At 60.7% G+C, this 55,270-nt stretch carries 55 protein-coding genes, 1 tRNA gene and 1 pseudogene (2 of these 57 only partly in view); 24 read left to right on the top strand and 33 right to left on the bottom strand.

Annotated elements, in window-relative coordinates; all coding sequences use genetic code 11:
• Together bhcR and FJ546_RS27400 are read left to right on the top strand one after the other, a co-directional pair.
• A protein-coding gene (gene bhcR, locus FJ546_RS27405; RefSeq protein ID WP_140892159.1) for an HTH-type transcriptional regulator BhcR crosses the window boundary here: on the top strand, window positions 1-143 show its end. Its footprint begins 679 nt before the window's first position; the window shows 143 of its 822 coding nt (coding positions 680-822); its start codon lies beyond the left edge, outside the window; it ends in the stop codon at window positions 141-143.
• Between the two features lie 135 nt (window positions 144-278).
• Window positions 279-707, top strand: coding sequence for a hypothetical protein (locus FJ546_RS27400; RefSeq protein WP_181168107.1), 429 nt, complete (start codon window positions 279-281; stop codon window positions 705-707).
• Between the two features lie 63 nt (window positions 708-770).
• On the opposite strand, the gene FJ546_RS27395 is transcribed toward FJ546_RS27400, so the two are convergent.
• The 3 genes from FJ546_RS27395 to FJ546_RS27385 all read right to left on the bottom strand — a co-directional run bounded on the left by FJ546_RS27395 (window position 771) and on the right by FJ546_RS27385 (window position 1,812).
• Window positions 771-1,076: a BA14K family protein gene (locus FJ546_RS27395; protein WP_140892157.1), complete on the bottom strand. Its 306-nt coding sequence runs from the start codon at window positions 1,074-1,076 to the stop codon at window positions 771-773.
• A gap of 185 nt (window positions 1,077-1,261) precedes the next feature.
• Window positions 1,262-1,459, bottom strand: coding sequence for a hypothetical protein (locus FJ546_RS27390; protein ID WP_140892156.1), 198 nt, complete (start codon window positions 1,457-1,459; stop codon window positions 1,262-1,264).
• Window positions 1,460-1,644: 185 nt separating this feature from the next.
• Window positions 1,645-1,812: a hypothetical protein gene (locus tag FJ546_RS27385; RefSeq protein ID WP_140892155.1), complete on the bottom strand. Its 168-nt coding sequence runs from the start codon at window positions 1,810-1,812 to the stop codon at window positions 1,645-1,647.
• Window positions 1,813-2,092: 280 nt separating this feature from the next.
• On the opposite strand from FJ546_RS27385, the gene FJ546_RS27380 reads away from it, so the two are divergent.
• Both FJ546_RS27380 and FJ546_RS27375 read left to right on the top strand, forming a co-directional pair.
• Window positions 2,093-2,168 (top strand) — tRNA-Thr (locus FJ546_RS27380).
• A 29-nt stretch (window positions 2,169-2,197) separates the two neighbouring features.
• Window positions 2,198-2,875 carry a hypothetical protein gene (locus tag FJ546_RS27375; protein WP_140892154.1) on the top strand — a complete coding sequence of 226 codons (678 nt, stop codon included), beginning with the start codon at window positions 2,198-2,200 and terminating at the stop codon, window positions 2,873-2,875.
• Window positions 2,876-3,232: 357 nt separating this feature from the next.
• On the opposite strand, the gene FJ546_RS31360 is transcribed toward FJ546_RS27375, so the two are convergent.
• Entirely contained in the window at window positions 3,233-3,409 is a 177-nt protein-coding gene (locus tag FJ546_RS31360; protein WP_181168106.1) for a hypothetical protein, read from the bottom strand.
• A complete protein-coding gene (locus tag FJ546_RS27370; RefSeq protein WP_140892153.1) occupies window positions 3,406-3,591 on the bottom strand; it encodes a hypothetical protein in 186 nt (61 codons plus the stop codon). The genes FJ546_RS31360 and FJ546_RS27370 overlap by 4 nt, the downstream gene beginning before the upstream one ends.
• Before the next feature lie 21 nt (window positions 3,592-3,612).
• Between FJ546_RS27370 and FJ546_RS27365 the strand changes: the two genes are divergently transcribed.
• Entirely contained in the window at window positions 3,613-4,017 is a 405-nt protein-coding gene (locus tag FJ546_RS27365; RefSeq protein WP_140892152.1) for a hypothetical protein, read from the top strand.
• On the opposite strand, the gene FJ546_RS27360 is transcribed toward FJ546_RS27365, so the two are convergent.
• From FJ546_RS27360 to FJ546_RS27350, 3 genes are all read right to left on the bottom strand, one after another.
• Window positions 4,014-4,718 (bottom strand): SOS response-associated peptidase, encoded by a 705-nt coding sequence (locus FJ546_RS27360; RefSeq protein WP_140892151.1) that lies wholly within the window; start codon window positions 4,716-4,718, stop codon window positions 4,014-4,016. The genes FJ546_RS27365 and FJ546_RS27360 overlap by 4 nt on opposite strands.
• A 333-nt stretch (window positions 4,719-5,051) precedes the next feature.
• Entirely contained in the window at window positions 5,052-5,861 is an 810-nt protein-coding gene (locus FJ546_RS27355) for a hypothetical protein (protein ID WP_140892150.1), read from the bottom strand.
• 285 nt (window positions 5,862-6,146) lie between these two features.
• Window positions 6,147-6,374 carry a helix-turn-helix transcriptional regulator gene (locus FJ546_RS27350; RefSeq protein WP_140892149.1) on the bottom strand — a complete coding sequence of 76 codons (228 nt, stop codon included), beginning with the start codon at window positions 6,372-6,374 and terminating at the stop codon, window positions 6,147-6,149.
• Here FJ546_RS27350 and FJ546_RS27345 point away from each other — a divergent pair.
• Window positions 6,373-7,050: a hypothetical protein gene (locus tag FJ546_RS27345; RefSeq protein WP_140892148.1), complete on the top strand. Its 678-nt coding sequence runs from the start codon at window positions 6,373-6,375 to the stop codon at window positions 7,048-7,050. The genes FJ546_RS27350 and FJ546_RS27345 overlap by 2 nt on opposite strands.
• An 800-nt stretch (window positions 7,051-7,850) precedes the next feature.
• Window positions 7,851-8,903, top strand: a complete 1,053-nt coding sequence (locus tag FJ546_RS27335) for an AAA family ATPase (protein WP_140892147.1) — start codon at window positions 7,851-7,853, stop codon at window positions 8,901-8,903.
• A 1,186-nt stretch (window positions 8,904-10,089) separates the two neighbouring features.
• Here FJ546_RS27335 and FJ546_RS27330 read toward each other — a convergent pair.
• The 3 genes from FJ546_RS27330 to FJ546_RS27320 form a co-directional block, all read right to left on the bottom strand.
• Window positions 10,090-11,364 (bottom strand): site-specific integrase, encoded by a 1,275-nt coding sequence (locus FJ546_RS27330; RefSeq protein ID WP_140892146.1) that lies wholly within the window; start codon window positions 11,362-11,364, stop codon window positions 10,090-10,092.
• 442 nt (window positions 11,365-11,806) lie between these two features.
• Window positions 11,807-13,600 (bottom strand): hypothetical protein, encoded by a 1,794-nt coding sequence (locus FJ546_RS31765; protein ID WP_246686983.1) that lies wholly within the window; start codon window positions 13,598-13,600, stop codon window positions 11,807-11,809.
• Between the two features lie 701 nt (window positions 13,601-14,301).
• Window positions 14,302-14,916, bottom strand: coding sequence for a TetR/AcrR family transcriptional regulator (locus tag FJ546_RS27320; protein ID WP_140892145.1), 615 nt, complete (start codon window positions 14,914-14,916; stop codon window positions 14,302-14,304).
• Window positions 14,917-15,007: 91 nt separating this feature from the next.
• Between FJ546_RS27320 and FJ546_RS27315 the strand changes: the two genes are divergently transcribed.
• Genes FJ546_RS27315 through FJ546_RS27295 form a run of 5 tightly spaced genes read left to right on the top strand, consistent with a single transcriptional unit; the run spans window position 15,008 to window position 19,608 of the window.
• Window positions 15,008-16,099 (top strand): spermidine/putrescine ABC transporter substrate-binding protein, encoded by a 1,092-nt coding sequence (locus tag FJ546_RS27315; protein ID WP_140892144.1) that lies wholly within the window; start codon window positions 15,008-15,010, stop codon window positions 16,097-16,099.
• A gap of 13 nt (window positions 16,100-16,112) precedes the next feature.
• A complete protein-coding gene (locus FJ546_RS27310) occupies window positions 16,113-17,000 on the top strand; it encodes an ABC transporter permease (RefSeq protein ID WP_140892143.1) in 888 nt (295 codons plus the stop codon).
• 1 nt (window position 17,001) lies between these two features.
• Entirely contained in the window at window positions 17,002-17,784 is a 783-nt protein-coding gene (locus tag FJ546_RS27305; protein WP_140892142.1) for an ABC transporter permease, read from the top strand.
• Window positions 17,781-18,845: an ABC transporter ATP-binding protein gene (locus tag FJ546_RS27300; protein WP_140892141.1), complete on the top strand. Its 1,065-nt coding sequence runs from the start codon at window positions 17,781-17,783 to the stop codon at window positions 18,843-18,845. Before FJ546_RS27305 ends, FJ546_RS27300 begins: the two co-directional genes overlap by 4 nt.
• 1 nt (window position 18,846) lies before the next feature.
• On the top strand, window positions 18,847-19,608 hold the full coding sequence (locus tag FJ546_RS27295) for an MBL fold metallo-hydrolase (protein WP_140892140.1): 762 nt from the start codon (window positions 18,847-18,849) through the stop codon (window positions 19,606-19,608).
• A gap of 6 nt (window positions 19,609-19,614) precedes the next feature.
• Here FJ546_RS27295 and FJ546_RS27290 read toward each other — a convergent pair whose 3' ends face one another.
• The 4 genes from FJ546_RS27290 to FJ546_RS27275 all read right to left on the bottom strand — a co-directional run bounded on the left by FJ546_RS27290 (window position 19,615) and on the right by FJ546_RS27275 (window position 23,582).
• Window positions 19,615-20,316 carry a TetR/AcrR family transcriptional regulator gene (locus tag FJ546_RS27290; protein WP_140892139.1) on the bottom strand — a complete coding sequence of 234 codons (702 nt, stop codon included), beginning with the start codon at window positions 20,314-20,316 and terminating at the stop codon, window positions 19,615-19,617.
• An 88-nt stretch (window positions 20,317-20,404) separates the two neighbouring features.
• A complete protein-coding gene (locus tag FJ546_RS27285; protein ID WP_140892138.1) occupies window positions 20,405-21,832 on the bottom strand; it encodes an amidase in 1,428 nt (475 codons plus the stop codon).
• Window positions 21,833-21,929: 97 nt separating this feature from the next.
• The gene (locus FJ546_RS27280; protein WP_140892137.1) at window positions 21,930-22,964 is read right to left on the bottom strand and encodes an extracellular solute-binding protein; all 1,035 of its coding nucleotides are present in this window, start codon (window positions 22,962-22,964) and stop codon (window positions 21,930-21,932) included.
• A gap of 453 nt (window positions 22,965-23,417) precedes the next feature.
• On the bottom strand, window positions 23,418-23,582 hold the full coding sequence (locus FJ546_RS27275) for a hypothetical protein (protein WP_246686982.1): 165 nt from the start codon (window positions 23,580-23,582) through the stop codon (window positions 23,418-23,420).
• 353 nt (window positions 23,583-23,935) lie between these two features.
• Here FJ546_RS27275 and FJ546_RS27270 point away from each other — a divergent pair, with 353 nt between their 5' ends.
• Together FJ546_RS27270 and FJ546_RS27265 are read left to right on the top strand one after the other, a co-directional pair.
• On the top strand, window positions 23,936-24,709 hold the full coding sequence (locus tag FJ546_RS27270; protein ID WP_038646582.1) for an NAD kinase: 774 nt from the start codon (window positions 23,936-23,938) through the stop codon (window positions 24,707-24,709).
• Window positions 24,710-24,901: 192 nt separating this feature from the next.
• On the top strand, window positions 24,902-26,494 hold the full coding sequence (locus tag FJ546_RS27265) for a DEAD/DEAH box helicase (protein ID WP_181168105.1): 1,593 nt from the start codon (window positions 24,902-24,904) through the stop codon (window positions 26,492-26,494).
• Window positions 26,495-26,536: 42 nt separating this feature from the next.
• Here FJ546_RS27265 and FJ546_RS27260 read toward each other — a convergent pair whose 3' ends face one another.
• Genes FJ546_RS27260 through FJ546_RS27240 form a run of 5 tightly spaced genes read right to left on the bottom strand, consistent with a single transcriptional unit; the run spans window position 26,537 to window position 30,342 of the window.
• Window positions 26,537-27,208, bottom strand: a complete 672-nt coding sequence (locus FJ546_RS27260; RefSeq protein ID WP_140892136.1) for a WbqC family protein — start codon at window positions 27,206-27,208, stop codon at window positions 26,537-26,539.
• Complete coding sequence (locus FJ546_RS27255; RefSeq protein WP_140892135.1) at window positions 27,208-28,146, bottom strand: hypothetical protein; 939 nt, start codon at window positions 28,144-28,146, stop codon at window positions 27,208-27,210. Before FJ546_RS27255 ends, FJ546_RS27260 begins: the two co-directional genes overlap by 1 nt.
• Window positions 28,147-28,156: 10 nt before the next feature.
• Window positions 28,157-29,110, bottom strand: coding sequence for a hypothetical protein (locus FJ546_RS27250; protein ID WP_140892134.1), 954 nt, complete (start codon window positions 29,108-29,110; stop codon window positions 28,157-28,159).
• Window positions 29,110-29,778 (bottom strand): acetyltransferase, encoded by a 669-nt coding sequence (locus FJ546_RS27245; protein WP_140892133.1) that lies wholly within the window; start codon window positions 29,776-29,778, stop codon window positions 29,110-29,112. The genes FJ546_RS27250 and FJ546_RS27245 overlap by 1 nt, the downstream gene beginning before the upstream one ends.
• A gap of 57 nt (window positions 29,779-29,835) precedes the next feature.
• The gene (locus tag FJ546_RS27240) at window positions 29,836-30,342 is read right to left on the bottom strand and encodes a class I SAM-dependent methyltransferase (RefSeq protein ID WP_140892132.1); all 507 of its coding nucleotides are present in this window, start codon (window positions 30,340-30,342) and stop codon (window positions 29,836-29,838) included.
• A gap of 233 nt (window positions 30,343-30,575) precedes the next feature.
• On the opposite strand from FJ546_RS27240, the gene FJ546_RS27235 reads away from it, so the two are divergent.
• Together FJ546_RS27235 and FJ546_RS27230 are read left to right on the top strand one after the other, a co-directional pair.
• A complete protein-coding gene (locus FJ546_RS27235; protein WP_140892131.1) occupies window positions 30,576-32,252 on the top strand; it encodes a radical SAM protein in 1,677 nt (558 codons plus the stop codon).
• Complete coding sequence (locus FJ546_RS27230) at window positions 32,249-33,376, top strand: DegT/DnrJ/EryC1/StrS family aminotransferase (protein WP_140892130.1); 1,128 nt, start codon at window positions 32,249-32,251, stop codon at window positions 33,374-33,376. Before FJ546_RS27235 ends, FJ546_RS27230 begins: the two co-directional genes overlap by 4 nt.
• A 58-nt stretch (window positions 33,377-33,434) precedes the next feature.
• On the opposite strand, the pseudogene FJ546_RS31760 reads toward FJ546_RS27230, so the two are convergent.
• The 8 genes and pseudogenes from FJ546_RS31760 to FJ546_RS27190 form a co-directional block, all read right to left on the bottom strand.
• Window positions 33,435-33,579, bottom strand: a pseudogene (locus FJ546_RS31760) (OmpA family protein); the annotation flags it as partial.
• Between the two features lie 27 nt (window positions 33,580-33,606).
• On the bottom strand, window positions 33,607-34,215 hold the full coding sequence (locus tag FJ546_RS27220) for a hypothetical protein (RefSeq protein WP_140892129.1): 609 nt from the start codon (window positions 34,213-34,215) through the stop codon (window positions 33,607-33,609).
• Window positions 34,216-34,456: 241 nt separating this feature from the next.
• Complete coding sequence (locus FJ546_RS27215) at window positions 34,457-35,107, bottom strand: OmpA family protein (protein ID WP_140892128.1); 651 nt, start codon at window positions 35,105-35,107, stop codon at window positions 34,457-34,459.
• 127 nt (window positions 35,108-35,234) lie between these two features.
• Window positions 35,235-35,603 carry a GFA family protein gene (locus FJ546_RS27210; protein ID WP_140892171.1) on the bottom strand — a complete coding sequence of 123 codons (369 nt, stop codon included), beginning with the start codon at window positions 35,601-35,603 and terminating at the stop codon, window positions 35,235-35,237.
• A gap of 109 nt (window positions 35,604-35,712) precedes the next feature.
• A complete protein-coding gene (locus FJ546_RS27205) occupies window positions 35,713-36,084 on the bottom strand; it encodes a hypothetical protein (protein ID WP_140892127.1) in 372 nt (123 codons plus the stop codon).
• Window positions 36,085-36,389: 305 nt separating this feature from the next.
• Window positions 36,390-37,521 (bottom strand): peptide chain release factor 2 gene (gene prfB / locus FJ546_RS27200; RefSeq protein WP_140892126.1). Its coding sequence is split into 2 segments (ribosomal slippage): window positions 36,390-37,454 and window positions 37,456-37,521, totalling 1,131 coding nucleotides; the frame shifts between segments, so codons are not numbered across the junction.
• A 124-nt stretch (window positions 37,522-37,645) separates the two neighbouring features.
• The gene (locus FJ546_RS27195; RefSeq protein WP_140892125.1) at window positions 37,646-40,102 is read right to left on the bottom strand and encodes a penicillin-binding protein 1A; all 2,457 of its coding nucleotides are present in this window, start codon (window positions 40,100-40,102) and stop codon (window positions 37,646-37,648) included.
• A gap of 213 nt (window positions 40,103-40,315) precedes the next feature.
• Complete coding sequence (locus FJ546_RS27190) at window positions 40,316-41,578, bottom strand: N-acetylmuramoyl-L-alanine amidase (protein ID WP_140892124.1); 1,263 nt, start codon at window positions 41,576-41,578, stop codon at window positions 40,316-40,318.
• A gap of 650 nt (window positions 41,579-42,228) precedes the next feature.
• Between FJ546_RS27190 and FJ546_RS27185 the strand changes: the two genes are divergently transcribed.
• Complete coding sequence (locus FJ546_RS27185) at window positions 42,229-45,171, top strand: ribonuclease E/G (RefSeq protein ID WP_140892123.1); 2,943 nt, start codon at window positions 42,229-42,231, stop codon at window positions 45,169-45,171.
• Window positions 45,172-45,278: 107 nt separating this feature from the next.
• Here FJ546_RS27185 and FJ546_RS27180 read toward each other — a convergent pair whose 3' ends face one another.
• Together FJ546_RS27180 and FJ546_RS27175 are read right to left on the bottom strand one after the other, a co-directional pair.
• Window positions 45,279-46,244 carry a glutaminase gene (locus tag FJ546_RS27180; RefSeq protein ID WP_140892122.1) on the bottom strand — a complete coding sequence of 322 codons (966 nt, stop codon included), beginning with the start codon at window positions 46,242-46,244 and terminating at the stop codon, window positions 45,279-45,281.
• Window positions 46,245-46,248: 4 nt separating this feature from the next.
• Window positions 46,249-47,397, bottom strand: coding sequence for an aminotransferase class I/II-fold pyridoxal phosphate-dependent enzyme (locus tag FJ546_RS27175; RefSeq protein ID WP_140892121.1), 1,149 nt, complete (start codon window positions 47,395-47,397; stop codon window positions 46,249-46,251).
• 146 nt (window positions 47,398-47,543) lie between these two features.
• On the opposite strand from FJ546_RS27175, the gene FJ546_RS27170 reads away from it, so the two are divergent.
• The 6 genes from FJ546_RS27170 (at window position 47,544) to aat (ending at window position 52,849) form a co-directional block, all read left to right on the top strand.
• The gene (locus tag FJ546_RS27170; protein ID WP_140892120.1) at window positions 47,544-48,935 is read left to right on the top strand and encodes a M48 family metallopeptidase; all 1,392 of its coding nucleotides are present in this window, start codon (window positions 47,544-47,546) and stop codon (window positions 48,933-48,935) included.
• A gap of 64 nt (window positions 48,936-48,999) precedes the next feature.
• Window positions 49,000-49,800, top strand: coding sequence for a DsbA family protein (locus FJ546_RS27165; RefSeq protein WP_140892119.1), 801 nt, complete (start codon window positions 49,000-49,002; stop codon window positions 49,798-49,800).
• 145 nt (window positions 49,801-49,945) lie between these two features.
• Window positions 49,946-50,380, top strand: a complete 435-nt coding sequence (gene aroQ / locus FJ546_RS27160) for a type II 3-dehydroquinate dehydratase (protein ID WP_140892118.1) — start codon at window positions 49,946-49,948, stop codon at window positions 50,378-50,380.
• 26 nt (window positions 50,381-50,406) lie between these two features.
• The gene (accB, locus tag FJ546_RS27155; RefSeq protein WP_095770859.1) at window positions 50,407-50,865 is read left to right on the top strand and encodes an acetyl-CoA carboxylase biotin carboxyl carrier protein; all 459 of its coding nucleotides are present in this window, start codon (window positions 50,407-50,409) and stop codon (window positions 50,863-50,865) included.
• A gap of 10 nt (window positions 50,866-50,875) precedes the next feature.
• Complete coding sequence (accC, locus tag FJ546_RS27150; protein ID WP_069092041.1) at window positions 50,876-52,219, top strand: acetyl-CoA carboxylase biotin carboxylase subunit; 1,344 nt, start codon at window positions 50,876-50,878, stop codon at window positions 52,217-52,219.
• 12 nt (window positions 52,220-52,231) lie between these two features.
• Entirely contained in the window at window positions 52,232-52,849 is a 618-nt protein-coding gene (aat, locus tag FJ546_RS27145; RefSeq protein WP_140892117.1) for a leucyl/phenylalanyl-tRNA--protein transferase, read from the top strand.
• Window positions 52,850-52,859: 10 nt separating this feature from the next.
• Here the strand turns inward: aat and FJ546_RS27140 are convergent, their stop codons facing one another.
• The 3 genes from FJ546_RS27140 to FJ546_RS27130 form a co-directional block, all read right to left on the bottom strand.
• Window positions 52,860-53,246 carry a hypothetical protein gene (locus tag FJ546_RS27140; protein WP_140892116.1) on the bottom strand — a complete coding sequence of 129 codons (387 nt, stop codon included), beginning with the start codon at window positions 53,244-53,246 and terminating at the stop codon, window positions 52,860-52,862.
• Window positions 53,247-53,321: 75 nt separating this feature from the next.
• Window positions 53,322-53,909, bottom strand: coding sequence for a DUF2155 domain-containing protein (locus tag FJ546_RS27135; protein ID WP_181168104.1), 588 nt, complete (start codon window positions 53,907-53,909; stop codon window positions 53,322-53,324).
• Between the two features lie 141 nt (window positions 53,910-54,050).
• Window positions 54,051-54,449: an NADH:ubiquinone oxidoreductase subunit NDUFA12 gene (locus tag FJ546_RS27130; RefSeq protein ID WP_095770282.1), complete on the bottom strand. Its 399-nt coding sequence runs from the start codon at window positions 54,447-54,449 to the stop codon at window positions 54,051-54,053.
• Between the two features lie 231 nt (window positions 54,450-54,680).
• Here FJ546_RS27130 and panB point away from each other — a divergent pair, with 231 nt between their 5' ends.
• Window positions 54,681-55,270: the 5' portion of a 3-methyl-2-oxobutanoate hydroxymethyltransferase gene (gene panB, locus FJ546_RS27125; protein ID WP_140892114.1), read on the top strand. 271 nt of this gene lie beyond the right edge of the window; 590 of the gene's 861 nt are visible here — the first part of the coding sequence; its start codon is at window positions 54,681-54,683; its stop codon lies off the right edge, out of view.

Here is a 55,270-nt window from a genome sequence, read left to right as displayed (position 1 = left end):
AATTCGGCGAGCCGATCGGCGGCGTTTCCGTATCGGGGCCGACCGTGCGGGTGACGCCGGAGCGGCTGGCCGAGATCGGGCCGATGGTGCGCAGTGCCGCGGCCGAGGTGACCCGGATGATCGGCGGCGCGCAAGCCGGCTGATCAGCCTGCCCCGGGCAGCGCGCTCCTGGTCGCAATATCGAAGAAATCGAGCAGCATGGCCGTGCCGACACCCCAAGCGCCGGCGGCATGGGCTCCGTCTTGCCGTGGCGTTCGAATGCATGCGAAAGGGCGCGGATGAGGAAAATAGTTCAGCTTCTGCTTGTCGCTTCGCTATGCGGATGCGTTGCGACGACACCTCGACCCGGTGCCAGCGACCAGCGTGTCGATCCCATTCCGTTCTCGCTCGCGCTCGAGGAGATCGTCATCACCGGCATTCGACAGCGCTTGCCGGATCCAGCTTCCGCCAGGCTCGGAAGGACGCTTGCCGGCGAGCGGACAGTGAACGGCCGTAAGGAGATCGTGGTCTGCGGCTTCGTCAGCGGCAAGACTGCGGCCGGCGGGTCTGGCGTCGACCAAGCCTTCATCGCCAGGATCTACCCGGATTCGGCAAGCAGCTTCGAGCTTGTCGCCATGGGCGGCGCTTCGGAAACAAGGCGCCTCGCCGACAGCACCTGCAGCGCGGCCGGATTGCCGGTTTCTGATCCCGCGAACACGCAGCTGTAAGTATTTGTGAGACAACGAAAAGGGGCTCGCGCGAGCCCCTTTTTTCTGTTGATAATCCTCCTCTCAGAGCCGGCAATAGTGGCTGTAGCCGTCGTAGCCGACATAAGTGTCGGAGTCCGGATCGTAGCTGGAGTAGCGATCGAAGCAGCGACGCACATGCCAGGAACCTCCGTCTTCGTCGACATAGACGGTGCGCGGGGGCTGCTGGGCAAGCAGGCTGCCAAGGACGAACCCGCCGACCCCGGCGGCAATGCCGATGCCGAGGTCGTGGTGATGCGAATGAGCCGCCGAAGGCTGAACGGTGCCGACCAGCGTGGTGGCGGCGACGGTGGTTGCGATGAGGCCGGAAACGAGTGTGCGCTTGAACATGATGATCTCCTTGCTTCGTTGACCGAGGCGATCCATCCGCCTCTTGATCATCTGTCGCTGCCGCGCAGGAAAAGGTTCGAGGCTTTTTTGATTTTTTTGCGGAGATGCTGCCGGGTCCCTGCCCGTGGGCTCCCGGATGCAAAAGGGCGGCCGAGGCCGCCCTTCGAACGCAACGGGCCTTGGCATCAAAGGATGATAACCACCCGGCCATGGTGATGATGCCGGTGATGGTGGTGGTGCCACCAGTAGTCGCCATAGTCGTCGTCGTAGTAATGATGGTGATGATGCATGCCGTGAGCCGACGACGTCTGAACCGTGGCGGCAAGCGCGCCCGTGGCAACGAAAACGGCTACGAGAGCGGAAGTGAGCATGCGCTTGAACATGATGATCTCCTGGATCCTTGACGAGGCGACCATTCGCCTCTGGAGATCAGTCGGCGCGGCCTGTCAAAAGGTTCGAAATGTCGAGGAGATTTCTTCGGAACGTAGGCAGTAGGCAGTAGGCAGTAGTGAAATGGCACCAAGCAGATACGAACGATGCAATTCCCTACTGCCTACTGCCAATTCCCTCACCCCATCCCCGTGACATGCCGAAGCCAGAAGGCGAGCGCGATGAATCCGATGATCGTGGTCACGCCGGTCCAGTCGACATTGGCCTTCCTGACGTCGCTGATGAGCTTGACCAGCAGCATCCAGGCGATGACAACGAGGGGGAGAATGATGACAAGTCTGATCATGCGACACTCCAGTCCGAAGCGATTGCACCTCGTTCATATGTAGGAAGCGCGCTCGTGGATTGCAGCATTGGGCCGGCGGCGGCGTCATCCACCGCCGGGGTAGCCGAAAACGGAGTTTTGTCTTTACTGGCGCACGAAATATGCTACCGGAGCGCCGTGCCCTTGTAGCTCAGCTGGTAGAGCAGCGGTTTTGTAATTCGCTGGGTCAATCAGCTAAGGCGTTGGAAAGCCAGGATGTTTTCCAAAGCCGGGTTTCAGGGGTATACGTACGGGTAAATGTGCCGCCTTAGCTCAGATGGTAGAGCAGTAGTTTTGTAAACTATTGGTCGGGGGTTCGAGTCCCTCAGGCGGCACCACACTCGCGGCTCATAGGGGAACAGCCGTCATGTGGCCTTATCTCAAAACGACAGATACAGACAAAAGGACGTGGTTGGAGCTATTTAAGCCGCCATTTGATCCCTTTGTCGAATTGGTGAAACAAGATGGACGAGAGCTGTTGCTATTGAAGGCAAATAGCCTTTCCAGCATTGCGGATTCTCGGGACACCTATGAGGCCGCAAAAATTCTCGTAAGGCAGATGAACAGCGTCGTTGTAGCCATGATTGGGTTATCAGAGGTCACTGTAGATGGAACCTGCGAGCAACGTGAAGGTCGCCTGCGGTGTACCGTCCATCTGGAACCGCAATCTATCCATTTCCGGTTCGGTATGGGGTCGCCCAGGCTCCAAGTGTTCGATTCCTCTGGAAAGCTAATTGAGCGGCCGCCAGAGCCGTCAACTGCCCAGAAGCGGATTAAAGTCGCTTTAGCTCACGAAGCCATCTCAAACGCATTGCTTTATTGCGGATCGGACCCAGATTGGTTCGATCTCTACAAAGCCTTCGAGTGCTTGCGCGACGCCGAACTCTTGGGAGGCCATCCCACCAAAAATTTCACTCAGACCGCAAATGCCATGTTTCGTCATCGACAGGGAAAATACGATATGCCTAAGCGGCCGATGCATATTGAAGAAGCATGCCGGCTCGTCCGCAGTTGGATTTCGGAGGCGATGGACCGGCTGCAATGACCCTTGGCGAGGATGGCGCACTACCTCAGCAATTTGTGAATTTCCTAACCGGCCCGTGTCGCAGTTCGTGCTAATCGTCCAAGCTATTTTGGGTTTGCGACGTACAGAACCCGCAGAGATCGCTTTCAAAGAACTCAATTCGCTCATCGTATTCGGGATAGTTGCCGCACCGGATGCAGACCCATCCCTTGATCCTGGCCTTTGTTTTCCAAGCATGAGCGGCAGACCCGCCCTCCAGCAGCCTTTTTGACGCTCCCATTTCGGCTCTCCGTTGCGAGCAAATCGACATTATAGCACGGCACCGGCTGATTCGCCCTCGCCTTTGCAAAAGCGATGCGTGTCATTCCCAGCGCTCCGTCAAAGGTATTTCTCGCCCTCAGCACGGTGTTCGAAACAGAACCAATGCGGCGATTGCTTTGGTTTAGCAAAGCCCCATCCGGCATCCTTACCGCAGCGCAGATGTTCGCAAAAATGATGCTGTATGCTGGGCGGCGTTGCATATTCTGGTTGCAGCAATTTGATTTCGTCGCTCATCCGTGCACTGATTTTTGCCTTGATCCGGACAGCGCATCGAGCCGCTGTTGAAGGTGCCCATTGAGCACGATCATTTCCTTTAGCGCCTTCACGGGGTCGCCTTTGTGAAGGGCAATGAATTTATCGGCCGTGGCTTGAAGTGCAGCCTCTTGGCGGCTGTCGAGCCTGACAATGTGGTCCATTTCATTGTCTCCTAGTGGTCTATGCCGGTCAGTGAACAAAAACGGAACAAAATTGTCAAGATCGAATTGACTTGGCAAGGAATAGGTTCCTATTTCATCGCCATGCCCGAGCAACCGCCCAAGCGCCGCACAACCATCTGGTTCCTTAGTTCCGCCGTTCAACACGGGCAGTTGGTATGGGTAGATTGCGGGTATTGCCATGATCGTTACGGCCGCCGCTATTACGATCCCGCCGACCTCATGAAGCTCTTTGGCGATGTCGATGTGAACTGCCTCTGCCGCGCGATGAAGTGCGAGCGGTGCGGTCGAAAGGACAACATTGAATGCGATGTCATCGTGCCCGTTGCGGCTGAGCGCGAGCGGATGACCGTGCGACGGCTGGTCAAGATACAGGTTCGGAAAAGCCCGGTCTGGCGCGAAGACTAGAACAGCGATCCTTGGGCGGGCGGCTGTTGCGGGAACTTAATCTGTGTGGCCGGCTTCTCGACAATCACCACGGCGTCGTCTGGCGCCGGCCGCTGCATATGCCGCGCTTCGGACCATGGTGCGGTTAGCCAGGCATTGACGTCCTCCAAAGTGGTCAGGATCACCGGCATAGCCTTTTCATGGATCGGCGCAATGAGGGCGTTAGGTTTGGTCGTCATGAAGCCGTAAAGGTCAAAGTCGCCCGGTCCGTCTTTGACCCGGCGAACGCCGTGCCAGTGGGTCCAAAAGCCGGCGAAAAAGAACAACGGCCGATCTTCGCTGCGGGCAAACCAATAGTTGCGCTGAATGCCCGTCTCGGGGTCTTTGTCGTTCGGGGTTGGACTAGGCTCTGCAAAGCTCGTTACCGGCACGACGCACCGATTTTCAATGCCAACGTATTGCTGCCAATGCGCATATTGCGGGTTGCGAATGTTGGCGGTGCCATAGTCGGCTTTGCCCTTTACTCGTTCTATCGGCGTGGGCATTCCCCAAAGCAGCTTGGCTAGCTCGCGCTGGCCGTCTGCGGCGTTGCGCACGACCGGCCCCGGCATGTTGGGATAAACATCAACGGACGGTTCAAGGTTGCCCATGATATCCCGCAACGTGCGCGTCCACTCGCGGATGGCGTCTTGGCTGGTGGTGATGTTGTAAAGATTGCACATACCTTCGAATGTGCATCAACTAAACGCGGTTCGCCAGTGGCGGAGAATTTACCCCACCGCTTCCCCTGTCCGCCCCGCTTGCGGTGCCGACACCATCGAATCGTTGAATTCGCTACGGTTTGTCGTCGGCTTGGCCGCGCTGGCGTCTGTTTGAATGACCGATGCTCTGGAAATGGTCATTGGATTTGCCCCATCACCATTTCGTCTTCGCCGTGCAACTTGGCGTGGACAGGCGCTTGTTCCGCGTTTCGGAAAGGCGTTGGAAGATTGCGGAGGCTACAAACTCTGACCTTGGGACGCCAAGAGGCAGCTCAAACCTTGCCGCCTAGCGGCCTATTTAGAAACAATATATCGGAGTATGGCCATACCCTCCGAAGCGACCGCAATTGCAAAATCAAGTGGCGGCTCGTGGATTTGGTCCAATGGCGACCCGTGGCGGTAATAGTGACCGACCTTAACCCACGCCTTGAACACGTTCAGAACTCTGTCACTGATCACGCCCGCGTCTACCCAGGATGCGTATCGCTGTAGCAATATCGGCCTGAAGTACGTGTCAATGGCGGTATCACTCACTCGATCGATCTTCGGCTGTTTGATCACCGTCAGAAATGCGCTCTCAACTGCCTCGAAAATATCGCGAATGAGCCGCTTCCCACTTTGATTGGCAACGCCGAGGTTAGCGATTGCCGACTGGAATGCATGAAGCGCCGACTTGTATTGGGGGTCAGCGAGCCCAGCGATAGAAGCCTGCACAGCGTGCTCAAACTCTTCGTCAACGAAGAAGTGAACGCCGCATTTATCGTCAACTCTGTAACGAACTTGCTCTTCCTTAAAGATCACCTGAACCTCTCGACGGATCAGCATGCTCTCGTCGTTCATACGGTACCAATAGGTCAACGCACTCAGGACATCTGCAATGTCATATTCCATCCAGAATTTGCGATGTTGGTAGTCTCCAAGTCGCGTGGGGTAGTCTACGCCAAGAACACGTTCCATCAACTCGGCAAATTCGTGCCTTTGCAGATCACCGCCATCCATGAACATCATAAAGAAGCGGCGGCGCATCCTCTCGCTATCGGGCAAGAGAACGGGCTCGCGGATATAGTTTCGCCTAAATATGCCGCCGATCTCTACATCCGCCATCTCACACCCCAAAACAAAGTCAGCGCCACACCGTGAATAGCCGAGTGATATAAACGAGGGTCAGGAATATTTGGTAGAAAAATGTGAGCGGGCGATCGGATAACTGACACGCGCCTAGCCCCCGCCCCCTCGTTGGAACCCACAGCGGCCCGGGCAGGCATGGAGCAACTGCTCGCCGCCGTCGAGGGTAAGCTGGCCCCACCGAACAAAAAGCGCGCCTCCTCCATAGCTCAAATCCATTCCTTTGTGCCAGGCACAACGAACGTTGACGTTTGGAGGTGAGAGCTAAACCTGCCCGGTTCTGGTCGGAGGCTTTAGAAGCTCCCAGGCCTCGACTTGGAGCACAATTGAGAGTTTCTCGATGATCTTGAGGCTCGCGTAATATTTGCCCTTCTCGATCTGACTTAGATAGCTCCGGCTGACCTCCGCCTCATACGCAAGATCGTCCTGAGACAGCCCTTTTGCATGTCTCAATCGACGCAAATTAGTAGCCAGCACGTCCCGCAAATCCATGCGGGAAGCGAACCCAGTTGCTCAAAATATACACCTCGATATACTGAACAAAGTGGGAGTGCCCCGGCTCCGGACCACAGGGCATCCCTGCTACTCCGCTGAGAGCATCGGTATGACAGATATGGCTAGTCGTGGGGAGATCATGAAAGGGCGGGGGCTCATCAATCTGCTGCTCGCGGTCATCGCAGTGCTGCTTGCGGTCATCGCGGGTGTTCTGCCGCTCGGCCGGGACGCGATGCTAAGGGGCATGGAGGGCCTCTTACAGGTTGCCGTGGATATCGCCCTCTTTGGCCTGGTTATCGCCGTCTTCTGGGGGCTCTGGTCGCTTGCACGTTACCTAATCCGCGAAATTTTGAGGGCTTTCAGGGAAGCCAAACCTTGGGAAATAGGCGGGAGCGCGTTGATTATCGCAGGTCTCTTACTGTCGATCCTGATCCATGCAGTCGAGACCGGACAGCCGTTTTCGCAAGTCGTTCAGGAGCTCACAGGAGCCCCCGTAGGAGTTCCAGAAACTTCAGGTCAAAACGTACCTTCCGACTTCAATACGGAAGCTGACGCGCTTGCATGGCTCCAGAAGAATAGTCCTAAACCAGGTGCAGACGGCAAATTCCACGTCACAATCGGGGGGCAGCCTGCAACTTTTAGGTCGAGGCCCAAAATGGGCGGGACGCAATAAGAAACCAACCGTAGTGGCGGCCAAGTAATGATTTCGTCCCATAGCCGAACGGCTTTCCAGGCAGACAGGATGCTGCCCAAGGCCGCTTAAAGATCGTTTCTGATGCACTGTCCAAACAGCCCCTCTTCGGCTGCAAATTCAAAGCCGTAGTAGTCGATAAATAGGGCCGGTCCATGGCTATTGCAGGCAGGCTATGGTGCCGCAAGCTAGACGCCGCCGGCGACGACAAAAGCATGCGCAACGCTGAGCCGAAATCTGCTTACTCGTGGTAATGACGAGCGGGATAGGACCGCACCGTTCGGTCCCGTTTGAGCAGCCGGTGCAGCCTGGTAACCACCGGCCATTCCGTGTTTAAACGATTAGAAAAATCAATGACTTAACGCACTTGAACCGCGCTTCAAAATACCTACCTCCAACGCGACGTCACTTGCGATGGAATGCCAACACATTGGGTGCGCGGCAAATCGCGGGTGCGATTGGAGACTTCGATGAACTCAATTCTTGAAATGATGACGATGGCTGCGGTCGGGCAGCCCGCCATGGCAGGCTGAAATGGTCTACCACACTGGCCGCATTAAGCCTCCGAACAATACCACATCCACACACTTCCTGCCTGCTGCTATGGTGGCGGACCGCTACCACATCAGTCCGATGACCATATGGCGCTGGCTAAAAAGTGACCTTGGCTTTCCTAGGCCCCTATACATCGGAAGAAATCGCTATTGGCAGGAGAATGACCTAGTCGAATGGGAAGCCTCACGTAGGGCCGGCGCCATGCGCCCACAGCGGAGCCGCCAACAATGAAGGAAACCAAAGTAAACGCCCAACAAAACAACCAACGCGCAAGCTCCAGCGCGTCCGGCAAGCATGCAGCCGAAAGCAGTCCGGATATAATCATCCTTGACTGGAATGAGTGGGCAACCAAGGTCGTCCCTGCCCGCGAAAAGCTCATCGTTCCGATTATTCCTGAAAAGGGATTAGTAGAAATCTACGCCCCAAGAGGCGTCGGAAAGACGTTCCTAAGCCTTGGAATTGCGATAGCAGTCGCAACTGGGACTGACTTTCTCAGGTGGGCAGTCCCAAGGCCCCGCCGAGTGCTTTATGTTGACGGTGAGATGGCCTTCATCGACTTGCAGGAAAGGGCAAAATGGATGGTCGCGGGGTTGCGTGTTCCACCTCAAACAGGCTTCCTACGCCTTTATGCTGCCGACCTTCAGGCTCATGGGATACCCGATCTCGCCTCCGAAAAACCTGAAGGCCGTGACGGCATCGAAAAGGCCCTAAAATTGGGGGAGCCAGACCAAGTAGAGCTCCTGATTCTCGACAATCTGTCGACCCTCACGAATACGGGCTCCGAAAACTCAGACGAGGCCTGGGCGTTCATGCAGGAGTGGCTACTAAAGCTCCGTCGACAGGGAGTGTCCGTGGTCTTCGTCCATCATGCCGGCAAGGGTGGAAAGCAGCGGGGCACTTCCAAGCGCGAAGATGCTCTCGATACCGTTATAAAACTGAGTAACCCCGATGGCTACCAACCAACTGAGGGAGCGCGATTTGTAATCAGTTACGAAAAACAGCGCGGGTTTTTCGGTAAAGATGCCGAGCCGTCTGAGGCGAGATTCTTCGTTCAAGACGGCGTAGGCTCTTGGGAAACGAGACCGGCTGGCAAAAGGGCCGAAATTGAGCAAGTTGCGGATTTGATTGCGAGCGGAAATTCGTATCGCGAAATTCAGGCAAAAACAGGAATGTCCAAATCCAAAGTCGGACGCCTATCGGGAGAGGCCCGAAATCTTGACCGTTTGGTAGAAGCCGGAGACGCCGGGACGATCATTCATGACAGTACAACGTCCCACTAAAACGCCTATCCGTGCCTGTCTCCATCAATGTCCCAAACCCCCTTTTTTAAGGGGGTGGGACAGTGGGACAGCGAAGGAAAGGATGGACACCGTGGGAGAGCAAAGTTTAGAGCCCTTCGTCCTGGACACAATGGGGCCCCACCCCGAATGTTCGGGGCCCACGAAGGGCCTGGGGGAACCTCCCCGGGTACTTGTCCGCAGGGACGAGCGGCCCGTCGCCGATGTAAGCTCTGATTGCTCAGCCGCGACGCTCTTCAACAGGCAGTTCCATTTGAGCTTCAAATCCGAGAATTGATGCTCAACAAGAATAATGTCGTGTAATTTCAATGGGATATTGCCACGCCAAGGCACTTAGGTCACATGCGGGTAGCGGCCTGGGTAAAAACCAGGGGTAGCGCACAGGCGTGTCAATCAGTCTACCTGCTCCCCCTGCTGATCCGCCGCCCAGCCCTTACGAGTTGGCAGCGGCTGACGGGCCCCCCGCCAAGCGCCCGCTCTAATTGATTCGAGAGCACTCGCCTATCTCAATGTAACCCGCCCCCTCCTGCTGATCCTGACCCTCAGTATAGCTCCCCGAGTTCATCTTATCGTACCGGCCGGAAATAAAGTTAAAGGTGTAGTCCTCCCCCAACGCATGACAATAAGCGAAACCTTCAAATAGTATAGGCTGCGTTCCTGAGTCGAACGACTGGTTCTGAATTTTAGGTGCGCAATTTTCTGTAGGACCGCCAACAACGAACCTCACCGTAATAGCGTATTGCATAGCCGGATAAGTGTGGACGTTCAGTTGGGCGTCCCTGACCCGCTCCGCCGTTACGGTGACTACAGATTTACTGAGGCTGAAACTGTGTGGTTGCCAACGCTTCAGGTTACTGTCGTAGGTGACGCCGCCAGAGGCTTCCCCTATGCACAAGTAGCTTCCTGCGAATTGACCCGTCGACTCGTAGGGTCCAGGCGGGTTACCAGCTAACGCTTGCGACGACGCGCTAGCAAAAAGCAGCGCCAAAGCAAGCCCAACTTTCATTGCGGCGTCCCCCTCAAGATTACATGAAATCACGATTGTAGTACGGGGGCAACAGGCCGAGACAGCCCAAAACCATTCCTCTCAGAGATGATCTGCCGCCGGTAAACTGATAGGTGCTCTGGACCACGCCCCTGCCACGCGCCAGCCGTTGCGCTTTGCGATCTAGGCGGACTTTTTCAATATCCTCACATTATCTGCGGTAATCGCCTGGATGCGGTTTGCCCATTGCACCAAAGCATCCCGCTTTTCCTCTTGATAGTCGTAGCGGTTATAGATCGCGGCAACGCCGCTCACCTTGCCTGTCTTGTGGTTTAGGATTGCTTCGGTCACTTCCTGCTTGACGCCGAGCTTAGCGAGTTCGGTTGCACAAGTACGCCGCAAATCGTGCAGATGCCATTCGGGTAAAGCCGGCTCGCCGCAATGCTTGTCCAGGGCTTTCTTGCCATTGCTGAAGCCGCTGAACGGCGTTGTCGCGGTCGTTGTGAAGACGTATTCAGAAGGCTCTCCGTCCGCATCTACGATCTTCGGCAACGCCTCAATGATCACCTTTGCCAGTGGCGTGAGCGGCACAGCATGCGGTCGTGAGTTCTTGGTGCGTGACGCCTCAAGGGTAATCGTCTCGTCGGCAATTTCATTCCATTTCAATTCGGCGATTTCGTCGCGACGTTGACCTGTCAGCATCAATAACTGCACCATTGGTCCGAACGGATAGCCGCACTTCTCAGCAGCTTTCCAAACGGCCTTGATTTCGTCGTGCAACAGGACGCGGGAACGGCTTTCTGGTTTTGCCGGCGCGTCGGCAAGCTCGATGATGTTGTGACCGATGGCTCGCGCAATCGGCTTCCAGCGGAAGAATGCGGAGAGGACAGCGAAGGCATTGCGGCGAGCGCCGGGCGTCAACTTGTCCAAAAGCTTTTCAACATCACGGTAGTCGAGGGTCCTGATGTCGGTGACGTGGGTCCAGTGCGGCTTGATGTTGGTCGCGATGATGCGTTCATACTCGTCGGCAGTCGAGGCTTTGACCGCCCTGCCCTTGAAGCCAGTTGTCCGCGCTGCCTTGATGAAATCATCGAACCAAGCGGCAATGCCCGTCTTATTGACCTTCTGATGCCGAGGATCGTTGCCGCGCTTTGCGTCGTTGCGGACGCGTTCAGCGATGCCGCGCGCCTGGGTGACATTCAACGCTTGTGTCGGCGAAATAAGCGTTCCGATGCGGTGGTCGCCGCTGCCCACTTCGTCATAACGTCCGATAGTGACTTTGGACGCCTTCCCGTCGATCTTCGTTCGCACTGCCCAAGACAGCGCACCGCTGGGCTGCATGACCAGATACAGCCCGGCCTGGGTGCTGTCGGGTATCTCTTGCCGCTTGGTCATTGGCTTCAAATTGTTGATGAACGCGGCGGCTTTTTTGAACTGTCCAGGAATCGAAATAGGCATCGGTTTTCGCTCCGGGTAACCTCAGGGGTAAACTGGGGTACGTTATTGCATGTTATTGAGCGCTATGCAAACCGATGCTCATATGGAGTCAACAGATTGTTTTTAGCGTATTTTCTTGCCGCATGCGTTATGAGTCGTTACCCCTTGGGGTTCTCTGGCACAAAATTTGTAAACCGAAGGTCGGCGGTTCGATCCCGTCCGGGGGCACCAGTTTCCGCCCGACAATCCCCAGAAATCAAGGAACTCAAGGATTTCAACGCCCCCCGAAGGTATACCAAAGGGTACACCGAGGATGAAAATGGCACTGGAACATGTCCAGCCGCGCGGCAATCAGAGGTCTATGATTTGGCGCCTCCTGCAGGGCACCGGCTGCCGGCTCGGATGCGAGGAGACGCGAAGGACCGCAAAATCGAACCGGCTGTTGGCATGAAGCAAAGCGCCACTACGCGAAAAGCCCGTCACCGAATGTTAGACGGCCCTCATGAATGCCATAAGCGAGATAATGCAGAAGGGGATCGACGTGTGCGGCTGCGACATCCGCGTAATGCGCCTCATATTCCTTAGTGTCGAAGCCAGCAGAGGGGTCACGACCCTCTTTCCAGCCGTAATGGTCGTAATGCAACAGTGGATCGATCCCAGCCGCCTTCACGTCCGTGTAGGCATCCAAGTATCCGTTCACATCGAAGACGCTGTTTGGGTTCCGGCCTTCATGCCAACCATAGTGCTCGTAGTGTTGGAATGCGAACAAGAACGTGTCACCTCCTGCAACCAGGGCTGCCTTCGCAACGTCCGGGTTGGCTAGGAGGTAATACTCTGGATCAAAAGAGCCGTGCGTGAAAGATGAGGCATTTCCGACCGCTGCATAGGCTTGGCGGCCCTCGCTTTGGCCATATTTCAAAAAATGCGCGAGCGGGTCGATGCCGGCGGCCTTCACATCTGGATTGTGCTCGCGATAGAGTTCGTTATCGAACCCCGCCGAGGGGTCGCGTCCCTCTTTCCAGCCGTACAGGTCAAAGTGCTGCAGTGGATTGATTTTGGCGTTTGCCACGTCTGGGTTCGCTGCGAGATACCCGTTCGTGTTGAAGTAGGGATTTGGATTGCGACCTTCGTGCCAGCCATGGGCGTTGTAATGTGCTTCGGCGTCGACATGAGCCGACCACACATCCTTGCCTCTCTCGAAATAGAAAAGATCATCCACCAGATATGAGCCAGCGGTCTCATCCACCGTTCCGTCAGTGAATATGAATTTTTCGACGCCTGAGTAGAGATAGTAAGTACTGAAGCTTGGTGTGGCGAGCGTGTGGTCCGGGTTTGCGCCCGGGGTGCCCATTTGCGGAGTGATCACCGTCGCCAGCGCAAAGCCGGTGGACAGCGTATCCGTTCCACCGCCGCCCGAAATGATTGCGCCGGGCGCACTTCCGATGAACGTGTCGTCGCCGTCTTGCCCGTATAAGCTTGCGAACCGGCCGGCCAAGTTGAAAGTGTCATTCCCATCACCACCGACGGCAACTCCGCCGTTGACCACGAATGAATCAGCTCCGGCGTTGCCAAAGAGAATGTCGCGAGCACCGGAACTTTGAAGCGAGTTCGCTGAAGCGTCGCCTTCGTGGAGCGCGGTCGCCAATGTCGAGCCAACGCCCCAAATGGGCGAGAACACGACATAGAAGCTGCCGCCATATGGACCCGTCGTGGTGTCCGTCAATGGAAACTGGTGAATCCCTAGATTGTCCCACGCCCGTGTGGAACCGGATGTCAGCGATCCGCCAGTAAATTCGACCCAGTCAGCGCCATTTATCCCCCCATAGGTACTCGAATTGGTATTGAGACCGTAGAGCGGATCATTGGGCGGGGCGGTCTGCGTAGTGTCGTATCCAGTGGAGGTGCCGAAGCCTGTGACCGGATTTGCCCAGCCCGCAATTACGCCGGGGTTTGAATCGTCGTGAAAATGAGAATGCGGCGGGTGGGCGCCGTATCCGGGGTAATTGTTTAAACTCACAAGCTGTACGTCAAACCCCCAAAAATTGTAGGGGGTGTCATTCCTGATCATAGGATCAAGGAAGAATTTCAAGTCTGTGGTCGCCGTGATTTGATCAACCCGCAAAGCGATTGGAGCCGTATCTCGAAAGTCGAGCGTGACGGTGACCTGCGGCTTTAGGTTGAGATCAGTCGGTTCTCGCGCTATGCCGCTTACGTATGGTGATTGCGAGGTGATATTCCATCCACTGACGTCAACCATGGTGGTTCCCCATCAAAAGATTAGAACTCCCTAAAGTAGCCGAACTGTCACAATTGTCCAGAGCCAGTGAGTTTGCGTATTGGCGGCGAAGTTCTGGCGTTCCTGGAGAACGACCTTTCCTGTTGCCGAAAGTTCGATCTCACGGTCTGATGGTTTCTCAACGACGCCGTCCGGCACCACCCTTCGCTCTTCGAGCTTCGGGTGGCAAGTGTCCTCCGAAGCCTTGGCGAAGGAGGACGTGTGTAGGGTTGAACGTTCTCCGCTCTGGCGCGCGCCAGTTTCCTCCAGACATAAGCCACGCCGGCACGGCCGGCACGCAGGTCCTATTCTCATGATTTGCTCGGTGATCGAGGTGCAAGGCACGTCATTCGCCGGTGAGACAGCCGAAGTCCTAAATCGCGTCGTGTCGAAACGAACTCACGCGACGTTCTTTAAGTCTTTGTTACAATGCATATCGTTGTCTCAAAACCGGGACGATTTTTGAGCGACATACATTAGTTCAACTCTATCCAGCGTCGGCTGAGAAAGTTCCTTGCTGCAATCCGACGACCACTCTCCAATGAGGCCAAATTGCTTCATGGGCCCTTCGATGTCACTGCCAAACGCTGGAGCGGAAAACATGCCGATGAAATCCCAAGGTCGGTCCCAGCTAAACTTTGTCAGTCAGCACCAATGATGTTGCGACTGCTCATCCGGCTCACTCACACCCCGATCGCCGCCACCAGAATCCGGTTCTGCCGGCATACCGCCGCGCGCAGTTCCGCGATCTTGGCCTCGTCGCGCTTCACGAATTCGATGAACATCATGTTCATGTTGTTGAAGATCAGTTCGCCGAGCGCTGTCCCGTCTATGTCTCGGCGCAGCAGGCCGATCTCCTGCAGCCGGGCGATCAGCGCGCGGATCTGTTCGGTGAGCGAGCGGTCAAGCGCCGTGTAGGCCTGGCCGAACGGGCTGTCGGGCAGCTGCGTCGAGATCGCCATGGCCTGCCGCCACATCTCCTTGCTGAGATAGTGCAGCGAATGCTCGATATAGATGCCGATCAGCGTGTCCAGCGCATCGCCGACATTGGCCGGCGGCCTGGCGACGACACCGCGCCCGGCATTGAGCACCTCGTTGACCTCCAGCGAGACGATAGCGCCCAGGATGTCGCCCTTGTTCTCATAGTAATTGTAGATCGTGCCGATCGACACTTCCGCCTGCGCGGCGATCGCCTCGATCTTGGCGCCCTCATAGCCGGCCTCGCGGAAAAGCGCCGCCGCCGCCTCGATGATGCGCCTGTGCCGGTCTGCCTTTTGCCTTGCCCGCAATCCGCTCATAGCAGCCTCTTGCCATAAAAACAGAATTGACTCAATTTTAGAATTGGTTCAACTTTTTGCAAGAAGCCACAAAGGCAAGGGAGAACACTCGATGTCCGTCAAATTCGCATCCGGGAATCCGCTTTCCATCCTGAAGCGCCATCTGCACGCCGCCTGCGCCGCCACGGCCCTGCTGCTTGGCACGGGCAGCCTCGCCGAGGCCGCCGATCTCAACGCGCTGATCTGGTGCGACCATTCCGATCCGGCCCTGCTGCAGCCTTTCGAAGAGGCCAACAACATCAAGGTCAACGTCAAGGAATTTGAAGGCACCGGCGCCGGCCTCGCCATCGTCGAGCAGTCGCAGCCCGGCGACTGGGATGTGATGGTGATCGACTCGATCGACGTGCCGCGCGGCGTCGAAAAGGGCCTGTTCGAGCCACTGCCCGAGGACAAGCTGCCCTTCGCCGACCTCTTCCCGCAAGTGAAAATGGACGGCTCCACCGTGGTCGGCGGCAAGCGCTACGGCATCACCGAAAAGTTCGGCTACAACACGATCGGCTTCAACAAGACCAAGGTCGATCCGGCCGACATGCAGTCCCTGGCATCGCTGACCAGCGACAAATACAAGGGCAAGGTCGCCATCTACGACTATTACCTGCCGGTCATCGGCATGGCCGCGCTCGCCATCGGCAAGAAGACGGCCGAGCTGACCGAAGCGGACCTGCCCGCCCTCAAGGACGAGCTTCTCAAGATGAAGGCCAACGCCAAGCTGGTTGGCGAAGTGACCGCCAGCCAGACGGCGCTTGCCACCGGCGAGGTCGACATATTGGTCGGCGGCGGCGAATGGGTGACGGCGGGGCTGGCCAAGGAGAACCCGGCGCTGGACTTCTCCATTCCCAAGGAGGGTGCGGTGCTGTGGTCGCAGTCTCTGGCCATGTTCAAGGATTCCAAGAACAAGGACATGGCGCTGAAATTCATCCAGTACATTATGAGCCCGGAAGGCCAGGCGCGCCTTGCCACCTCATCCTGTTACTGGGGTATGCCGTCGAACACCAAGGCGGCGCTGACCGACGACCAGAAGAAGGTGCTGCGTTTCGACGAGCAGCCGGGCTTCCTCGCCCGCGCCCAGGCCTATCCGGCGCCGAACGCCGATCTCGACAAGAAGATGCAGGATATGTGGACCGAAATGCTGCAGGCGAAGTGATCGGTTGCCGCTCGTGAGTTCAAGCGGGAACAGCGGACGTGCCCTGCCCCGGGCGGGCCGTGCCCTGCCCCGGGCGGGCCGCGCCTTGCCCTGGGCGCTGGTGACACCGGCGCTCGGCTGGACGCTGTTGTTCTTTGTGCTGCCCTTCATCGCCATGGGGTTTTCGAGCCTCACGGCGCATGAAGGCGGCGGTTTCACGCTCTCCAACTACAGCCAGTTCTTCACCGACCCCTCCTATTGGCAGGCAATGGTGAACTCGCTGGAGGTGACGGCAATCGTCACCGTGGTTTCGGTGCTGCTCGCCTATCCCTTCGCCTGGATCCTCGCCGAACAGGTGCCGGAACGCTGGCAACGGCTGGCGCTGATGCTGGCCGTGCTGCCGTTCTGGACGTCCTATGTCGTGCGTTCCTATTCCTGGCTGCTGGTGCTGGCGCAGAACGGCGTCATCAACCGCGCACTCACCGGTTCCGGCCTGATCACCGAGCCGCTGCAGCTTGCCAACACGCGGCTGGCCACCGTCACCGGCTTCGTGCATTTCTTCGTCATGCTGCTGACGCTGACCATTTTCGCCAATCTCAAGCAGCTCAGCCCGAGCTACCGCAAGGCCGCCGCCGATCTCGGCGCCGGGCCGGTGCGCACCTTCCTGCATGTCATCCTGCCGCTGACCTTGCCGGGCATCATGGTCGGCGCTTTCCTCACCTTCGTGCTGTGCATTGGCGATTACATCACGCCGCAGATCCTGGGCGGCAACAACGAGCTTTTGATGCCGCAGCTGGTGATGATGCAGATCGGCCGGCGCGGCGATTTTCCGCTGGCCTCGGCGCTGTCGATCATCCTGATGGCGGTGGTCACCATCGCCTACCTCGCCTGCGCGCGCTGGCTGAAGATCGAGCGGGCCTGAAATGCGCCGGTTGGTCCGCGTCGCTTCCTGGGTCTACGCGCTTGCCGTCTATGGCTTCATCTTCCTGCCGGTGGTGGTGCTGGTGCTGTTCTCGCTGCAGGCGACCTCGTTTCCGATCCCGCCCTTCACCGGCCCGTCGCTGCGCTGGTACGAGGCCGTGCTCTCGGATGTCAGGCTGACCTCGGCGCTGGTCAATTCGCTGCTGGTGGCTTCGATCTCCTCGGCCGCCGCCGTCACGCTCGGCTTCCTCTGCGCCTGGGGGTTCGCGCGCTTCGTGCTGCCGGGCTCAGGCCTGCTGCGCGGGCTGATCACGCTGCCGCTGACGGTCAGCTATCTCATCATCGGCATGGGGCTTTTGGTGCTGTTCAATTGGGCCGGCATACCGAAATCACTGCTTGCCGCCGGCATCGGCCATGTCGTGATCAACCTGCCGCTGTGCTTTGCCATCATCTATAGCCAGATGGGCGATCACCAGATCAACATCGAGCGCGCGGCGCGCGATCTCGGCGCGCCGGAATGGAAGGTGCTGCTGCTCATCACCGTGCCGGTGATGGCGCCGGCCATCTTCGCCGGCTTCTTCCTGTCGATGACCTTCTCCTGGGACGAATTCGTGATCTCCTTCCTGCTGACCCGCTTCGACACCACGCTGCCGGTGGAGATCTGGAACCTATTGCGCTCCGGCCTCAACCCGAAAACCAACGCCGTCGGTTCGCTGGTCTTCGCCGTTTCCATCGTGCTGGTCGTGCTGTTCGAACTGACATTGCTGCGCCGGAGAAAGACATGACCGCGCCTCTGGTCGACATCCGCGCCGTCTCGCACCGTTTCGGGCAGTTGGCCGTGCTGAAGAACGTGTCGCTGCGGATCGAGCCCGGCAGCTACACCATCCTGCTTGGGCCATCGGGCTCGGGCAAGACGACGCTGTTGTCCATCCTGGGCGGCTTCGTCATGCCCAGCGAAGGCAAGGTGTTCATTCGCGGCGAGGATTGCACCGCGGTGCCACCGGCCAGGCGCCCGACGACGACCGTGTTCCAGGACTATGCGCTGTTCCCGCATATGAGCGTCGGCGGCAATGTCGGCTTCGGGCTGCGCATGCAGGGCGTCGACGGCACGACGCGGGCCACAAAGGCGCGCGAGGCGCTGGCGCTGGTTGGGCTGGCCTCCGCCTTCGACAAGAAGCCGCACCAGCTCTCCGGCGGGCAAAGGCAGCGCGTAGCGCTGGCGCGGGCGCTGGTCATCGAACCGGCGGTGCTGCTGCTCGACGAGCCGCTCGGCGCGCTTGATCTGAAACTGCGCCGGCAGATGCAGGACGAATTGAAGGCGATCCAGAAGCGCGTCGGCACCGCCTTCATCCATGTCACGCACGACCAGGAAGAAGCGATGGCACTGGCCGACCATTGCGTGGTGATGAATGACGGCCGCATCGAGGACGAAGGGCCGCCCGAGCGTGTCTATGCCAGGCCGGCGACACGTTTTTCGGCGACCTTCATGGGCGAAAGCACGATCCTTGCCGGCAAGGTCACGGAAGCCGGGGACAGGACAAGCACCGTCTCGACGCCGGCCGGCCCGGTTTTGGTGCGCAGCGCCTTGCCTGCGGGTACGGCCGTCGCATTGGCCATCCGGCCGGAGCATCTCATGCTCGGCGTGGCCGCCGGCACCGCAAGCCTCGGCATGGCGAAAGTGAGCGACGTCGTCTTCCAGGGCAGTTTCAAGCGCGTGCTTGCCGCCTCCGTCGAAGACCCCTCGCTGCAATTCATCGCCAAGCTGCCGGCGACCGCCACCGTCCAATCCGGCGACACGATTGCCGTTTCGTGCGATACCGACCAGATCATCGTTTTGGCGGACTGAAATGGGAGCTCTTCCGGTCATCGACGCACCAGACTGGTACGAGACCATCCGCATGGCCGACGGCGTCACGCTGATCCATGAGCCGTGGATCAAACCGTTCTTCCGCTGCAACATCTGGCATGTGCGCGGCCGCGACCGCGACCTTCTGTTCGACACCGGCCTCGGCCATTTCAGCCTGCGCACACATGTGCCGCTGGTAACGGAGCGCAAGCTGACCTGCGTCGCCAGCCATACGCATTTCGACCATATTGGCTGCCATCACGAATTTCCCGACCGCTGCGTGCACCGGGCCGAAGCAAAAGTCCTCGCCGATCCGCGCAACGAATGGACGGTGGCTGACCGCTATGCGACCGACGATATGTTCGATGGCATGCCGCAGGGCTGGGAGTCGTCCCGCTACCGGATCCTGCCTGCCCCCGCCGACCGTCTGCTCGAACATGGCGACATCGTCGATCTCGGCGACCGCGCCTTCGAGGTGATCCACACACCGGGCCATTCACCCGGAGGCATCGCGCTCTTCGAGAAGAAGACCGGCGTCCTGCTGTCCGGCGACATCATCTATGACGGCCCGCTGATCGACGACGTCTATCACTCGGATATTCCAGACTACATGGCGACGCTGTTCGCCATGCGCGAGCTCGACGTCTCGGTCGTACATGGCGGCCATTTCCCGAGCTTCGGCAAGGTGCGCTACCGCCAGCTGATCGACGAGTATCTGGCACAGAAACGCCAAGCCGGCTGCCATCTGCGGCAGCGGCCCTGAGAACAACTACGGCATCAATTCGAAATGCCGCGGAAATGCCCGATGCAGCAGGAGCAGCATGGTCTTGCGCAGCACATTGGTGTCGCGGCTCGAAGGGTTCAGATGGTCCCAGTACCATGCGCCGTGAACCAGATAATTCAGGCTCTCCGACAAGGTGTCGATGTCGACGCCGGTATAGCCGCCGCTGCGCGAAATCTCAATCAGCAGCTCGCGCGCTTCGGCGGTGTAGGCGAGATCGCTCGGCAGGCCGATTTCATTGTAGATCTGCATGCTCTTGCGGTCGCTGGAGAACACGACAAAGACCGACACCCATTTGGGATGCTGCCGGGCGAAACGCTGCGCACAATCGACGGCGCCCAACAGCCTTTCGACCGGCGACAGGCCGGGCGCCCGCACCAGGCTGATCCACAGCGCATCATACTGATCGCTGAGATACTGAAGCACGGCCCGGAACAGGTTTTCCTTGCTGCGGAAATGAAAGACGACCAGCGCGTTGGACGAGCCGACATGTTCGGCGATGCGCTGCATGGTGAGGCTCGCAAGGCCCTCCTCCGCGATGAGCTCGATGGTGGCGTCGATGATGCGCTGCACGCTGGCTTCGCCGCGCTCGCGCCGGCGGTCCTTGGGCGGCGCGGCATCGTTTGCCGCGCCCTTGGTCGTCGCGAGCTTGCGTTTCTCCGGCTTTGCGGTTGCCTTGCGTTGCGCCATTTTTCGAGGCCTTTCGGACCCATGGCGGAGATATCCCGCCACATAGATTGCCTTGCCATATGGCACGCCGGCTCATCGCGGAAATCGCTCAGAGCGACGGGCGCGTCCCGGTGCTCCCATACCATTGGCCCCGGGCCGTTTCATAGGCCAGTCCGGCCCGGAAGACATCGGCATCGCTATAGGTGCGGCCGACGATCTGGATGCCTGTCGGCACGCCGCTGGCGGCGTGGCCCGACGGTATGGACAGAACTGGGCAACGGCTCAGCATGTTGAATGGCGTCGTCATCACCCAACCCAGCGAGGGGTTCACCTCCCTGCCGTTGATTTCGACCGTGTCCCTGGTCTGGTCGAACTCCGCCGGCACCGCGGGCAGCGCGTTTGTCGGGCAGATCAGCACATCGTGGGTCTCCAGCAGCGGGCCGAGCGTCTGGTACATCCTGGCCGCCACGTCCAGCGTCGCGACGAAGTCGGTGGCCTTGGACTTTTGCCCGTCCTCGGCAAACCGCCTGGCATAGCTGGTCATGTCGCTGGCGTGCTCCGCAAGCAGTTGCGACAGCGACGCGCCGAACAGGTGCTCTAGATAGGCCATCCCGGCCTTGAGCACCCCGTCGTCCCAGCCAAGATCGACTTCCTCGACCGTGGCGCCGAGTGAACGGAACACATCGCAGGCGGCGAGCGTGTTCTTGCGCACGTCGGGGTCGACCTCGAAGGAGCCGAGATCCATGGAAAAGGCGATCTTCCAACCCTTGATCGGCTTGTAGTCGAGCGGCAGGCGCAGCTTGGGGCGCAGCGTGGCGATGTCGAGCGGGCTCGGTCCGGCCATGACGTTCTGCAACAGGATGGCATCCCTGACGTTTCGCGCCAGCGGCCCGGTGTGGCAGTAGAAATCGAGATTGAAGGGCGGCTCGTCGGGATTGCGGCCGTAAGGCGGCTTGTAGCCGACGAGACCGCAGGCCGAGGCCGGAATGCGGATCGATCCGGCAATATCCGAACCGGTGGCAATCGATGATGTTCCGGAAGCGAGCGTTGCCGCAGCACCACCCGAAGAGCCGCCCGGCGTGAAATCGCGATTCCACGGATTGCGAGTCACTCCCCACCGCTTCGACCAGGTGTATCCTGCACAACTGAATTCCGGCGTCGCCGTGCGGGCATGCACGATGCCGCCGGCCTTCATGATGCGCTCGTTCATCGTCGAGGTGTGGCCGCCTATGGTATCCCTGGACAGCAGCGAGCCATGCGAGGTCGGCTTGCCCTTGATATAGCTCTCATCCTTGATGCCGATCGGCAGGCCTTCCAGCGCGCCGGTCCTGGAGCCCCTGGCGTATTTCGCCTCGGCCCGGGCGGCCAGCTTCATCGCCTCCTCGAAATGCGTGAAGGTGAAGCAGTTGATCGCCGATCTGGTGGCTTCGGCGCGGCGAATGGTGGCCTGCATCAGTTCGACGGGCGAGAGTTCCTTGGCCTTGAACAGCCGCAGCGCTTCGTGGGCCGGCATATAGCAGAGGTCGAGATCGGACATCGGAAATCTCCTGCGATCGCGAGACCGCACCTGGCATGGAGGGTGCCGGACCGCGGGTCGCGGCCCAGTGGCTGTTGGTTGGGTTCGGCCGGCGACGCTATTTCTGAAGGTCGGTCCAGATCTTCGTGTAGAGCGCCTGCACATCCGATGGACAAGCCGGCATGAACTGGCCCTTGGCGGCGAATTCAGCAGGAACGTCCACTTCCGGCGCCGTCTTCATGTCGTCCGGCATGAAAGCCTCGGAGCCCTTGATGCCGTTGGCGTAGCGGGCGAAAGCCGAGATCATCGCGGCGTTCTTGGGATCCATGATGAAATTCTGGAACAGCTTGGCGTTCTCGACATTCTTGGCGTCCTTGAGGACGGCGACATTGTCCATCCAGATCGGAAAACCTTCCTTGGGGTAGCCGTAAACGATCTTGTCGTTCTGCAGCCGCTCGCGCAGCGATATGCCGTTCCAGTTGACGCCGGCGGCGATGTCGCCCCGGCCCAGGCCGTCAACGGCCGCGTAGTCGAGCGAAAGCCATTTCGCCTTCGCCTCGACCAGCTTGTCGTGCACCTTCTTCAGCACCTGCATGTCGTTGGTGCAATATTTGCCGCCCTCATAGGCGATGGCGAGGAACATGATGTCCCCCATTTCCGGCACGACATTGATCTTGCCGACAAGCTCAGGCGGCGGGTCGAGGAAGATCGCCGAGGTGTTCGGATCGCCGGCATAGACCGACTTGTTCACCGAAATGCCTGTCGTCCCCCACTGCCACGGAACAGTGTATTTGCGGCCCGGATCGAAGGGAACGTCGACCCATCGCGGATCGACATTCTTGAAATTCTCCATCTTGTTGGGGTCGGTCTCCAGGAGCAGACCTTCGCTGATCCAGACCGGTACGACGCTGGCCGACGGCACGACGATGTCATAGCCGGACGCGCCCTGCCGGACCTTGGCCAATGCGGTGTCGTTGGAATCATAGTCGGTGACGGTGACCTTGACCTTGTAGGTCTCCTCGAATTTCTTGATGAGGTCCGGGCTGGTGTAGTTGCCCCAATTGTAGATGTTGAGTTCGCCATCGGCGCGGGCAACGCCGGCTGCGGCGAGCAGCGAAAGCCCGACGGCCGCCGCGGTCAGTTTCCAGTTCATGCTAGTGCTCCCATTTTTGGGGACCGGCTGCGTCGCCGCCTCGGTCCGTCTCCTGCTGATGAACAAGCGTGGCTGTGCCCTTCGGCCCAAGACGGGCCGGCTGGCTGTCAAATATTCCCCTTTTCGCGGCCATTCACCGGCGGATGCCAACTGGCCGACTTGGTGGTCTGCGTCAGGATTAATTATAACTAACTATACAGTCAATATCTTTTCGCAGACATTGCAGCGGTTGGCCCAGTTGTCCTGATAACGCAGCAAGCTGCGACCGGAATGGCAGGGGCACAGGTATCTCTTTCGCGCTCGGTACGACCGCACAGAATTTCGGCTTTTCAGGCGCAATTGCAACGACCAAACTTGCGCCAGCCAGGGCTCCGGTCGCCCGAGCATGAAACTGTCGCTCAGGACGGGCCGCGCGTCGGCGGTATCTACAGACGAGTGGCGTCTTCCGGCGACCTAGAGTGCCCGTTGCGGGCAAGGCATTCCGGCGGCATCGCCGCAGCGCGACGCTGTCGGCAGCGGTCTCATGCTCATATTTTCCGACTGGCGCACTAGCTCGGCGAAGACCAGCGCGAAGCTACCCAGCATGACAAAGACGATGATCAGGCGTGCTACCGGCAATATGTCGGCCTCGTCTGGCTGGCGCGTGTCCCCTGAGGAGGCATGCGCACAAATCAAAACTGCCGCAGCGTCCTTTAGGCATCCCGAAGGATACAGCGGTGCTGCGGGCGCCCCCACGCCGTTCATGCCGGCTAACATGATCGTTCCGCCTTTACGAGACTTTAAGCCCCGCCTTAACCATCACATTCGCGCCTGCCCTGTCATGAAGCGCGATCCGCGGGTTCGGATGATGCCATCGCGGCATGCCTAGCGTGCCGGCGCAACGGCTCTCTTTGCAGACCTGCCCGCCCCGTGCTACCCCGGCGCGGGCGCGGCCAGACCTGCCGGCGCCAATCGGTCGCGATCGGGGAGCCATGAGCACAGCCGCCAACAGCATCGCCTTCGTCTCGTCCGACACAGCAGACGCCAAGGCGGCGCTGGAAAGTCTGTCGGCGCGCTATGGCCAGTGTTCGGTCGCCGAGGCCGCGGTTGTGGTGGCCCTGGGCGGCGACGGCTTCCTGCTGCAGACCTTGCGCGACACGATGGGAACGGGAAAGAAGGTCTACGGCATGAATCGTGGCACCATCGGGTTCCTGATGAATGAGTACCGTTCCGGAGGGCTCACCGAGCGTATCGCGGCCGCGGTCGCCGAAACCATCCGGCCGTTGGAAATGCTGGCCGTCACCTCGGAAGGCGAAACCGTCTCGGCGCTGGCGATCAACGAGGTTGCGCTGTGGCGCCAATCCTACCAGACGGCCAAGATCCGCATCAGCGTCGATGACCAGATACGGCTCGAGGAACTCAGTTGCGATGGCGTCATGATCGCGACGCCGGCCGGATCCACCGCCTATAATCTTTCAGCGCATGGCCCGATCCTGCCGCTCGACGCGCCGCTCCTGGCACTGACGCCGGTCAGCCCGTTTCGCCCGCGCCGCTGGCGGGGCGCATTGCTCTCCAACAAGGCGACCGTGCGCTTCGATATTCTGGAGCCGGAAAAGCGGCCGGTAAACGCCGCGGCGGACCATACGGAGGTCAAGGCGGTGACCTCGGTAACGGTGCGGGAGTCGCCTGCGGCGACGGCAACCTTGCTGTTCGACCCCAATCACTCCTGGAACGAGCGCATCCTTGCCGAGCAGTTCCGTTACTGAGCCGACACAGAGACGAGCGGCCGGATTAAGCATCGCGATTAAGGTTACAGCTTCACAATCGCGCCAATCCCGCCCGTTTCTGTTGACAAATCGCGGACTTGCGCCTAATCGCAATGCCAATCTTGCAAGCGCGTGGCGCTTGCCGCGACGAATAACGTTGCGCCTCCCCGAACCAGCCAAAGACAACAACACTTGTCCTCAGACACCACGATCGCTCAAGAAGCGTTGACCTTTTCAGACCTCGGCCTGTCGCCGAAGGTGCTTTCCGCAGTTACCGATGCCGGCTACACGCAGCCGACACCGATCCAGGCCGGTGCCATCCCGCACGCCTTGCTCGGCAAGGACGTGCTGGGCATAGCCCAGACCGGCACCGGCAAGACGGCCTCCTTCGTGCTGCCGATGCTGACCCGGCTGGAAAAGGGTCGCGCCCGCGCCCGTATGCCGCGCACCCTGATTCTCGAACCGACGCGCGAGCTTGCCGCGCAGGTCGAGGAAAACTTCGTCAAATACGGCAAGAACCACAAGCTCAACATCGCGCTTCTGATCGGCGGCGTGTCGTTCGACGAGCAGGACAAGAAGCTGGAGCGCGGCGCCGACGTGCTGATCGCGACGCCTGGCCGTCTGCTCGACCATCGCGAGCGCGGCAAGCTTCTGCTCAACGGCGTCGAGATCCTCGTCATCGACGAGGCCGACCGGATGCTCGACATGGGCTTCATTCCCGATATCGAGCGCATCTGCGAGATGATCCCGTTCACCCGGCAGACGCTGTTCTTCTCGGCGACCATGCCGCCGGAAATCACCAAGCTGACGGAAAAGTTTCTGCACGCGCCGGTGCGTGTCGAAGTTTCGAAGGCCGCGTCGGCCGCCACCAACATCACCCAGCGGCTGGTCAAATCAGGCTCGAAGCCCTGGGACAAGCGCGAGACGTTGCGCAACCTCATCAAGGCCGAAGACGCGGAGTTGAAGAACGCCATCATCTTCTGCAACCGCAAGGTCGAAGTGTCGGAACTGTTCCGCTCGCTGCTGAAGTATGATTTCGATGCCGGCGCTCTGCATGGCGACATGGACCAGCGCGCCCGCATGCAGATGCTTGCCAATTTCCGTGATGGCAAGCTGCGCTACCTCGTGGCATCGGACGTCGCCGCGCGCGGCCTCGACATCCCCGATGTCAGCCATGTCTTCAATTACGATGTGCCGATCCATGCCGAGGACTATGTCCACCGCATCGGGCGCACCGGCCGTGCCGGTCGCTCCGGCAAGTCCTTCACCATCGCGACGAAGTCCGACACCAAATATATCGACGCCATCGAACGGCTGATCGGCAACAAGATCGAATGGCATGACGGCGACCTGTCGACGGTCGTGGCCAGCGAAGGCGGTGAGGATGACGCTCCGCGCCGTGGCAAAGGCGCGCCGCGTCGCGCCGGCCGCAAGGACGACGATCGCAAGGACAGAGGCGAGCGCAAGAAGGGCGGCGAACGCCGTGCCAGACACAGCGAGGAAGACGCCTCGACCGTGGTCGCACAGCAAGAACAGCCCGATGTGACTGAGACGGCCGTCGCCGATATCAGCGAGCGGCGCGCACGCAAGGACGCGATCCGTTCGGAAAACACCGAACGCAAATCCTCCGATCGCAACGAACAGCGCGCACCGGAACGCGGTGACACCAGGCCGCAGCGAGACAACAGCCGTCCTGCCCGCCATCGCCACCAGGAAGACAGCGACACCACCGTTGGCTTCGGCGACGACATGCCGGCCTTCATGCGCATCGTCGCCAAGGTCTGACTGGGCCAGGCCTGAAATAGCCGCCAAGCGATCGGCAAACGATCACTTGGCCAATTGGCACGTCTTTCGGATATCATCGCGAAGATCGGCAACGCCGTTGCCTAGCAAAGCAGGCAAAATGTGCGGGAACCTTCCTGCATAGGGCACGAGAAATCGAAGATCTATACCTGCTTGCTGAAAGGCATCGCGTGAATAGAGGCTACGTCCGCCGGGAGCATTGATGTAGCGCTGGCCGCCAAGCGCCTGAACGATGGCGATCACACGGGCTTGTGCACGCAAGGCAGGATCGATGCCGAGGCTCGAACTGCGTACGACATCCGGTCTGAGCTGGAGCGCATCGGCCGTCAGCCGAAGACCTTCCTCGATAAAATCTGTCACGTCACCAAGGGACCCGGTCAGGTGGCCGTTGATCTGCTCTGCCGCTGGCGTCCGCGCTTGGCCTGGCAGGCCGAAGACAGCCAGCCGCTTGTCCAAGGTGGTTCGGGCATCGTTCGCCCAGCGCAGGTCCTTTATCAGCGCGTCGAAAGGCATCGGCGCAACCGGCAATGTCAGCCAGTGTCCCGGTGTCATTTCGCAGCGGTGCACCCTTCCCCGGCGCGCAAACTGGACATCGTCGAAAACAACGAAGATGTCGCTCGCGGCCATCAGGCGGAAATAACCCGCATAGGGGAAGAAGTATGGCTGCATGACAGCGATGGTGAGCTTGCCCGTCACTATGCTTCCCCTTCGCCATAGAAGAGGCGAGGCAGGCTTCGAACGTGCCGCTGGAAGGCTTGCAGAACCGGAGAGGCGAATGACGCGTTGCAGAAGGCGTCGAATTCGTCGCGGTTGCACAGGAAGCTGTGACGGTCGAACTGCTCGCGGCGAAGATAATGCAGCACCCTGATATCAGCCGCGTCATGCAGCCCGTGCGCCAGCATCTCGTCCGAGTTCGGGCAATTGTACTGCGGCCCAAGCGGCAAAAGATCGGCTCCAACCGTCAGGATCGCCAATGACAGCGCGATCTGGGCAGAAAAGAAGATGGAGGGCGTATCCTTCAAATAGTCCAATACGCGCGCCGTCAGCGGGCGGATCAACGGTTGAATAGCGGTGAATGCCATCTTGTTGAAGACGACGAAACCATAGTTGAAATACGGCGGGCAGCCACCGAACGCTTCATCCGGCGACTGGGAATATCGGAAATTCAGGGGCGTATCGCCGAAGCCGAATGCCCCGAGAAGTCGGCGCCACGCCGCGTCATTTTCCGCGCCATTTCTGGAGAATGGCGAGAAATGCGCCGGCAGCCCGGCCACGCTAGGACGGGCGGCGTCGCGCATGCTTTGCAGAAGGCCGTCGATGGGCCGCATCAGGCAGGCGTCAGCGTCCACAAGGATGATGACATCACCGCGTGGCGGTTCGGCATAACGGTCGAAGCCGGAGGAAAAGCCCCGATCGCTGACAGCGTGAGGCACGGGACGCCACGTCACCGGATAGGCCGATGACCATCGATTGACGGCACTGATTTCGCTGAAGTCGGCATGCCCCCCGACGGAGACCACAATGGGAGCGGCGGCATAGGCGCCGCCGAGACTGGCCAGCGACAAGGCAGCCAGTTTGACGTTTGAAAAAAACTCCTGTTCGGGCAGGATCGGGATTCGAAATTCGAAAGTCATTCGGGCCTGCTCAAGTCAAATCGCGGGTTGCCCAGCCGATGCCGGCCTCGCCAAACCCGTTGCCATTGTAGAACATCACGTCACCGGAGGGGCGCTGCATGACACAGCAATAGGCCTGCATCGAGCTGTCGAACTCGCCGGCGGCCGGCGGATTGCTGAAGATCACGGGCTCGGCTCCGCCGACGGTTCCGTTCCGGGCGTCCATGCGACGGGAAAACAGTCGGTAGGCTTCTTTGCCGCCGGCGCGAAAGTCCAGCCCGCGCCGGCTGTACCACAGGCGCATGCCACCAGCCTCACGTGCGATCCAGGGACGCGTCTGGCTGATACCGTCACCAAGATCGTCGCACAGGACGACGCTCGAGCCCGTTTCCCACAGCATGCCATCTGGTGAAAAACAGGTGCGAAGGACGTAGTCCGGCTCCAGCATACCCTTGGTCTCGGTCCAGCCGGTACCGCTGGTGTACCACATGCGATAGCCGCCCTCGACCGCACTGACAAAGGGCGTCGAAACGAAATAGGGATCAGCCGGGCCGATGCTGCGGATCGGCCCGGCAAATGCTCTCTCGAAACTCAGCCCATCATCACTGACAGCGACCCCGATCGCCGTCTGGGAGCGGACGTCGAGACGGGGATAGATACCGGAATAGTAGAGATGCACGCGCCTGCCGATCATCAGCGCACAAGACGGCCCCAGCCCGGTGCAGTCGAAACTGCCTGGCGGGCCCCACTCCAGGAGTGGATCGAGATACTCGTCCAACACACGCATGCCGTCTTCCGGGTCGACATCGACGGCCAGAATGGATGATCGGTTGTCGCTGTTGCGTCCTGCGAAATAGATGCGCCAAAGCCGCGGCGAAAGGGCGAGGACCGTTGGGGACTGTGCGTGACTGGCCCACCACCCTTGTCCCGCCTTTACCAACACCAGCAATCCCCGCCGGGTCCATTTCCTCTGATGGTCGGGCATCAGCGGAACTTCATCGACTTGATACGGGTGCTGGAATAGGGCTTCGGCAGATCCGAGGGATGACGAACCACACTGTTGGGCGGCACATCGCGCCGGATCATGCAACGGGACTCGATGTAGCTTCCCGCGCCGATCGTGATGCCGTTGTCGACGCCGACCTGGCCACCGATCAGGCTGCACGTACCGATACGGACGCCGCTCGCTAGTCCCACCAGCGACGACACGAAGCAGAAGTCTTCGATGATGGAATGATGACCCACATGGCTGCCGCTCCAGATGATGATGCCCTCGCCGAGGCGAACAAACGGCTGCAGCGTGCAGTTTTCCAGAATGAAGCAGTTGTCGCCAACCGTCTCCGCCATATTGTGGGTCGAGGGATGGATAAAGCGCGCAAAGGCGTATCCGCGCGCCCTGCCCTCCCTGTGCCTATTCCTGCGGAACTCGTTGAGATTCTGGTAGCTGAGCGGACCGAGCAGCTGGACGGCATCCGGCGGGAAGCGCTCCTCAAGCCTTTCCCAGGCGACCACGGGAAGGCCCTTGAACTCGGTTTGCGTGAGGAAGGCTTCATCGACTGTGAACCCAACGACGCGATGCTCGCTGAATCTGTCGAGATAGGCCTTGGCAACTTCGGCGAGCTGCCCTGCCCCAAAAATCACCACGTCCGCCATGCTGCCCCCCGCGCGCCCTTGCCTTGCATCCTGGTCTGCTCACCGGGGATTGTCCGGCTATGCGGCAGCCTTGTAGACGTAAACAGTGTATTCGTAGAGTCCGTAGTCGGCGCGGATAAGGTGATGGCGCGACAATTGACTGACGACGAAGCGGCCAATCCGGTCATAGGGCACGTGAAAGAGATCCTCACGCTCCCAGTCGACGTGTTTCGACATCAGGTTGAAGGCCATTCCCTTGCGAGCATGCGGGAACATTTTTGCCAGCAATCCAGTCATGGCATCGAACATCGTCTCGTAGGCGATGCCGCAACGCTCGGTGAAGACACCGTTCATGATGATGTAGTCGGCCTCGGGCACAGCCGCTCCGTCCTGCATCACGTCCAGGCAATCAAAAACCACGCCGGGATACTTGCGCCGGCACAGGTCAACGAACCGCGCCGACAGATCGAGCCCCCGGTAGTGCACCTTGCGATCAGCGTTACGCAGATAGTCGAGGAAATGACCGGCGCCGCAACCGAAGTCGAGCAGGTCGACCGGGTCGCGCTCACGCACCACCTCTGCCATGACGCGATAACGCGTGGCCGCTCCTTCGGCATCGGGCCAGTCGACTCCTTTACATGTGTCTCCGTGTCGCGCCAAACACGCCTCATAATGCGCAACAAGCGCGCTGTACGGACTAATACCAGTCAATTGTAATATCTCATGGAATTGCCGTATACGTTCGACATGGCCCTGTATACCACGCCATCAACGACGTGAAACGCTGCCCCCAGTAACTCCGGTCAGATCGGCTCAACATGATGCACAGTTCGCACCTCCCTTCGCCGCGCCGGCTTCGGATCTGTCTCATCAATCCGCGTTTCCATCCCTCCATCTGGACCCGCGATGAGGTTCTCGCCATTCTTCCCGGCGGCAAGCGCAGTTGGATCGTGACAGGCTCCTTGCCGGCACTGGCGGCCCTTGCTCCAGAGCATTGCGATGTCGTCCTGGTCGACGAGAACGTCGAGGACATCGATTTCGAGCACCTCGGCGACTTCGACATCGTTGGCGTGACCGGCATGATCGTGCAGCGTGACCGCATGTTCGAAATCCTCGATCGGCTCCGCGATCTTCCGGTTACCGCAGTGGTGGGCGGTCCCTATGTCTCAGTATCGGAATCGGAATTTGTCGATCGTTGTGACGTGCGCTTTATCGGCGAAGCCGAGGAGACATGGCCGCGCTTCCTGACGGCTTTCGCCATGGGCGAAGCAGTGCATCGGCGTTACGAGCAAGACGCGAAAACGAACATGGAGATCGTGCCGACGCCGCGATACGACCTGCTGAAGTCCGGACGCTACATGGTGGCATCGCTGCAGTTCTCGCGAGGCTGTCCCTTCCTGTGCGAATTCTGCGACATCATAACCATCTTCGGTCGCCGCCCACGCCTCAAGTTGCCCGCGCAAATGATCCTCGAATGCAAGGCGATCGTGAAAGCCGGGTTCAGCACCTGCTTCCTGGTCGACGACAATTTTATCGGCAACAAGGCCAAGGCCAAGGAGTTGCTGCGCGTCCTGATCGATTGGCAGCAGGCAAACAACTATCCGCTGGTGTTCTCCACCGAGGCCAGCATCAATCTGGCCGACGATGAGGAAATGCTCGATCTGATGCGGCTGGCCAACTTCCGCCAGGTCTTTGTCGGGATCGAATCGCCCCGCGCCTCGTCATTGGCAGAAACCAGGAAGGTTCAAAACGTCCGCGGCGACTCCATGATCGAGAAGTTGCAACGCATTCGCGGCGCGGGACTGGTGATTCAGGCCGGCTTCATCGTTGGATTCGATGCCGATGACGAAGCGATCTTCGACGAGCAGTTCGCGTTCATTCAGCAAAGCGGCATCGCACCGGTTACCGTAAGCATCCTGTGCCCGATCCCGACGACTCCACTTTACGACCGGCTGAGGACCGAAGGCCGGCTGGATCTGAGTGACCCTCATGTCAGTTTTCATCCCAAGAACATGACGCGCGAAGTCCTCAAGGCCGGCTACGACAAGTTGGTGCGGCGTCTGTATGAGCCGGATGCCTATTTCGATCGCCTGGTGGATGGGTATGTCGGATCGCCGGGCTTCCGTCGCAGCCGAGCCGCCCAGGCGATGTTGGTTGGAAGAGAGCGTTCCGGCATGGGCCGGCTCGCAGAACTGGCTGCGGCCGCTCTGACGGCCACCCGTCTTCTTCGAACCCTGATTGCCAAGCGACAGGCCATATCGCTTGGCAGCGCCTATGTCAGGCATTGGCGCCGCAATCGTCGTCTCTGTGGCCGCGAGGCGATACCATTCTCCAGCTTCGTGTTTCTTTGCATCGAGCATTGGCATTGCTACGTCATCTCGCAGACCAGCATCTGGTTCCAGATCGGCAGCAGCCGGCCCGAAACCTTGCGGCCATTGCCCGCCAATGAAGATCTTTACCTGCCCAAGATTGCCGACGGTCGCAAAGCTTCATGACGGGCAGATTATGGGATGCCGATCCCGATCCAGCGCCTGATGTCCCGGTCGCGCGCCCGCGCCTGCCAACGGCGGACGACATCCTGCCCTATCTGCGCGAGATTGACGCGAACCGCTGGTACAGCAACAACGGGCCGCTAAATCAGCGCTTCCAGGAAGCTCTCAGGGCACGGATTGCCGTGGGTCATGTCGCGTGCCTGGCAAACGCAACGCTGGGGTTGGCGCTGGCCCTGATGGCGCAAAAACCGGCGAGGGGCAGTCTCTGCATGATGCCGTCCTGGACCTTCGCCGCCAGCGCGCACGCGGCGGTCCTCGCAGGGCTCGTTCCCTGGCTTATCGATGTCGACCTCGACACCCAGCAATTGTTGCCAGAGGCGGCGATACAACTCCTCAGTCAGGCTCCTGGCAAGGTCGGTGCCGTCATGCCGGTCATGCCATTCGGCGGCCCGATGGATGCCGCGAACTGGGATCGGTTCAAGAGCGATACCGGTCTTGCCGTGGCAATCGACGCGGCCGCGGCCTTCGACTCACTGACGCCATCGCGGGTTCCGGCAGTCGTCAGCCTGCATGCCACCAAGGCACTCGGCGTTGGCGAAGGTTGCTTCATCGCGTCCGATGACGGCGCTCTGATCGACGAAATCGTGAAGAGAGCCAATTTTGGTTTTGCAAATTCGCGCGAGGCGGCATCGCCGGGGTTGAATGGCAAGCTCAATGAGTACAGCGCGGCCGTCGGCCTCGCCGCACTGGACGGTTGGGCACTTACACGTGCCGCCTACCAGCGTGTTGCCAGAGGCTATTGCCGCTCGCTTGATTCGACTTCCGGGTTGAACGTGCAGGATGGATTCGGCGAACGCTGGATATCCTCCACCGTTACCGTTGGACTGCCGTCGGACTCGATGGAAAGGGCGCTCATGGTGCTGACGCAAGCCGGTATTGGTGTCCGTCGATGGTGGGGCGGCGGCCTGCATCGGCACACAGCCTTCGAACATTTTCCCAGAGTACCGCTGCCGGTCACCGAGACGCTTGTTGCGACTCAACTGGGCCTGCCTTGCTGGACAGATCTTCCGGATGAAGCAATCTCGCGTATCTGCTCCATTCTCACCGACGCGGTGACAGCGGGCTGACGCAATATCTTAAGTGGGCTCACAACACAAAAACGGCCCCACGCGAGGGCCGTTTGTGGCCGGACAGATAGTTGGCGACCGCCAGCGCACGGCATTGCGACCGATTGAAAATTGTGCCGGTCGCTGCCGATCGAATCGGTATGGCCGAACACGTCGACGGTCGTCTGGCGGGACTTCTTCAGGACCAACGCAACGGAATTCAGCGCCGACATATATGGCCTAGTCGGCCGCTACATCGGCCCAGGCATCATCTTGGTCGGCTTCTCCAGCATCGGAAAATCGGCCTTGCTGCATTTCACGTTCGGATTCGTCGGGCTGAACATGCCGTTCGGATTGTCCCTGAACAGCCAGGCGTGAAGATCGTAGTGGACGAACTCCCTCGGAATGAGCGGATAGTGTCCCTCCATCGGACCCATGAATTTCTGGCCAAACAGTGTGGGAACCTCCTTGGTGTCCGGTGTCAACGGCACCAGCCATTCCACGCCGACCAACTTCAGGCCTTTCTTGGTCGGCTCGTAGATCAGCACGTTGGGCTTCATCGGATCGAGCTTCTGGCCGACGCTTGGGACGTTGACGAAATGGACGCCCATGGCACCTTTTGGGTAATCCATCGAGCCCGGTATCTTTTCGCCACTGTAGAAGACGCAGCCGACCGTCGACAGATAGAGGTCGCGGACAGCTGTGGTGTAGTCTTCATACTTGGCCAATGATTTCTTCAAGGCTTCGATGTCGGCCTTGTTGGCGTCCTCGGCCTGAGCCGTAGCGAGCCCCAACCAGGCGCCTACGATACTAGTCAAAGCGAGGACGCCATAGCGCCCGAGGCTGGCTGTTCTTGTCATGCATTCCTCCCAAATATTTCGTCTGGCCGTGCAAGACCGAGGCGGGAAAATGCTTGTTGCGCGGCCAGTTGTACCGCCTCGTCCCCTCTGGAACAGCGATGATGCTATTCCTTTCCGTGACTGTAGGAAAGCAGTTATTTAGCTATTGCTAATAGGCGTGACAGCTGCGGGCGCCGATGGCCGCTCAAACAAAAACGGCCCCGCATTGGGGCCGTTTTCACAGTCGTTGCCGAACAGATCGTCAGGTGAGCGGCGACAACTGGATCTCGACGCGACGGTTCTGCTCGCGGCCGGCGGCCGTCGCATTGGATGCGATCGGCCGCGTCTTGCCGAAGCCGGTGACGGCGAAGCGGCGCTGATCGACGCCCTGACCGGACAGATAGTTGGCAACCGCGAGTGCGCGGCGCTGCGACAAGTCGAAATTGTGCTGGTCGCCTCCGGTCGAATCGGTGTGACCGAAAACATCGACCGTAGTCTGCTTGAATTTCTTCAGCACCAGCGCAACCGAGTTCAGCACCGGATAGAAGCCGGGCTTCACCGCATCCTGATCGACATTGAAGGTGATGTCCGACGGCATGTTGAGGATGATCTGGTCGCCACTGCGGGTGACGCTGACACCGGTGCCCTGGAGCTGCCGGCGCAGTTCAGCTTCGTTCTGATCCATGGTGGCGCCGATGGCGCCGCCGGCCAGCGCACCGATGCCGGCGCCGATCAGCGCGTTGCGGCGGTCATTGCCGCCGGCAAGCAGACCAAGGCTGGCACCTGCAAGGGCACCCAGACCGGCACCCGCGGCCGTGTTGGAAATCTTCTGATCGCCCGTATACGGATCGGTGGTGGTGCAAGCGCTCACGAGCAAAGCCGTCGCCACGACGACGAGCATAGTCTTCTTCATAGATGGTCCCTCTCCAAGTCGCGCCTTTTTCGACGGCGCCAAATCAGCCCTTCCCGCGACTTGTACCATGAATTGCGGCGAAAAACGGAATGGGAAAAGCGCCCGCGGCGGCTTTTCCCGGGATCAGTTACCAGAGATTCCTGCCGTCAATGACCACCACTTCCACCTTGTCGAGATTGAAGTCGTCGAACAGCCGCGAGTTGACGCTGATCTTCGGATTGTCGAAATCCGGCTCGCCGGTCGACCAATCCGGCGTCTCGGTGAACGTGCCGCAGCCGCAGTTGGCGCAAAACCCATGTTTCACGGTTTTCGAGCCCCACTCATAGAAGGAGACGTTTTTCAGTGGCGTGATGAGCTTGAACTGCGACGGGGTATAATAGGCCCAGAGCGAGCCGCGTTTCGAGCAGAACGAGCAGGTGCATTGCGTCACGGTTTCCGGTGCCTCTGAAACCTCGAATGTCGTCGCCTTGCAGTGGCAGCTTCCCTTGATGGTCATCAACATCACCTCTCCATTGTCCGCCGCCCACGCGGCAGGGCACCATAAAGAAGCGATCCTGGCAACCGCCTGTCAGCGGGCTCTATACCCTGAACGGCAGGCAGCGAACTCAGTAGGACGAGGGCGGCACGAACAGGCAGATGGTCTTGCCGGCATCAAGCCCGGCCTCATGAGCGCACCAATGGTATTCGCCGTCAGGTGAATTCTTGATGCGCCTGTCGCTGTAGGCCAGCACCTCTCCAGTGTCCTTGATGACATAGCCTTCCGGACGCTCGCTGATCGAGGTCTGCGACACCTCGTGGCAGTCGTAATTCGCGCAGCAGGCGAACGGATAACTCCAGCCTTGCGGCTTGGCCGCAGTCGGCTTGGCGTCGTGCGCCATGGCCGGCGCCGACAGGAGCGCGATCACCGCGCAAAGGGGAAGGACAAGCTGGCCAACCGACGGAACGGCGATGGCCGATCTGGAACTGGCAGCAAACATGGCAACGCTCCTTTCAAACGAGGTTTCAAGCGTTTCGCTTGCCCGTTCCCGGAACGTGTCTTCCCAGCGGCCAATCGTCAGCAGATATGCCGCGACCGGCCATAAATGCTTTTGTCTCCTCCTGCCGCAAATGGTGAGCCGAAATGTGAGTCGGCGCAAGAAATTGCTGCGTGGAGGCTGCGCCCGTTGCTGGCCGCCCAAGGCCGCAAACGTGCCCTTCATGACCACGCCAAGTCGTGGGGAGTGATGGATCCGCTCGGTCCACGAAAGTGCGAGCGGGTGCTATGGTCTAGTGGCGGACGGTGCTAGTCCAGATCCGCCACGGCCTCGCCCGCGCCGCCTTCGATGCGCTGCGACAGCGAGGCTTCCATGAAATCGTCCAGGTCGCCATCGAGCACGCTCGACGGGCTGGTGCTTTCGACGCCGGTGCGCAGATCCTTGACCAGTTGGTAGGGCTGCAGCACGTAGGAACGGATCTGGTGGCCCCAGCCGATGTCGCTCTTCGAGGCTTCGGTGGCGTTGGCGATGGCCTCACGCTTCTTCAGCTCTTCCTCGTAGAGGCGCGAGCGCAGCATCTCCCAGGCCTTCGCCCGGTTCTTGTGCTGCGAACGCTCGGCCTGGCAGGCGACCGCGATGCCGGTGGCGATATGGGTGATGCGCACGGCCGAATCTGTGGTGTTGACGTGCTGGCCGCCCGAACCCGACGAGCGATAGGTGTCGATGCGCACGTCCGATTCGGAAACATCGATCTCGATCGTGTCATCGATGACGGGATAGACCCAGACGCTGGCGAAGGAGGTGTGCCGGCGCGCATTGCTGTCATAGGGCGAAATGCGGACCAGGCGGTGGACGCCCGATTCAGTCTTCAGCCAACCATAGGCATTGTGGCCCTTGATCATCAGCGTCGCGGACTTGATGCCGGCTTCTTCGCCGTCATGCACTTCCAGCACCTCGACCTTGAAGCGGCGGCGTTCGGCCCAGCGCGTATACATGCGCAAAAGCATCGAGGCCCAGTCCTGGCTTTCGGTACCGCCGGCGCCGGCATGGATTTCGAGATAGGTGTCGTTGGCGTCGGCTTCACCCGAAAGCAGTGTTTCGACCTGGCGGGCCTTGGCCTCGCCCTGCATCGAGCGGATTGCCGCCTCGGCCTCGGCGATGACGCCCTCGTCGCCCTCTTCCTCGCCGAGCTCGATCAGGCCGATATTGTCTTCCAGCGCCTGGGTCAGGCCCTTGACCGCCGCGATGCCCTCCTCGAGGCCCTGGCGCTCGCGCATCAGCTTCTGGGCTTCAAGCGGTTCGTTCCAGAGGCTGGCGTCCTCGGCCCGCACATTCAGGTATTCAAGCCGCTTTATGGCCTGATCCCAGTCAAAGATGCCTCCTCAGCAGGGTTATCGCCTGCCTGATCTCGTCGACAATATTCTGCGTTTCCGCGCGCATGGCCTGGTATTTTGTCCTGTTGCTGAAGTGACACTTCGGTCGGCGCGATACATAGGGACGGCGCCGCCATGTGTAAAGCGAAATGGGCCGGCCCTAGGCCAGCCCAGCGATCCGCTTGGACCCGTCAGTAGAGCCCGCCGCCGCCGTCCTGGATGGCCTGGTTGGCCTGCGGCGACAGCGCGCCACCCGACGCGTTGGAGCCGTCGGCGCCCATGCCGATCACCCAATAGCTGTCGGCGGGACCGGTGCCCGGCTTGAAGGCCTCGATGATGGTGCCCGGATCGCCCGACGCGGCACGCATACCCGTCTTGCGATTGATGGCGATCAGGTTCATGCCGTCCGGAACCTTGAAGTCGACATTGGGCGTGCCGTCCAGCGCCACGCGCATGAAATCCTTGAAGATCGGAGCGGCGAGACCGCCACCGGTGGCGCCATGACCAAGGCCGCGCGGCGTGTCGTAGCCCATGTAGAGGCCGACCACGAGGTTCGGCGTGAAACCGATGAACCAGGCGTCCTTTTCGTCGTTGGTGGTGCCGGTCTTGCCGGCAATGTGCCGGCCGAGTTCGCCGATGGTGGCGCCGGTGCCGCGCTGGACCACGCCTTCCATCATCGAGGTGATCTGATAGGCGGTCATCGGATCGAGCACCTGCTCGGAATTGTCGACCAGTTCCGGCTCCGGCTGGTTCTTCCATTCAGGCGCGTTGCAGCCTTCGCAGCCACGCTCATCCTGCTTGAACACGGTCTTGCCGTAGCGGTCCTGGATGCGGTCGATCAGCGACGGCTTGATCGACTTGCCGCCGTTGGCCATGATCGAATAGGCCGAAACCATGCGCATGACGGTGGTCTCGCCGGAGCCCAGCGCCATCGGCAGATACGGCGCCAGATGGTCATAGACACCGAAGCGCTCGGCATATTCGACGACCAGCTTCATGCCCATGTCGTTGGCAAGCCGCACCGTCATCAGGTTTCGCGACTTCTCGATGCCGGAGCGCAGGGTTGCCGGCCCGGCGACGGTGCCGTCATAGTTCTTCGGCGTCCAGGTCGTGTTGCCGCTCTGAATGGTGATCGGCCCGTCCATGATCACCGAGGCTGGCGTATAGCCATTGTCGAGCGCCGCCGAATAGACGATCGGCTTGAACGAGGAGCCCGGCTGGCGCATCGCTTGGGTCGCGCGGTTGAATTCGGACTGCGCATAGGAGAAACCGCCGACCATGGCCAGCACACGGCCGGTGTGCGGATCCATGGCGATCAGGCCGCCTTCCACCTCGGGAACCTGGCGCAGGCTGTAGGTATTGTCGGAGCCTTCGTTCTTCTGCACGAAGATGACGTCGCCGGGTTTCAGCACATCGGCCGGCGACTTGGCCTTGACCGTCTTGCCGTCGACCATATGGCGCATGGCAAAACCCATATCGTCCTTGCTGACGGTGCCTTCGACCCGTTCCTTGACGATGTCGCCCGATGCCTGGCGTGCGGGCTGCAGGCCAATCGAAAGACCGGACGCCGAGGAGTCGAGCACGACGGCCAGAGACCATTCGGGGACGTCCTCCAATCCCTTGACGGCGCCCAGCGGGACGCCCCAGTCGCCGGACACGTCGATTGATTTCACCGGCCCGCGATAGCCGCGCAGCGTATCGTATTTGATCAAACCGTTCTGCATCGCCTTGCGGGCGATGAGCTGAACTTTCGGATCAAGCGTGGTGCGAACGGACAAGCCGCCTTCGTAGAGCGCGTTCTCGCCGTAGCGGGCGATAATCTGGCGACGCACCTCCTCGGTGAAATATTCACCGGCGAACAGATAGGTGCCGGTGCGGCGCGGCGTCACGCCGAGCGGCTCGGCCTTGGCCTTGATGCCTTCCTCGCGCGTGACGTAGCCATTCTCGACCATCTGGTCGATGACCCAGTTGCGGCGCTCGATCGCGCGATCGGCATGCTTGAAAGGATGGTAGTTGTTGGGGCCTTTCGGCAGCGATGCCAGATAGGCGGCCTCGGCCACGGTCAGCTCGTTCACCGACTTGTCGAAGTAGGTGAGCGCCGCGCCGGCGACACCGTAGGCGCCGAAACCGAAGAAGATTTCGTTGAGGTAGAGCTCGAGGATGCGATCCTTAGGATAGGCCTGCTCGATGCGGAAGGCCAGGATCATTTCCTTGATCTTGCGCTCGTAGGTCTGGTCCGCGGTCAACAGGAAGTTCTTGGCCACCTGCTGGGTGATCGTCGAGGCACCGACCTGGCGCCTGCCCGAGCCGAAATTCTGCAGGTTGACGATGATGGCGCGGCCAAGGCCGGTCACGTCGATGCCGGGGTGGTTGTAGAAATTCTTGTCTTCCGCAGACAGGAAGGCCGCCTTGACGCGATCCGGGATAGCCTGGATCGGCAGATACAGGCGCCGCTCGCGCGCATATTCGGCCATCAGCGATCCGTCCGAGGCATGGATGCGCGTGGTCACCGGCGGCTCGTATTTGGCCAGCACCTCGTAGTCAGGCAGATCCTTCGACAGGTGGCTGATGTAAATCGCAACGCCCGCCGCGACCAGAAGGGCCAGCGTCGTGCCGATGCCGAAGAAATAGCCAATGAGACGAATCATACCCGCTCCAGTCCTTGGTTCGGGAATTTCCTAAACGAAGCCGCCTTCCACGCAAGCTTTCGAGCCGGTCCCAATCCGTATTCGAAAACCCATGTCGCCACCATGTGGACAAAATACGGCAAGGCCTGATTTCGTGACGCCCCGCCGCAAATAAAGGCACCGGCTGTTGTCATACAGCAACGCCGCCTCTGGTTGCAGGCGCCGCAAGGCATGTCAACCTCCGGTTCCGGCCCCGGCCCTGGCGGATGCGAACAGCGCAACTGCATTGGTGATGCTTTGTGCCGCCTTGCCGCGCCATTCCGCGTTAAGCAGCTGCGCCTCGTCCTTGGCGTTCGAGAGATAGCCGAGTTCGACCAGAACCGATGGAACGTCCGGCGCCTTCAGCACCTTGAAGCCCGCGGAACGCTGCGGATTGTTGATGAGACCGACGCTGGTCGACAGCTGGCCGACCAGCGTGTGAGCGAAACTCATCGAGAAGGTGTGCGTCTCACGGCGGATCAGGTCGATCAGGATATCGGTCACTTCCTTGTTATCGTCCTTGATGACCATGCCGGCGAACTGATCGGAGAGATTTTCGCGGTCGGCGAGCGCCTGCGCCTCGGGATCCGACGCCTTGTCGGAGACGGTGTAGACGGTGGCGCCGCGGATGCCCTTGACGCTGATCGTGTCGGCATGGATCGAAATCAGCAGGTCGGCCTCATGCTGGCGGGCGATGCGCACGCGGTCGTCCAGACGCAGATATTCATCGGTGTCACGGGTCATGAAGACATCGTATTTGCCGATGGCCGCGAGCTTGTCGCGCAGTTCCGTGGCGAAGGCCAGCGTGACGTTCTTCTCGATGGTGCCGTTCAGACCCTCGGCGCCGCCGTCGACGCCGCCATGGCCGGGATCGATGACGACGGTGAAGCGGTGGCCGGGATTGGAGACCGGTCCGGTGCCAACCCGCCCGCCCTTGTCGGTCGAAACCGTCGAGCCGGTGGTCAGCGCCTGGTTGGCAAGGGCGGCGTCGAACTCCCGTTCGGAGGCGGCCGACATGTCGATGGCAATGCGGTAGCCGGTTCCGTCCTCATTCTTGAGCACATCCAGCTTGTCGACGGCGAACGGCCCCTTGCCGGTGACGATCAGCCGCGAAACGCCCTCGCCGAGCGCGCCCAGCCGCACGCCCTTGACCAATCCGCGCGGCTTCAAATCCTTGGCGTCGATGGCCAGCCTGGTATTCGCCAGATCGATGACCAGACGATTGGGTCCGCGCAGCAGAAACCATTTGATGTCAGGCTCGCGATCGAAATCCATGACGATGCGCATCTTGGTGGCATCGCCCGCCATCTTGTAGCCTTTTGCCACCAGCGGCGCATCGGCGGCGTCGGCAACGGAGAAAAAGGCCTGGGAAATCACCACCAGCAGCGACAGGCATAGAGCGGCAAGAATCCGGCCGCCAACACGACATCCCTTGTCTGTGAAGTCTGCCAGTCCCATCTCTCTTCCAGTCGCTCCCGGTTTGGCGCCAGGCGCCCGCTCGTTTCGTCGAAGTGCCGGTTAGGCCGCGAACTCGATTAACGATTGGTATCCAGAGAAGGTTAACCAAGCCTTTTCACGCAAGGTTCGAACCCAGGCTTACGTTACGGAACTGCTTTTTGCCGGCATCGGAAATCGGGGTTGCCTTCCACCCCGCCAAATCATAAAAGCGATAGTGGATCACTGCAATCCTGGAACCGCCCTCCTCCGCAGCTTCCTGCTAAAGGGTCAGATGAAAGGCGGCTCCTTTCGCTTCACGCGAAAAGGCTTCAGGTGATTGCGACGAATTTCGCAGGTGTGCTCCCGTGGCGGGGGAATCACCTGCGTGAGGAAAACGGCCGGGTTTGTTCCCGTGCCGGCTCTGTATGAGCAAACAAGCTGGTCCGGTTTCCGGGCTTTGGTTCAAAAGGTTCCGCTGGTGACGATGGCTTCAAGCGCAATCATGGAAAGGTCCGCATCAAACCGCGCCAGTATGGCAGCGGGCGGCACCGCCATGACACGCAGGCACCGTCCGGCGGACATTCAATTATCCGGCACCCACTCTCCAGACACACAGCAGCGGGCTTTGCCCCGCCAGCTGCGGCTGACGGCTGCCGGGGGGAAACGAAATAATGCCCAACAAAATGCTGATAGACGCCTCCCACCCGGAGGAAACACGCGTTGTCGTCGTACGCGGTAACCGTATCGAAGAATTCGACTTTGAATCCCAGGACAAGAAGCAGCTCAAAGGAAACATCTACCTCGCCCGCGTAACGCGCGTCGAACCCTCCCTTCAGGCAGCCTTTGTCGAATATGGCGGCAACCGTCACGGTTTTCTCGCCTTCAGTGAAATACACCCCGACTACTACCAGATCCCGGTCGCCGACCGTCAGGCATTGCTGCGCGCCGAAGCGCAGGAAGCCGAAGACGAAGAGGACGAGGATGGTGACGGCGATGACCGCCAGAGCCGCGATCGCGGACGGCGCGGACGCCGGCGCAGCGGTAAGAGCCGCGAGCGCGGTGAGCACAAGCGCGATACCGGCGAGGCAGGCGAAGGCTCCGGCGAGCCAAGCGAAGGCAACGACAGCGGCGACATCGTTGTCGAGGAGATTTCACACACCTCCGAGATTATCGAACACGCAGCCGATGCATCGGAACATTCAGATCCCTCGGGGCATGCCGATGCATCAGGCAATGATGAAGGTTCCGCCGATCATGACGAAATCGAAACCCGCGAGGGTGGTCCGACATCGATCGCCGCCGCGGTCGAAGGCGATGTGATTTCCGAACCTGTCTCGCAGACGGAACAGGCCTCTGAAACCGCATCCAGCGACAATGATCGCGGCATGCTGGAGGAAGTACAGTCCTCGCATGCCGACGATCACGAGGTCGAATCGGTCGGCGCCGAGGATGCGCTGGAAGAAGTGCGCAACCGTCGCAAGCCGGTGCGCCGCCAGTACAAGATCCAGGAAGTGATCAAGCGCCGGCAGATCCTGCTGGTTCAGGTCGTCAAGGAAGAGCGCGGCAACAAGGGCGCCGCACTCACCACCTATCTGTCGCTTGCCGGCCGCTATTCGGTGCTGATGCCGAACACGGCGCGCGGCGGCGGCATTTCGCGCAAGATCACCAGCGCCGTCGACCGCAAGCGCCTGAAGGAGGTCGTTGCCGATCTCGAAGTGCCGCAAGGCATGGGCGTCATCCTGCGCACCGCCGGCGAGAGCCGCACCAAGGCCGAGATCAAGCGCGACTACGAATATCTGATGCGGCTTTGGGAAAATGTCCGCAGCCTCACCTTACAATCGACGGCCCCTGCCCTGGTCTATGAGGAAGGCAGCCTGATCAAGCGCTCGGTGCGCGACCTCTACAACAAGGATATCGACGAGATCCTTGTCTCCGGCGAGGAAGGCTACCGCGAAGCCAAGGACTTCATGCGCATGCTGATGCCGAGCCACGCCAAGGTGGTTCAGCCGTTCCGCGACACGACGCCGATCTTCGTGCGCAACGGCATCGAGGCGCAACTCGACCGCATGCTGCAGCCGCAGGTGACGCTGAAGAGCGGCGGCTACATCATCATCAACCAGACCGAGGCGCTGGTCGCCATCGACGTCAATTCGGGTCGTTCCACCAAGGAGCACTCGATCGAGGACACCGCGCTCCACACCAATCTGGAAGCAGCCGAGGAAGTCGCCCGCCAGCTCAGGCTGCGCGATCTTGCCGGCCTGATCGTCATCGACTTCATCGATATGGAGGAGAACCGCAACAACCGCTCCGTCGAGAAGCGGCTGAAGGATCACCTCAAGAACGACCGGGCCCGCATCCAGGTCGGCCGAATCTCGCATTTCGGCCTGATGGAGATGTCGCGCCAGCGCATCCGCGCCAGCGTGCTGGAATCGACCATGAAGCCCTGCCCGCATTGCGGCGGCACCGGCCATGTCAGGTCCGATTCGTCGGTCGCGCTGATGGTGGTGCGGGCGATTGAGGAATTCCTGCTCAAGGATTCGCGCAGCCACATCACCGTGCGCACGCCGGCGGCGACCGCGCTCTACGTGCTCAACCACAAGCGCGGCACGCTGGTGGAACTCGAAAGCCGTTTCGGCCTGACCATCACCATCGAGGCCGACGATACGGTTGGCGCGCAGCACTACGCGATCTTCCGCGGCGCACTGGCCGAGAAGCCCGAGGGCTTCGTCGAGGTGCGCAGCCTGCCGGCCTATGTCGAGCCGGAAGAGCCCGAGGACGAGATTGCCGTCGTCGAGGAAGACGATGAGATCGTGGTCCAGGCCGAGCAGCCGCGCCAGCAGCAGCAGCCGCGGCCTGCCGGCAGCGAAGATGGCGAAGGCCGCGACCGCAAGCGTCGCAAGCGCCGCAGACGGCGCGGTGGGCGAGATCGCGACCGCGAGCATGGCGCCCCGACGGACGGGGCATCCACCTCCACTCCGGTCGGCGATTTTGCCGGCGCGGCAGACGTGGCAGGCGATGACGACGGCGAACAGGACGACGACGCCCCGATCGTTGCCAGCGCGTCCGACGAGGCGGTGCAGGCCGCGGATGACAGCCAGGGCAAGAAACGCCGGCGCGGCAAGCGCGGCGGCAAGCGCAACCGTCGCGAAGACGGTGAAGGCGAAACCGAGGCAAGTGCGGGCGAAACGACCGAGGCTTCCGAAGCCGATGCTTCCGAAAGCGAGCCTGCCTCGATCGAGCCGGTGGCTGTTGCTGCCGTGACAGAAGAGCCGGTGGCTGCGGTGAGCGAAGAGGTGCCGAGCACCGAGAAGCCCAAGAAGCCGCGTCGCGCAGCCAAGCCGAAGAAGGCAGCCGCCGAAGCCGTGGCCGAAACGGCCGTCGTCGAAGCGGGCGCGGAAACGCCGGTCGAAACTCCGGTGGCGGTTGTTGAAGAGACAGCGGTTGCGCCCGTTGCGGAAGAGCCTTCCAAGGCCCGTCCGTCCAGGCGCAAGCCCGCGGCCATCGATGCACCGGTGGTGCCGGTGGTGTCCTCGACCGTCGCCGATGAGCCGGAAGCCAAGACCGAAGAAAAGCCGAAGCGCGCCGGCTGGTGGCAACGGAAGGGCTTTTTCTAGGCTTTTCAATTGGTTGAAGTGACTTTTTAATAAGAAAATCCCGCGCCGATCGAAAGACGGCGCGGGATTTTTCACATCGGGCGTTCCAGCAGATGGCGGAGCGCTGGCTAAGGCGCGAAGATCGACCAGTTCATCATCCTGGCCAGCTTTTCCAGCGCGATCGATCCCAGCTTGGAGTTGCCGTTGGCGTTGAGGCCGGGCGACCACACCGCAAGCGATGCCACACCCGGCACAATGCCCAATATGCCGCCACCGACGCCACTCTTGCCGGGTATGCCGACGCGGAAGGCGAAATCGCCGGAGCCGTCATAATGGCCGCAGGTCAGCATCATGGCGCCGATGCGCCGCGCCCGCTCCGCCGACACCACGGAATGGCCGGTCGCCGGGTTCTTGCCGCCATTGGCGAGGAAGCGGCCGGCCATCGCCAGTTGCCGGCAACTCATGGCGATGGCGCAATGGTGGAAGTAGACGCCGAGCGCCAGCTCCGGCGCATGATGAAGATTGCCGAAGGATTTCATGTAGTTGGCGAGCGCGAAGTTGCGATAGCCGGTGGCACGTTCGGACGCCGCGACCTCGCGGTCGATGATGATGCTCTCGTCGTCGGCAAGAAACTGGATGAAGCGCAGGATCTCGCCGATCGCTTCGCGCGGCTGGTGGCCGGCAAGCAGTATGTCGGAAACGACGATGGCGCCGGCATTGACGAACGGATTGCGCGGAATGCCGTTCTCGTGCTCGAGCTGGACGATCGAGTTGAACGGGTTGCCCGACGGCTCGCGCCCTACCCGCTTCCACAGCGCGTCGCCGACATTGCCGAGCGCCAGCGTCAAGGTGAACACCTTGGAAATGCTCTGGATCGAAAATGCCTGGTCGGCATCGCCGGCCACCAGCACGCGGCCGTCATTGGTGACGGCGGCAATGCCGAATTTCCTTGGATCGACCTTGCCCAATTGCGGAATGTAGGTGGCGACATCGCCGCGATCGGTGCGTTCGGCCATTTCGGCGGCGACTTCGGCCAATGCCTGATCAAGTTCGGGGGCCTGTTCGAGTTTGGGGGCCTGTTCGAGTTCCGGCATGGCGCTACCTCAACCAGCGTTCGATGCGCGCCATCGCCTCGACCATGTCATTGTGGCTGCCGGCATAGGAAAACCGCATCGTGCGATGTCCGGCCTGGGTGTCGAAGTCGCGGCCGGGCGTCGCCGCCACGTGCGCCTCGGCCAGCATCTTGCGCGCGAAGGCCATGCTGTCATTGGTGTGGCGGGTGACGTCGCAGAACGCATAGAAGGCGCCGTCCATGGGCGCGGCCAGCGGGAAGCCGAGTTCAGGCAGGCGTTTCATCAGCAGTTCACGGTTCCAGGCATAGCGGCCCTTGACCGCTTCCAGCTCTTCGGTCGCGGCAAAGGCTTCGATCGCGGCGATCTGCGACAGTTCCGGTGGCGAAATGTAAAGGCTCTGGGCGATGCGTTCGACCGGCCGCACCAACGCTTCCGGCAACACCATCCAGCCGATGCGCCAGCCGGTCATACAATAGTATTTCGAGAAGGAATTGATCACCGTGATGCTGTTGCCGAAGGCAAGTGCGGTGGTGTCGGGCGCGCCATAGGCCAACCGGTGGTAGATCTCGTCGGAAATGACGGCGATGCCCAGTGCCTCCGCCGTCTCGACCAGCGCCGACAGTTCGTCGGCCGGTATGACGGCACCGGTCGGGTTGGCGGGACTTGCGAAAAGCACTCCCTTCAGCGGCTTCTCGCGATGCGCGCCCTCCAGATGACCGGCATGCAGATAGGCTGCGTCGCCGAGTTCGATCTCGACCACATCGATGCCGAGTGCCGCCATGATGTTGCGATAGGCGGGATAGCCGGGTGCCGCGATGGCAACGCGATCGCCCGGATCGAACATCGCCAGGAAGGCGAGATTGAAGGCCGCCGACGAACCCGTGGTCACCGCGATCCGGGCGGGCTCGACTTCGAGCCGATAGTGATCCGCGTAATGCGCGGCGATCGCCTTGCGCAGGCCAGCCAGCCCCAGCGTGTCGGTGTAGCCGATGCGGCCGACCTGCAAGGCCTCGGCAGCGGCGGCGCGAACCCGCGCGGGCGCCGGGTCGGACGGCTGGCCGACCGCCATGGAGATCACCGGCACGCCTTGCGCCTTGAGCCTGTTCGCCTCGGCCAGCACATCCATGGCGTGGAACGGCTCGACATTGCCACGACGTGAGAGCGAAACGACCATTTTATCCCTATCCCGACGGTTTGGCGCGCCACGCCCCAAATACATGCGCCGCACAAATGCCCGATTGATGTGAGGATCACAAGTTGAGGAAGTTTTCCGGTGCCGACTTTTCATCTTTCGCCCGCTCGTCTACCAGTGGACACGTCATGTTGAGCCGACCCAGATCGACGATTGCCAGGATTGCGCGTGTTTTCACGACGCTTTCGCTTGGCCTTGCCGTTGGCGTGGCCAGTTCGGTCACCGCCTTTGCCCAGAGCGTTCCGGTGGTCCGCGATGCCGAGATCGAGGCTTTGGTGCGCGACTATGCGCGGCCGATCTTCAAGGCGGCAGGGCTGGCGAATGACGGCATCGACATCGTCCTGGTCAATGATTCCAGCTTCAACGCTTTCGTCACCGGGCGACGGCTGTTCATCAACACCGGCGCGCTGATGACGGCTGAAACGCCCAACGAGATCATCGGCGTCATCGCGCACGAGGCCGGCCATATCGCCGGCGGCCATCAGCAGAAACTGCGTGACCAGCTCGAGCGCGCCAAGACGATGGCCATCATTGCGACCTTGCTTGGCGCGGGCGCGATGGTCGCCGGTGCGACCACCAACAGCCGCGGCCTTGCCGGCGCCGGCATGGGCGTGGCCGCCGGCGGCGGCGAGATGGCACAGCGCAGCATCCTCGCCTACCGGCGCACCGAGGAGATAACGGCCGACCGCTCCGCCATCACCTATCTCAACGCCACCGGCCAGTCCGGCATGGGCATGCTGAAGACGTTCCGGCGCTTCCAGACCGCGCTTTCGTTGTCGGGTGCGCAAGTCGACCCCTATCGGATCAGCCACCCGATGCCGCAGGAGCGCATCGCCAATCTCGAAGTGCTGGTGAAGCAGAGCCCCAATGTCGACAAGCTCGACCCGCCGTCGCTGCGGCAGCGCCATGACATGATGCGGGTGAAGATCGCCGTCTACATGGAAGGCCAGGCCACCGCCGCGCGGCTGATGCAAAAAATGAGAGGCAGCCTCGCCGGGCAGTATGGCGACGCCCAATCGACCTACCTTTACGGCGACATCGCCGGCGCACTCGCCAAGACCAATGCCCTGATCAAGGCGCAGCCGAAGAACGCCTATTTCCAGGAGTTGCGCGGCGACATCCTGATGAAGGCCAACAAGCCCAAGGACGCGGCGGAAGCCTACGCCAAGGCGGTCAGCCTCGATCCGGCGCGATCGGGCTTGCTGCCTGTCTCGCTCGGCCAGGCGCTGATGGCGGTCGGCACGCCTGACTCGCTGAAGAAGGCCGTCGTGCAGATCAACAATGGCCTGGGTCGCGACAAGGAAAATTCCAAAGGCTATCGCTACCTGGCGCAGGCCTATGGCGAGTTGGGCGACATACCGGGCGCCGAGCTTGCCACGGCAGAAGGTCATTTCTATTCCGGTAACTACAAAGATGCGAAGATATTCGCCATGCGGGCGCAGCAGCAGATGAAGCGCGGCGAGCCGCGCTGGATACGCGCCCAGGACATCATAAACTACAAATCGTCAAACAAGATCTAGTGAACCTTCCGGTCACGCACTGCGACACAGCCGGACCGGGAAACAGGCAAAAGGAACGAGAACGATGAAAAAGGCACTGCTGCTGGGCACCACGGGGATCGCTGTAGTCCTTGCCATGCTGGCTTTCGGTTTCGTGGCCGGCAGCCCACAGATTGCCAAGGCTGGTACGGCACAGCCCGTCCAGACGGCGGCCGATACCAAGATCGACCGCACCGAGGTCGAAGGGATCATCCGCGACTATCTCCTGAAGAACCCGGAAGTGCTGCTCGAAGTGCAGGACGCGCTCGAAGCCAAGCAGAAGGAAGAGCAGCGCATCGCCGCGCTCGGCGTCATCAAGAACGCCAAGGACCAGATCTTCAACTCCGCCTTCGACGGCGTCGTCGGCAATCCGAACGGCAAGGTGACGATCGTCGAGTTCTACGACTACAATTGCGGCTTCTGCAAACGCGCCATCGAGGACATGCGGGCGCTGACCAAATCCGACCCGGATCTGCGCTTCGTGCTCAAGGAATTCCCGATCCTCGGCCCGGATTCGCAGAAAGCCAGCGTCGTTTCGATGGCGTTCCACCTGATGATGCCGGAAAAGTACGGCGAGTTTCACAATGCGCTGCTCGGCGGCCAGGGGCGCGCCACCGAGGCGGCCGCGATCAAGATCGCGCTTTCGCTCGGCGCCGACGAGGCGACGCTGCGCCAGAAGATGAAGGATGCTTCGATCCCCGAGGCCTTCTCCAAGACCTACGATCTTGCCAACAAGCTGGCGATCACCGGAACGCCGTCCTACGTCGTCGGCAACGAGGTCGTGTTCGGGGCTCTCGGGCAGGACGTGTTGGCGGAAAAGATCAAGGCGGTGAAAGCCGCGCTTTGATCAGCCCGGAGTTTTCTTCACGGGCGCATTTCGGCCTGTTGTGGACAGTGAAAGAACGCACTTGCGCTCTTTTCGCGGACGACTATGCCCGGTATAGAGGCCCAGCGCGCCGGTTTGATACCGGCGCCGGAAAAGGTCGGTTTTTTTGAAAACGGTTTTCGTCCTGAACGGTCCCAATCTCAACGCGCTCGGCAAGCGCGAGCCGGGCATCTATGGCGGCAAGACGCTTGCCGCGATCGCCGACGACTGCAAGCAGGTGGGCACGGCGCTCGGGCTCGAGATCGATTTCCGCCAGTCGAACCACGAAGGCGACCTTGTCGACTGGATCCAGGAAGCCGGCGACAAGGCTGCCGGCATCGTCATCAATCCAGGCGCCTACAGCCACACCTCGATCGCCATTCATGACGCCATCCGTTCGGTCGCACCGCTGCCGGTCGCCGAAGTTCACCTCTCCAACATCCATGCGCGGGAATCATTCCGCCACGTTTCCATGGTCGCGCCTGTCGCCGTCGGCATGATCTGTGGCTTTGGGCCGCTCGGCTATACGCTGGCGCTACAGGCGCTGGCCGCACGCCTATGACCGGCCAACAAACAGAAGGCTCGAAAATGTCGATAAAGAAGACCGGTGTTGACCAGCAACTGATCCGCGATCTGGCGGGCATACTGAACGACACCAACCTGACCGAGATCGAGGTTGAACTGGGCGACCTAAAGGTGCGCGTGTCGCGGCAGGCCCCTGCCGTCCACGCGATCGCGGCACCCCAGCCCAACTATGCGCCGGCAGCAGCCCAGCCCGCGGTCGCTGCCGCCCCGGCCACGGTCGACGTGTCGAAGAACGCGGTGGCCTCGCCAATGGTCGGCACCGCTTATCTGGCGCCGTCGCCCGACGCCAAGCCGTTCATCGAGGTCGGCCAGACGGTCAAGGAAGGCCAGACGCTGCTGATCATCGAGGCGATGAAGACGATGAACCAGATCCCCTCGCCGCGCGCCGGCACCGTAACGGCGATCCTGTTCGAGGATGCGACGCCGGTCGAATACGGCATGCCGCTCGTCGTGATCGAGTAGAGCGGGCCGGATGTTCCAGAAGATCCTCATCGCCAATCGCGGCGAAATCGCGCTTCGGGTGCTGCGCGCCTGCAAGGAACTCGGAATCCAGACGGTGGTGGTGCATTCGACTGCCGACGCCGACGCCATGCATGTGCGGCTTGCCGACGAGAGCGTCTGCATTGGCCCGCCGCCATCGCGCGACAGCTATCTCAACATCCATCAGATCGTCGCGGCCTGCGAGATCACCGGCGCCGACGCGGTACATCCGGGTTATGGCTTCCTGTCCGAGAACGCCAAGTTCGCCGACATACTGGCCGCGCACAACATCACCTTTATCGGCCCGACCGGCGACCATATCCGCGTCATGGGTGACAAGATCGAGGCCAAGCGCACCGCCAAGCGCCTCGGCATCCCGGTGGTGCCAGGTTCCGACGGCGCGGTGACCGAGGAGAAGGAAGCCAAGCGCATTGCCGCCGAAATCGGCTATCCCGTGATCATCAAGGCCTCCGCCGGCGGCGGCGGACGCGGCATGAAGGTCGCGCACACCGAGGCCGACCTCGAGGTCGCTCTGCAGACGGCGCGCTCGGAAGCAGGCGCCGCTTTCGGCGACGACGCTGTCTATATCGAGAAGTATCTGCAGAAGCCGCGCCATATCGAAGTGCAGGTGTTCGGCGACGGCTTTGGCCGCGGCGTGCATTTCGGCGAGCGCGACTGTTCGCTGCAACGGCGCCACCAGAAAGTCTGGGAAGAGGCCAATTCGCCGGCGCTCAACGCCGAGGAACGGTCCCGCATCGGCGGCATCTGCGCCAAGGCCATTGCCGACCTTGGCTATTCCGGCGCCGGCACGATCGAGTTCCTCTACGAGAATGGCGAGTTCTATTTCATCGAGATGAACACACGCCTGCAGGTCGAGCATCCGGTGACGGAAGCAATCACCGGCATCGATCTCGTGCACGAGCAGATCCGCGTCGCTTCCGGCGGCGGGCTTTCCGTCAGGCAGGAAGACATCAAGTTCAATGGCCACGCCATCGAATGCCGCATCAATGCCGAGGATCCGCGCACCTTCACCCCCTCGCCCGGTACCATCACGCATTTCCACACGCCAGGCGGTCTCGGCATCCGCGTCGATTCCGGCGTCTATTCCGGCTACAAGATCCCGCCCTATTACGACAGCCTGATCGGCAAGCTGATCGTTCATGGGCGCAACCGCGTCGAATGCATGATGCGGCTGCGCCGGGCACTGGATGAATTCGTCGTCGACGGTATCAAGACGACGTTGCCGCTGTTTCGCGATCTGGTCGGCAATGCCGACATCGCCAATGGCGACTATGACATCCACTGGCTGGAAAAATACCTGGCCAAGGAAGAGTAGTCCGGGGACGCGATGACCCGTCCTTACGCGCCCGGCTATCGCATCCCCACCGACCTTCTTCTCAAGGCCTACGCTTCGGGCGTCTTCCCGATGGCCGAAAGCGCCAGCGACCCAGAGGTGTTCTGGGTGCGGCCGGAGACACGCGGCATCATCCCGCTCGAAGGGTTCCACACGCCCAAAAGCCTGAGGAAGACGATCCGCAAAAATCCGTTCGACATCCGTTTCGATTTCGATTTCGAGGCGACGATCGACGGCTGCGCGGAAAAGCGGGAGGAAAGGCGCTCGACCTGGATCAACGCGCCGATCCGGGAGGCCTATGTGCAGTTGCATCGCATGGGCCACTGCCATTCGGTCGAGGCCTGGCATGAGGACAAGTTGGTCGGCGGCCTCTATGGCGTGTCGCTTGGACGGGTGTTCTTCGGCGAAAGCATGTTTTCCAAGGAGACGGATGCATCGAAAATCTGCCTCGTGCATCTCGTCGAGCGCTTGAAGGCACGCGGCTTCGCGCTGCTCGATACGCAATTCACCACCGAGCATCTCAAGCGCTTCGGCGCGGTCGACGTGCCACGCGGCAAGTATGAGAAGATGCTGGCTGACGCGCTGAAGGGCGAGGCGATCTTTTCTCCGTAGCGATTGGGCCCTACTTCGCGGCCGCTACCTCGATCGGCGTCTGCGAGTGGAACATCATCTTCCAGCCGTTGACGCGATGGACATAGCCGGTGCTGACCAGCGCGGCGTAGGGTTCGCCGTTCTCGCGCGTCGCATGCGCCTCGTAGGTCAACATGACGATGTCGCTGCCCGGCTCGATTATTCCCTTGAGCTCGATATCGAGATCGCGCCAGCGGTTGGGCTTGGTCGCGGTCTTGGCAAGATCGGCATTGTCCATAGCCTTTGCCATTTGCGGAAAGGCCACAAGGCATTCCGTGTCGGCATTGGCCGCGTAATAGGCCGCATCGCCCGTCCAGAAGCCTTTTTCGAGCTCCAGCAGTTCTTTCTTGCTGGCCATGATTCGCTTGGTGTCGGACATCGAAATATCCTCCCGGCGCGTCGATGCGCGGTCATCCGTGATCCAACGCATGGTGGCCACGACGGTTCCCAGGGATCAGTTGGCGTCTGATGTGTCCGGTTGCGTGGGATCGGACTGTTCCGCGTCCGGGCTGGCCGCAGGCTTGGCGGCGGCTGATTTGGTGGCGGCCGGCTTCGAAGCGTCAGCCTTGGTGGCGCCGGCCTTGGTGGCATCTGGCGCCGGCACATCGGACTTCTGTTTGCATTCCTTCAGCCAGACGTCATAGACGGCATGCTCGACAGCGTTGAGGCCTGGGCTTTCGGCGAACATCCAGCCGGTGAAGATGCGGCGGATCTTGCGGTCGAGCGTGATCTCGTCGACCTCGACGAAGGAATCGGTCTTCGGCTCCTCGTTCTGCGGCCGGGAATAGCAGACGCGCGGCGTCACCTGCAAAGCGCCGAACTGCACCGTCTCGTCGATATAGACATCGAAGGTGATGATGCGGCCGGTGATCTTGTCGATGCCGGCGAACTCGGCAACCGGGTTGGCGATGCGATCCGATCCCGCTTGCGGCGCCGGCGCGGGGGCCGCCGGTGCGGGCGACGCTGCGAAAGCCGCGGTGCTGACGGCGAGGCCGGCGGCTAGCGTTAAACCGCCCATCGATATCCGATTGAAAAAGCTCATATAGGGGTACCGGTGGTTCGCGCCCGGGTGATTCCGTCGATCGCCAAGGCTAGTCGCCGTTTTCTGATCAGCAAGCAGCTAAACACCAATTGTGGCGATAAAGGACCGGCCCCGCACTTTGTGCCGTACAAGCCGGGGCCGTTACGACCCGGGCGTCCAGGCGTCGTAGTCACCCGTAACCTGCGGGCGATGCTGATTGGTCAGCACCGAGCCCTTCGGGCGGTAGGCCGCTGGCGTGCCGGTCAGATTGGGCTTGTGCGGCTTCTGCCAATCGCGCGGCTTGTAGTCCTCGCTGGCCGGAGCGAGATCGACGCGGTGGTGGATCCAGCCATGCCAGCCGGGCGGAATGGCCGAAGCTTCCGAATAGTTGCGGTAGATGACCCAGCGGCGCGTACGGCCTTCCGAATCGATGCCGCCTTCGTAGTAGACATTGCCGACCTCGTCCTGGCCGACCCTCTTGCCGTACCGCCAGGTGTGCAGGCGTGTTCCCAGCGTCTGGCTGTTCCACCAAGTGAAAAACTGCGTCAGGAAAGTCTTCATCTCAGAGCCCTTTGCGCTGGCGGCGCCTGTTTCCTGCTTATGGCGTCAGGCCTTCGGGAAGGCAAGGGTTTTGCCATGGGGAGCGCGCAAATGGCGCGCCCGGGGTGCCGACACATGCCTGTGCCCCCAAGAGGCGGCAGGATGCACGCTTGCCAAGCCTTTCCGCTCTTTCTAAAGCTCAGCGCGCCCCTGCGGATATCCAATCCGGCCATGGGCCGAAGGAGGTGACGATTGGCCACGAAACTGCCGACCACCGACATTCGCATCGGCGCAGAGCTGATTCGTCGCCGCAAGGGCGGCATCCCGCTGGTCTGCCTGACCGCCTACACCTATCCTGTCGCCCGCCTGCTCGACCCGCATGTCGACCTGCTTCTGGTCGGCGACAGCGTCGCCATGGTCCTGCATGGCCACGAGACGACGCTCGGCGCCTCGCTGGAGATGATGATCGCGCATGGGCAAGCCGTGATGCGCGGCTCGGCCAGGGCCTGCGTGGTCGTCGACATGCCGGGCGGCAGCTACGAGGATTCGACCGAGCAGGCCGTGGCCTCGGCGCGGCGCATCGTCGACGAGACAGGCTGCCAGGCGGTGAAGCTTGAAGGCGGCGTCGACATGGCCGGGCAGATCGCGGCAATCGTCGCTGCCGGCATTCCGGTCATGGGTCATATCGGCCTGCTGCCGCAATCGGTGGAGAAGGACGGCGGCTACAAGATCAAGGGCCGCACGGACGAGACTGTCGCGGCGCTGTTAGCCGACGCCTTCGCCGTTGAAAAGGCCGGCGCGTTCTCCGTGGTCATCGAAGGCACCATCGAGGCGGTCGCCGC

Source organism: Mesorhizobium sp. B2-4-19, assembly GCF_006441315.1.
Lineage (GTDB): Bacteria > Pseudomonadota > Alphaproteobacteria > Rhizobiales > Rhizobiaceae > Mesorhizobium.
Note: the sequence above shows the minus strand (reverse complement) of the source record. Positions and strands in the feature narration are given on the sequence as shown.

What these genes read in the sequence shown, in the direction of transcription:
- FJ546_RS31765 (WP_246686983.1), bottom strand. Translation starts at nt 13,600, where the DNA reads ATGGTTGACGTCAGTGGATGGAATATCACCTCGCAATCACCATACGTA.
- FJ546_RS27300 (WP_140892141.1), top strand. Translation starts at nt 17,781, where the DNA reads ATGACCGCGCCTCTGGTCGACATCCGCGCCGTCTCGCACCGTTTCGGG.
- FJ546_RS27385 (WP_140892155.1), bottom strand. Translation starts at nt 1,812, where the DNA reads ATGATCAGACTTGTCATCATTCTCCCCCTCGTTGTCATCGCCTGGATG.
- FJ546_RS27370 (WP_140892153.1), bottom strand. Translation starts at nt 3,591, where the DNA reads ATGGACCACATTGTCAGGCTCGACAGCCGCCAAGAGGCTGCACTTCAA.
- FJ546_RS27305 (WP_140892142.1), top strand. Translation starts at nt 17,002, where the DNA reads ATGCGCCGGTTGGTCCGCGTCGCTTCCTGGGTCTACGCGCTTGCCGTC.
- FJ546_RS27230 (WP_140892130.1), top strand. Translation starts at nt 32,249, where the DNA reads ATGACGGGCAGATTATGGGATGCCGATCCCGATCCAGCGCCTGATGTC.
- FJ546_RS27295 (WP_140892140.1), top strand. Translation starts at nt 18,847, where the DNA reads ATGGGAGCTCTTCCGGTCATCGACGCACCAGACTGGTACGAGACCATC.
- FJ546_RS27245 (WP_140892133.1), bottom strand. Translation starts at nt 29,778, where the DNA reads ATGGCGGACGTGGTGATTTTTGGGGCAGGGCAGCTCGCCGAAGTTGCC.
- accC (WP_069092041.1), top strand. Translation starts at nt 50,876, where the DNA reads ATGTTCCAGAAGATCCTCATCGCCAATCGCGGCGAAATCGCGCTTCGG.
- FJ546_RS27250 (WP_140892134.1), bottom strand. Translation starts at nt 29,110, where the DNA reads ATGCCCGACCATCAGAGGAAATGGACCCGGCGGGGATTGCTGGTGTTG.
- FJ546_RS27285 (WP_140892138.1), bottom strand. Translation starts at nt 21,832, where the DNA reads ATGTCCGATCTCGACCTCTGCTATATGCCGGCCCACGAAGCGCTGCGG.
- FJ546_RS27390 (WP_140892156.1), bottom strand. Translation starts at nt 1,459, where the DNA reads ATGTTCAAGCGCATGCTCACTTCCGCTCTCGTAGCCGTTTTCGTTGCC.
- FJ546_RS27180 (WP_140892122.1), bottom strand. Translation starts at nt 46,244, where the DNA reads ATGCCGGAACTCGAACAGGCCCCCAAACTCGAACAGGCCCCCGAACTT.
- aat (WP_140892117.1), top strand. Translation starts at nt 52,232, where the DNA reads ATGACCCGTCCTTACGCGCCCGGCTATCGCATCCCCACCGACCTTCTT.
- FJ546_RS27315 (WP_140892144.1), top strand. Translation starts at nt 15,008, where the DNA reads ATGTCCGTCAAATTCGCATCCGGGAATCCGCTTTCCATCCTGAAGCGC.
- FJ546_RS27195 (WP_140892125.1), bottom strand. Translation starts at nt 40,102, where the DNA reads ATGATTCGTCTCATTGGCTATTTCTTCGGCATCGGCACGACGCTGGCC.
- accB (WP_095770859.1), top strand. Translation starts at nt 50,407, where the DNA reads ATGTCGATAAAGAAGACCGGTGTTGACCAGCAACTGATCCGCGATCTG.
- FJ546_RS27135 (WP_181168104.1), bottom strand. Translation starts at nt 53,909, where the DNA reads ATGAGCTTTTTCAATCGGATATCGATGGGCGGTTTAACGCTAGCCGCC.
- FJ546_RS27355 (WP_140892150.1), bottom strand. Translation starts at nt 5,861, where the DNA reads ATGGCGGATGTAGAGATCGGCGGCATATTTAGGCGAAACTATATCCGC.
- FJ546_RS27255 (WP_140892135.1), bottom strand. Translation starts at nt 28,146, where the DNA reads ATGACTTTCGAATTTCGAATCCCGATCCTGCCCGAACAGGAGTTTTTT.
- FJ546_RS27320 (WP_140892145.1), bottom strand. Translation starts at nt 14,916, where the DNA reads ATGAGCGGATTGCGGGCAAGGCAAAAGGCAGACCGGCACAGGCGCATC.
- FJ546_RS27140 (WP_140892116.1), bottom strand. Translation starts at nt 53,246, where the DNA reads ATGTCCGACACCAAGCGAATCATGGCCAGCAAGAAAGAACTGCTGGAG.
- FJ546_RS27335 (WP_140892147.1), top strand. Translation starts at nt 7,851, where the DNA reads ATGAAGGAAACCAAAGTAAACGCCCAACAAAACAACCAACGCGCAAGC.
- FJ546_RS27330 (WP_140892146.1), bottom strand. Translation starts at nt 11,364, where the DNA reads ATGCCTATTTCGATTCCTGGACAGTTCAAAAAAGCCGCCGCGTTCATC.
- FJ546_RS27270 (WP_038646582.1), top strand. Translation starts at nt 23,936, where the DNA reads ATGAGCACAGCCGCCAACAGCATCGCCTTCGTCTCGTCCGACACAGCA.
- FJ546_RS27235 (WP_140892131.1), top strand. Translation starts at nt 30,576, where the DNA reads ATGATGCACAGTTCGCACCTCCCTTCGCCGCGCCGGCTTCGGATCTGT.
- FJ546_RS27165 (WP_140892119.1), top strand. Translation starts at nt 49,000, where the DNA reads ATGAAAAAGGCACTGCTGCTGGGCACCACGGGGATCGCTGTAGTCCTT.
- FJ546_RS27185 (WP_140892123.1), top strand. Translation starts at nt 42,229, where the DNA reads ATGCCCAACAAAATGCTGATAGACGCCTCCCACCCGGAGGAAACACGC.
- FJ546_RS27210 (WP_140892171.1), bottom strand. Translation starts at nt 35,603, where the DNA reads ATGACCATCAAGGGAAGCTGCCACTGCAAGGCGACGACATTCGAGGTT.
- FJ546_RS27280 (WP_140892137.1), bottom strand. Translation starts at nt 22,964, where the DNA reads ATGAACTGGAAACTGACCGCGGCGGCCGTCGGGCTTTCGCTGCTCGCC.
- FJ546_RS27365 (WP_140892152.1), top strand. Translation starts at nt 3,613, where the DNA reads ATGCCGGTCAGTGAACAAAAACGGAACAAAATTGTCAAGATCGAATTG.
- FJ546_RS27220 (WP_140892129.1), bottom strand. Translation starts at nt 34,215, where the DNA reads ATGACAAGAACAGCCAGCCTCGGGCGCTATGGCGTCCTCGCTTTGACT.
- FJ546_RS27190 (WP_140892124.1), bottom strand. Translation starts at nt 41,578, where the DNA reads ATGGGACTGGCAGACTTCACAGACAAGGGATGTCGTGTTGGCGGCCGG.
- FJ546_RS27400 (WP_181168107.1), top strand. Translation starts at nt 279, where the DNA reads ATGAGGAAAATAGTTCAGCTTCTGCTTGTCGCTTCGCTATGCGGATGC.
- FJ546_RS27215 (WP_140892128.1), bottom strand. Translation starts at nt 35,107, where the DNA reads ATGAAGAAGACTATGCTCGTCGTCGTGGCGACGGCTTTGCTCGTGAGC.
- FJ546_RS27290 (WP_140892139.1), bottom strand. Translation starts at nt 20,316, where the DNA reads ATGGCGCAACGCAAGGCAACCGCAAAGCCGGAGAAACGCAAGCTCGCG.
- FJ546_RS27170 (WP_140892120.1), top strand. Translation starts at nt 47,544, where the DNA reads ATGTTGAGCCGACCCAGATCGACGATTGCCAGGATTGCGCGTGTTTTC.
- FJ546_RS27375 (WP_140892154.1), top strand. Translation starts at nt 2,198, where the DNA reads ATGTGGCCTTATCTCAAAACGACAGATACAGACAAAAGGACGTGGTTG.
- FJ546_RS27240 (WP_140892132.1), bottom strand. Translation starts at nt 30,342, where the DNA reads ATGGCAGAGGTGGTGCGTGAGCGCGACCCGGTCGACCTGCTCGACTTC.
- FJ546_RS27350 (WP_140892149.1), bottom strand. Translation starts at nt 6,374, where the DNA reads ATGGATTTGCGGGACGTGCTGGCTACTAATTTGCGTCGATTGAGACAT.
- FJ546_RS27175 (WP_140892121.1), bottom strand. Translation starts at nt 47,397, where the DNA reads ATGGTCGTTTCGCTCTCACGTCGTGGCAATGTCGAGCCGTTCCACGCC.
- FJ546_RS27395 (WP_140892157.1), bottom strand. Translation starts at nt 1,076, where the DNA reads ATGTTCAAGCGCACACTCGTTTCCGGCCTCATCGCAACCACCGTCGCC.
- FJ546_RS27360 (WP_140892151.1), bottom strand. Translation starts at nt 4,718, where the DNA reads ATGTGCAATCTTTACAACATCACCACCAGCCAAGACGCCATCCGCGAG.
- FJ546_RS27130 (WP_095770282.1), bottom strand. Translation starts at nt 54,449, where the DNA reads ATGAAGACTTTCCTGACGCAGTTTTTCACTTGGTGGAACAGCCAGACG.
- FJ546_RS27345 (WP_140892148.1), top strand. Translation starts at nt 6,373, where the DNA reads ATGCGGGAAGCGAACCCAGTTGCTCAAAATATACACCTCGATATACTG.
- FJ546_RS27205 (WP_140892127.1), bottom strand. Translation starts at nt 36,084, where the DNA reads ATGTTTGCTGCCAGTTCCAGATCGGCCATCGCCGTTCCGTCGGTTGGC.
- FJ546_RS31360 (WP_181168106.1), bottom strand. Translation starts at nt 3,409, where the DNA reads ATGAGCGACGAAATCAAATTGCTGCAACCAGAATATGCAACGCCGCCC.